This window comes from Anaerofustis butyriciformans, assembly GCF_036289385.1.
Classification (GTDB): domain Bacteria; phylum Bacillota; class Clostridia; order Eubacteriales; family Anaerofustaceae; genus Anaerofustis; species Anaerofustis butyriciformans.
Genome location: NZ_JAYFFH010000002.1, coordinates 173,015 through 230,685, shown reverse-complemented (window position 1 = coordinate 230,685; position 57,671 = coordinate 173,015). Strand labels below are relative to the sequence as shown.

Genomic DNA, 57,671 nt, shown 5'->3' with positions numbered 1-57,671 from the left:
GATCATGGTTTTATTAGAAATATCAACCTCTACATTCGTTATTTCAGAAGAATATTTTGTATCAGAATAAGCATTAATATTTACGTTAGAAGAATTATCAGAATTCTTCACAATAGACACATTACCATTATTTGATGTCTGATTATTATTATCTATGTCTGTTTCGATTTTATTATTTTCCATAGAAGAAGCGAACACAACAGAGTTATTAAAGTTCGCAATCATGGATACTACCAAAGAAAATGTAACCAATAATGCAATTAATCTATTAGTAAATTTCTTCATATAAATACCCTCCCTATAACTATTTAACAGGATAAACATTTTTTTCAAATATTATTTATTAAAATATTTATTTAAATCATAGTGTTAAAGAAAAATACAATGTATACTATTATATAAATTATACCAAAAAAAAAGGTATTTTCATATCCTACATTTTCGCATGAAAATGGGTAATATAGCCATATTTTTAATAAAAGTAACATTATAAAAAATTAATAAAAAAGGATGAAAAAACAAAAAATATTAATTACATTAAACATACAAAAATTTATGTAAATGAAAATGATATTAATAATTAAATAAAATTAAAATCAAAGTAAAACAAATAATAGCTAATAATAAAATAATATAAGCAAGCCATAAAAATATAAAGAAAAAGTATATTTATAAATAATAAAAAATAATCTTTTTTATCCCCCATTTTTGTTTAAAAACGGAGGATGTGTAAAGTTTTCATTTAAGATATAATATTATCAACATAAAATCATCATTTTCAATTAAAGGAGAAACATACATGAAAAACAGCTTAATAAAAAAAATATTATCTTTTTCCCTTGCTTTCTTCCTTGTAATTTCATTTATACCTAATGAAATAAAAGCGGCAGGCGAAAAGAACTACCTTGCACTTGGAGACAGCATATCCACAGGATACGGTTTGTCACAAAACGGCTTCGTTGATCAGATTACAGACAAATACGGATACAACTTAACAAACAAGGCAGACAATGGCGAAACAAGCCAAAGCCTGCTTGATAAACTAAACAGTAATTCATTAAAATCAGATATCGAAGATGCCGATGTAATAACACTTACAATAGGCGGAAATGACTTAATGAATGCCTTGTATGATTTTTTGGCAGAAGAATATAACTCTGAAAATGCAACTTCATATAACGGAGATTATATAAAAGAAGAACTTAATAATGGAAATTTAACTATAATTTTATTTGCAGCAGGAAAAATTAGTACGTTCATGGATTCACCACAAGCAAAAACCGCCCTTTCTAATTTTAAAGATAACTTAAATGATATAATCTCTTATATTGAAACAAATAATCCTGATGCATGGGTAATTATTACAACACAATATAATCCATATAAATTCCTTCCTCAACAAGGAAAAGATGAACCTGGTATGGAAGAAACATTAGAATTAATAAATACATCTTTTGAACAAGGTGTACAAGAATTAAATCAAGTTATTAAAAATGTAAACACAAGTTCTTCAACTTTTGCGGTTGCAGATGTATATGAAAGATTTAATGACGCAGAAGAAAATCCATGCAATGCAACTTATGATATAAAAGAAGGAAAATTAAATCTTGATTTCCATCCAAATGAATATGGTCATGAGTTAATAACCGATATGATTGCGGGAAAAATTGATGAATTACAATTCGTTAAAGACCAAGACGAAGCTCTTAATTTATTAAATCCTACATTAATGAAAATTATGGAAATGGATGAATTAAAAACGACATCAATATCAGAAGTTAAAACAAAACAACAAGCAAAAACATGGGTGGAAAACCAAATAAAACCTGTTTTACCTAATGGGATGAAAGTAAACGTAACAATATTAGACTTTACTTCTGCAAAAGAAGGAACAAAAGATAATGTTAAAGGAACTAAAGGAAGCTTCAATCTCACAGTACAACTTGAATATAACGGATTTTACTCAGAAATAATACCAATAGATACTGTTATTGAAACAACAGCATATACAAATACAAGTGATAACAACAATACTAAAGAAGAAAAAGATAAAAATATCAATACTCCAAATACATCTGATGAAAACAATGTTATGCCTTATGTATTATTAATGATTGTAAGCGGTTTTTCAATAACAGTTCTAACAACCGCAATTAAAAAGAAATATCAATAATTAAAACTCTCCTTTAAAAAAGAGATAACAAAAGTTATCTCTTTTTTTTTGCATTTTTTACACCTTTATAAAAAATAATTTAAACTATCACTCGAATTTTACAATTCATTTTATGGACAAACTTTCTCGCAAATTTTACAAACCCTTTTATGAACAAACTTTTCTCGCGAATTTTACAAGCCCTTTTATGCATAAACTTTCCTCGCGAATTTTACAAGCCCTTTTATGAACAAACTTTCCTCGCAAATTTTACAAACCCTTTTATGCATAAACTTTCCTCGCGAATTTTACAAGCTCTTTTATGAACAAATATTAATCATATCCGTAATTAAGGTATTGCTATGACGAAAACGTCATACATTATGCTAAGGATACGGGGAAAGGAGAACTTTAATGAAAAAAATAAAAGAAGTAAGTAAAATCGCAGGAGTAAGTATACGGACATTACAATACTATGACAGTGAAGGGTTGACAAATCTTCATAGAACAAAAGATAATCACCGTTTATATCTCAAAAACGATTTGGAACAAATATGGAAAATTCTTATATATAAAGAAATGAACCTTCAAATTGCTCAAATCAAAGAGATATTATCGCTTTCTCCCAAAGAACAAAAAACTTACATCGAAAAAAGAAAGGAGGACTTAAATAATCAAATTGCCAATCTAGTAAAAAAAGAACAATTTATACAGTGGATAGAAGAAGAAGGAATGCCGGATATACCACCATTGGGTCTTTCCATATCATACAAAGAGTACATATCTAAATTAAAAAATAAAATAGTAAAATAAATAAAGGAGAAATAAAATGAAAAAGATAACCTCAATAATATCTATAATATTTATCATAATTATATTAACATCATGCTCACAAACATCAAATAATATCGAACAACATAAGCCTGTAACAATAAAGGAATCTCCAAATAAATATACTTGGTATATGAAAGATTATGTAGGAAAAAATCTTGCATCGTTTGGCTATACATCAATGGGTGGGTTTAGAGCCGATACATATGGTGAAGGATATATAAAAATAACAATTATCAACGATAATGAAGATTATATAGATATAAATAATGAGGAAGATTTAAAACAATATGTTGTAACAAAACAAAATATACAACCAAATTCAATAATAAAATATACATTTGAAAAAAATGAACAAGGAGAAGAAACATCCTTAATAAACCATCAAACATATGGAGAAATCGTGCTAAAAGTAAAGAAAATAGGTAGTAGAGAAAAAAATAAAAATGAATTAACTGAAATAAAAAGCTCTACCGATAAATATACTCAATATATAAAAGATTATACATATAGAAATCTAACACAATGCGGATATTTATCCATGATGGGAGATTATAGAGACGTATATGGTAATACAAATATTAAATTAATTATTATAACTGAAGATGGAAGTTATGTTGATGTTTCTGATACAGAAATATTAAAGAATTATATTGTTACTTCACAAAACATAAAACCCAATACAAAACTTTCAATGGAATATTTAAAAGATAGCAATGGAAAAGAATATTCTAACCTCATTGACGTTCAAAATATTAATGAAATAGAATTAAACGTAAAAAAAATAAAGTAAAACATATATTAATTTAGAGGATATAAATTAAATTTATATCCTCTGAATTTAATTTTAAAACCTAATTTTTGGTAAATTATGTCGAACTATATAAATTTTATTGTATAATTAAAAATGTAATTCAAAAATAACGGGGACTAATTAATGGAAAGTAAAGAAAATAAAGAACAACAAGAAAAGAAAAAAAGTAAAGTATTTAAATTATTAAACAATCCATTAACAAGAAAGATACTTGTATTAATATTAGTTGCTATTGCATCCGGCTTTATAACAATAGGAATAAAAGATACTTTTATTACAGATAGCAAAACAACAAAAATAGGATTTGAAAATATTGGAGAATTTGCAACACAATCTGCATATTGCACACAAATAAACGTGACAGATTCCTCAAGAGAATTATTTGGAAATAAAATTCCTTTTACTCAAAGTAAATACATATACAGCTATAACATTACAATAAAAGCAGGATACGATTTTAGCCAGATACAATGGAATATTAAGGGAGATACAATAGAAGTAAAATTACCTGAGGTTAAAATTTTATCTAGCGAAATAGATTTAGATTCTTTCAAAGTCTACCATGAAGAAGAAAGCATATTTAATAAAATTACCTTAAGCGAAAATAACGAAGCACTAAAAAAATTACAAAATGAAGCACAAACACAAGCGATACAAAATGGTCTATATGATAATGCAAGAACAAATGCAGAAACGATGCTAAAAAGTTTCTTCGCAAATGTTTATGACTTAAATAAATATAAAATAGTTTTTTTAGATAAATAGAGGAAAATATGAAAAATAAAATAAAATTAATAATTAAAGGAATTGTTCTAGTAATAATTATATTTTACTTTATATTATTTTTAACAAGATAAAAATATTAAATTATAAAGGTAATAAAACAAGGGGAATAAAATGAGTAAAAATTTAATAGATAAAAAAATAACAGAAAAAGATAATAAAATTATTAATTTTATAAATAACATCGAAAACATCGAATATCTGCCAACTATGGAAATTGAAAACATAAAAAATAAATATTCAATTAAAATACCTTTTTCTCAATTAAATGAAATGGGAATAGCTTTTGCATCCTTACCAGAATATATGAGAACAGTTACAAATACAAAATCATTAAATGTAAAAGGTTTATATTCTCTATCATTCCCAGAAGGCATAAGCGGATATCTTGGCAAATTTCGTGACGGAAGCGGTTATACATCAGGTATATTTAATGAAGGAAATTTGGTTGCTCAAGCCAGATTAAATCCAATAAACAGCATAAATGAAGTTAAAAATACAATAATTCCTTACAATCCTACATATCTATTTTTAGCAGCAGCTTTTATTAAAATAGAAAAAAATTTAGATGAAATAAAAGAAACTCAAAAAAATATTTTAACATTTTTACAAGAGAATAAAAAATCTGAAATGCTTGGTAATGTAGATTATATTTATGAGCTAACAAATAGATTAAAATATAATATCAATAATGAATCTTTTAAAAATACAGCATATATAAAAATCCAAGACATAAAACAAGATGCAAAACAAAAAATAATTTTTTATCATAAACAAATACAAAAAACATCTTCTAAAAATAATGTATTAAATAACGAAAAAAATACAAAAAAATATATTGAAGAAACACAAGAACAATTTAAAAATTATCAACTTGCATTATATCTTTATTCTTTTACATCATTTTTGGATATATTACTCCTTAATGATTTTAATAAAAAAAATATATCAAATATCATAGAAAAAATAGAAAAAGAATCTTTCGCCTATCGAGAGTTATATACTATTTGCTATAACAAAATAGAAAAGAAAGCTAATTCTTCAATAGAAAACATCATTTTAAACAATATCGCAAAAACAAGCGAAAAAACTGCACAAACATTACAAAATATTTCTATATTGGAAAAAATATCTCTAAATGAAAAACTAATAAAAATAAACAAAAAACTAAATAATATAACAGATAAAAAAATAAATAAAACATTAAAAAATTTTATAATATGCAAAGAAAATATTACACAGCCATTTATAGAAAATATTAATCATTTAAATGTTCTTTACAATAATCCAGTAAATATTTATTTGGATAAAGATAATGTGTATTATTGTATGAATTAAAAACAAAGTTTAAAAACTTTGTTTTTTTATTGCATAAAATAATAAAAATACCAAATTTTTACAATTTTTTTAAGCAAAATTATTATTTTTATGTAATAATAGTATATATAAAAATGCATCGTTATAAAACTATGTATCTAAAAAATGAAATATAAGAAAGAAAGGAGCAACTTTATGAATACAAAAAACAAAAAAAGAATAACTTTCATGAGTATATTTGTATCATTAACAATAGTTTTAACATTAAACTTCACAACAACAGCATTTGCATCAAACATTGATAAATTTACCGATAATAATTTTAGAAATTATGTTTTAAATAATTTCGATTTAGATGGTGATAATGAAATTTCTACAGAAGAAGCAGAACAAGTAAAAAAAATAGATATTCACGGTATGTCTATAGAAAATGTTGACGGAATAGAAATATTTACAAATCTAGAAGTACTTTCATGCAGAGACAATAATATTACCTCACTGGATTTATCGCAAAATACAAAACTTAAAACACTGTTATGCCTACATAACAAAATTGAAAACTTAAACATTTCAAATAATAAAGAATTAACAAGACTCGACTGTTTTGATAATAAACTTAATAGTTTAAATTTAGAAAATAATGTTAAATTAGAAGATTTAACTTGCGGAGCAAATAATTTTACTACATTAGATTTATCAAAAAATATAAACTTAAAAAACTTTACATATTTGATAGGAGAAATAACAGAAATTGATTTTTCTAATAACGAACAATTAGAATATGTTTGGATATCTACAACACCAATTAAAAAATTAGATTTATCAAACAATCCAAATTTAAGACAATTATTATGTTACGGAACCGATATTATAACAATAGATTTATCAAATAAACCTTATTTAACAGGAGATAATGTAAATATAACAAGTAATAAAATGATTTCATTACATGGTAATTTAACTAATAATAAAGATATTGATACACAAAACCAAAGAGCAGTTACAGTTGATGTAGATACCTCTGATACATACGATTTACGAAACTTGGATAAAAATATTAATCCTGAAAATATTACTAACATAAAAGGCGGCACAATAAATAACGGCATCGTTCAAAACATTACAGACGGTATGACAATAACATATACATATAAAGAAAATGGAGCAGAACTTAACGCAACGATAATATTTAAAAAGAAAGATATTGATGATAATAACAATAATAATTCAGGTGAAGGCGAAAACAATCAAGAAAATAATAATAAACCAAATAATGGTATATCAAATAATGACAATAACAAAATCACTTCCTCCCCTAACACCTCTGATTTATCAAATATAAAAAGCTGGATTAGTGTATCGATAATATCTATTTCTATGTTATTAATATTAACAATTATAAAAAAGAATTTTACAAAAAATAAAATCTAATTTATTTAAATAAAAATACACCTATAAAGATTTTCATAGGTGTATTTTTTTACAAATAATGAATAAATAAGACTTTTAATTTTGCCATGAAAAAAACAAATTTATCGTTTATAATTAAAGTGGATAAAAATAAGGAGAATGGGTATGGATACATTACTTATAGTGGATGACAATAAACAAATAACATCAATTCTTGAAGATTATGCAAAAAATGAAGGTTATAAAACTATTGTCGCCCTTGACGGAGAAGATGCTCTTATAAAGTTTGAAGAAGAAAAGCCGGATATAATTCTTCTTGATGTAATGATGCCTAAAAAGGACGGATTTTCTGTTTGCAGAGAAATAAGAAAAACATCAAATGTTCCTATAATAATGATTACAGCAAGAGGTGAAGACTTTGAAAAAATAATGGGACTTGAAATAGGAGCTGATGATTACATCGTAAAACCATTTTCTCTTGGAGAAGTAATGGCAAGAATAAAGGCAATTATGAGAAGAGTGGGAAACGAAGAGAATAAAAAACAAAAATTATCTTTTGATAATTTACAAATAGATATGGACACATACAGTGCATATATAAATAATGAAAAACTACCACTTACAAAAAAAGAAATAGAAATACTTTGGACTTTATGCAAAGCACAAAACAAAGTTTTTTCAAGAGAACAGCTTTTAAATATGATATGGGGATATGATTATTATGGTGATAACAGAACTGTAGATTCTCATATAAAAAGATTAAGAGCAAAAATAGATAAATTTGAACATATTTCCTGGGACATAGCAACAATATGGGGTGTGGGGTATAAATTTGAGGTAAAAGAAAATGAAAAAAAGTAAAATTGCAATAAAATTAACACTGAATTTTACAATTGCTCTTTTAATATTTTCCATAATCATAGCAGGTATATTCTTATGCCTTTTTAAAAATTATACGTCAAATATGCATAAAGAACAAATGGAAGAATATGCTATTGCTTTAAGTGATGTATTATCAGGCGAAGAAAGTATCGGAAACGGAAGAGGAATGGGAGGATATGGTGCATATATAAAATTTATAGATAAAGTATCAAAATCAAGCATATGGGTAGTAGATACAAACGGTAATTTAATCAATAAAAATATGGGACATTCAAGCGATAACTACAATACCTCTACCCTACCAAGTAATGCAGAGGCTATACTTGATAAAGTACTAAACGGAGAAAACACAAGTATAGAACAATGTAACGACAACCATTCTCAAACAAATATAACGGTTGGAGTACCGATTCAAAAAGAAAATGAAATAACAGGAGCTGTATTTATTTCATCAAATATAGATGAAATACCAAGAGATGTAAAACAGGCCCTTACCATTTTAGCATTCAGTATTATCATATCTCTTATTATTGTAATAATTTTATCTTTTATTCTTTCTCGACTATTTACAAAACCTCTATCAAAAATGAAAGAAGTTGCATCAAATTTATCAAACCACGATTATACGGCAAGATGCAATATTAAACAAAATGATGAAATAGGAGAACTTGGAGAAATTCTCGACATACTTGCAAAAAGACTTGAAGAAGCAGACAAACAAAGTGAAAAACTGGATAAAATGCAAAAAGATTTTATAGCAAATATATCACATGAACTTAGAACCCCTATAACCGTAATGAGAGGTTCCTTAGAGGTACTGCAGGAAAACGTAATTACTGATAAAGATAAAATACAAGAATACTACAAGCAAATGCTTCTTGAAGCAAAATTTTTAGAAAGACTTGTAGGAGATTTACTGGATCTTGCAAGACTTCAAAATACCGACTTTAAAATACAAGTAAACAAACTTAATTTAACAGATGTAATAAATGATGTAGTAAGAAGCGCAATGCAAATTGCAAATAATAAAAACATTACAATAAATAAAGAGATAGAAAATAACATATATGAAATAAATGGAGATTATGAAAGATTAAGACAAATGTTTCTTATTATCTTAGACAATGCAATAAAATTTTCTAAAGAAAATTCCTGTATTGATGTAACATTTAAAAATAATCAAATAATCATAAGAGATTATGGAGAAGGAATAGACGAAGAACACCTTCCTCATATATTTGATAAATTCTATAAAACATATGATAAGAAAAATGAAACAGGAAGCGGACTTGGGCTTGCAATAGCAAATCAAATTGCAAAAAGACATAATATAATATTAGAAGCAAAAAATGCAGACAAAGGTGGAGCAGAGTTTATATTTAATCTATAAAACAATAACTTAAAAAAGAAATAGAAAAGACATAATTTTGCCATTTTTATTTTGTATTATATATCCATAGAAAAGATACGGAGGATATAAAAATGAAAAAGAGAACGAAAATAATTACAACAACATTATTAACCCTATCTATTTTTGGCTTTTCAACACCAATTTTTGCATCTAATCAATATACTTTAAAAGCACAAACACTTTCACAATTAACAAATAAAAGCATTGAAACAATTTCTGACATAAAAAATAAATTAGATATGACATTTGGAGAAATTGCAAAAGAAAATGGAGTATTAGATCAATTTAAAAAAGTTAACTTAGAACAAAAAGAAGAAATATTAAATGAAAAAGTCAATCAAGGTATTATAACAAAAGAAGAAGCCGAAAATATTTTGAACCAAATAAGAAAAAATCAAGAAAACTGTGATGGCAGCAGAAATAATTCTCAAAATATTGGTTTAGGTTTAGGACTTGGTAACGGGAACGGAAATGGCAGCGGAAACGGTAGTGAACGTGGCAATGGTAGTGGTAATGGAGCCGGTAACGGCGGTCAAGGGCAAGGTAAAGGCATAGGCGGAATGAAATTACAAGACGGTTCTTGTTATCAATAAAAAAGCACCATAAGGTGCTTTTTTATTTTTAAATAATTTTAGAAGAATATTTGTGATATTTTAGTTAATGCGTATGAGAATAATTCAGCGCCTGCACTAAATGCTGATACAGGACCAGATGTTGTATCTACTAAACCTGAACCTTTTGCAAATTCTGTCATAATAGGAGCAACGTCTGAAGCTATATATAACATTGAAACAACAGTAATTACACCTAAAATCAATGCACGGAACGAGTTTCTCTTACCGTCTTTTGTAATTGATGCCATTACAGGAGCTACCATCCAATAAGTAATACCTGTTAAATCAATAAATGGTAAAATTCTATTACCTGGTAAAATCATTGCAAATACAAGTGTTAAAGGTATCATAATCATAGCAAGTGTAATAACTTCGCTGTCCCCTAGTAATACAGCAAGGTCCATACCTACATACATTTCTCTGCCAGGGAATTTTTTCTTCATAAATTTTTGTGCCGCATTTGATAATGGACTTAAACCTTCCATTAATATTTTTACCATTCTTGGTAAAATATACATAACAGCAGCCATACCCATAGCAGTAGTTAAAGCTTGTTCCCAACCAAGTCCGGCAAGGAATGTAAGAGCTGCACCTAATATTAAACCTAAGAATAATGGTTCACCAAGCCAAGCATATTTTGGATTTAAGTCATTTAAACTAAATCTGATTTTATTAATTCCAGGAATCTTATCAATAACTTTATTTATACCAACACAAATATAATACGATAGAGGGAATGACTGGGTAGTAATTGCTACACCGGGATAGCCTAAGAATTCTGCAACTTTAGGAGCCATTTTTCCACCAAGGAATACTATTACAATACTGTATAATGTACCGGCAATTGCACCTAAAACTAAATTTCCTGTTACAATATAAACCCACATACCACCTTCAATAAAATGCCAGAAATTCCAAATATCAACGTTTAATACGTTTGTCCATTTAAAAATAAGCATAAGTACGTTTGCCAAAATAATTGTCGCAAACAAGATAGAAACAAATTGACCGTTTGAATATGCTATACCAGAAGCTACCGGCCACCCCATGTCATATGTATCAAGTGACATATGCCAGTTTTTCTGTAATGCTTCAATAATAGGATTCATGTATGTACTTATAAGTCCGGTTATCAACATAAGTCCGGTAAAACCAACCCCTACGGTAACACCGGCACGAACGGCTTTTATAAGTTTCATACCAACCACAAGTCCGATAATTATTATGATTATTGGAACTACAACCGCAGCACCCAAATTCAATATTCTTTGAATAATTTCCATATTACTTTCTCCCCTTCAAATTTTTTATTTATCTAATGATTTCAAATAAGCTGCAATTTCTTCATATAATTCATCTGCGTTATTCATTAAAATAGGTACGGCATCATAAGCCTGAACACCATCAAGATTAACAGTATCTAACTTTGTTGTAGAAATAATACAATCCGGTCTGTTGTTTTCTATTTGACCTGACGCTTCGGTAACATTTGCTTCATAAATATTTAATTTATTTGCAGGAATACCGTTTTCTTCAAGACCTTCCGTTAATCTTTCAGCTGCCAAAGTTGATGTACAAATACCACTTCCACAAATTGACATAATGTTATACATAATTTAACCTCCTCTTGTTCAACAATTGTTTTAGAACTTTTTTTCTTGATATAAATATATTATGAATAAATCCTTTTTACAAACTTCAAAATTCCTATGAGTAACGGAAAAATAATAGGTTTTACTATATAAAGAGCGTTTTTCCCCTAAACATCATGGTTTTAGATATTTTTTTATTTATTAATCTTATAAATTTTATTTATTTCCGTTCATTAAGGAATATCCATATTTGTAAATAAATTATATAAAAGTATAGAATTAGTTATCATTGAAATAATGGAGGCGCTTATGTTAAAAGAAAAATTAAAACAACCTATGAATATTGTATGCATAGGAGATGTATATGTATCGGCTGATACAATGGAAGATGCAATAAAAGAAAGCAATATACCTTATAAAAAAATAACAAAGCTTTTTTGGGGAAGTAAAGACAGAGATGTATATGCAAAAGAATTTTTAAATATAGAAAGGAACGGTGCCGATGCACAACCACCGGCAGAGGGATTGGAAGAAGCCTGCAAAGACGCAGATTTAATATTCACACATGTAGGACCAATTCCAAAAAGAATTATAGATAATGCAAAAAATTTAAAAATCATATTAACATCAAGAGCAGGATGTGAACAAATTGATGTAAAAGCAGCAAGTGAAAAAAATATTCCGGTGTTAAACGTAATAAGAAATGCAGAACCCGTTGCAGACTTTGTACTTGGATTAATGATAGCACTAACGAGAAATATTGTTTTATCAAATAGAAAAATCCTTGAAGGAAGATGGGATAAAAGTTTTTATAACTCAGATTTCTCAATGACATTAAACAGTTATCTAGTTGGCCTTATAGGTGTTGGAAATGTAGGTACAGCTTTAGCAAAAAGACTTGAAGCCTTGGGCGTAAATGTAATTGCATATGACGAATATACAACACAAGACAAATTAAGAAAAGCCGGACTTAAAAATATTAAACTTGTAGATTCTCTTGATGAATTATATGAAAAATCTGATATACTATCTCTTCATTTAAGACTTACAGAAGAAACTAAAGAAACAATAAATAAAACTTGTTTCAAAAAAATGAAAAATACAGCATACTTTATCAATTCAGCAAGAGGCGGACTTGTAAATAATGATGATTTAATTAAGGCTTTGGAAGAAAAACAAATAGCTGGAGCAGCAATAGATGTTTTTGAAAATGAACCTCTTGAAGAAGATTCAAAACTAAGAAGCATGGAAAATGTAATTTTAACAACACATATTGCAGGAACTACCGTTGATGCAGTTCCAAAATCTCCTTATCTTACAATAAAAGAATTTAATAATTGGTTAAAAAATGATGTAACAAACCGTATTGTAAATTTAAAAGATATTAAACTATAAAAAAAGAGGTTTAAAACCTCTTTTTTTTAAAGTATATGACATAAAATTCATAAAATGGGTTACTTAATTAACTTTAAAACAAACAAACAAATATAGGGATAGTTAAACATTAAGTATTACCTGGGAAATACGTCATTCGTACTTTAAAAATATTTTTTTATCCGATAAAGATAAAAATATAGTTAGCTATTATATACTATTAAGTCGATATTCAAGGATTTGATAAGAATGTTAGTTATCGCTAACTTTATATAGATAATATCATGTATATATATAAATGTCAACGTATTTTTTACTTTTTATAAAAAAATCAGGTTTAAAACCTGATTTTAATTATACATCTCCATTGTTTTTAATATATTTAAAAGTTCTTCAAAATTTTCATAGGAAGTAGGTATTATAACTGTTCTGTTAAACCCCTCTTCTTTTCCCATTCTAAACAATCCTTTAAATTTAACTCTACTTGGATTTATTTTTAAGTTTTTTACAGATACTAATTCTTCACTATAAGGAAACATTTTCCCACTTTCAATGATTCTTTCTACTACTCTATTATCATTAATATAATCTATGGTTTTACTCGTCTCAAATGTATTTCTAATATAGTATATAATTGAACGTGATGGATTACTTGAAATTTGTTTTGGTGCATTTGGATTATATCTATAGTTAACCATATCATAATCAAACATATATAGTTTTTTATTTATTCTGTCATAAGCAAATGTAATAAGCATTGATTTTGATCTTATACCTATTATTCTTGCACCTACTGTTAAACCTAATGTTATAATTATAACAAATAATAAAGAAAGCCATTTTTTGTATGGTGAATTGATAAGCAAAATACTGCCTGCACAAATTACAACAACAAATACAATTATCATTATAAATACATACAAAAGATTATATTTTTTATATAAAGAAGAAGAATCATCGCTGTATTTCCAAATAGAAAAATCCTTAATATAACTATATTCACCTAAATAACTTTCATCATACCTTTCTTGGTTATATGCGTTATTCTTTTTTTCATCATTAATATTAGTATTTTTTAATATTTGTTCTTTAGAAATATTTTTCTTTTTAACAAGAAATATACCAAGTATAAAAAGACCGATAAAAAGTAAAAAACAGAAAAAAAGAAATAACATCATTTTATAAGGCATTAAATAATTAAAATAATAATAATCAAGAACACCATTTAAAACAAGAAGTCCCAAGGTAATTAAACCAAGAACAGAAATGGCAATAAGGAATATTCCTAAAGCTTTTCTTAAAATATTCATAATAAAAACCTCTTATACAATATATATTTATTATATCATATAAGAGGTTTTCTATTTTATAAATTATTATATGTTTTATCATCTACTTCTTCAGGCCATTCGTTTGAATTACTTTCTCCCGGAACTTCTATGGAAATATGAGAAAACCAAGAATCTTTTTTTGCTCCATGCCAGTGCTTTACATTTGCAGGAATTGTAATAACAACACCCGGTTTTAATTCCATAGCTTCTTTGCCTTCTTCTTGATACCAGCCATATCCTGCAGTACAAACAAGAATTTGGCCGCCTCCTTTATCTGCATGATGAATATGCCAGTTATTTCTACATCCCGGCTCAAAAGTTACATTTGCCAAAAATAGTCCACAACTTGGATCAGTTAAAGGATTTAAAAAACTTTCTCCCTTAAAATATTTTGCAAAGTTTACATTTGGTTCACCTTTTCCAAATACATTTATTTCATCAAAATTCATTTTATACCTCCAAAAGTCTTTTTATATATTTATACTACACCCTGGAGTCTACTCAAAGTCAATATAAAAAAAGAAAAAACAATCTTAATGACTGTTTTTTTCTTTATTTGAAATTATATATTTAATATTATTTATAAAATCTTTATAATTATTAGATTTAATTAAAATATTTACATTATCCATATCATTCATAAAGCATTCAATAAATTTGAAAAACTCTCTTATTTGATTCTTTTCTTCCCTTTTTATTGAAAGCATAAAAATCAGCTGAGCTTTTCCTGCTCCCCAAGATATAGGTTCATCCATTATTGCAATTCCAATAACATTCTGTTTACCGTAAGAATGAATTGGATGAGGTATTGCTATCATATTATTAATAAGAGTTGAAGATAATTCCTCCCTTTCTAAAACTCCTTTAAAATAATCATTTGTAACAAAATCATTTAAGAGCATTGAGTTTGCCATTAAAGCAAGAACATCTTCCTTTTTTGTTAAATTTAGTTTAGGGAAAAATACTTTTTCACTGAAATTATCCAAAAATTTATTTGGAATACGATTATATATACTGTTCTTCTTTATTTCACTTATTGTCTGAAGGATTTTTATTTGTTCTTCATAAGGAAATTCTATTGAAATCTTTAAAATAGGAACTTGTGTATCTCTTATTTCATTTTTATCCAAATCGCAAGTAGTTAATATTAAAATAGGATCTTCTTTTAAAATATCATTTAACTTAAATGTAGGATAAGGCCCTATTATATTATAATCATTTGAACAAAGATTTTTAACCTGACAAGAAAGTAAATCAGAATAGCTTTTTACATAATGAGAAATGATCGCTATATTTTTTTTGTTTGGCGAATTATCAAGTCTAAGTCTTTCAATTGCAGCCGCAAGATGTGCTGCAACATAACTCACTTCACTTTCAGATAATTCAACATTTAAGGTATTCTTAAATATTTTATATATATTTAAAGAAAGCTCAAATATAAAAGGATATTGTTTTTTTATTGTTTCCAAAATTGGATTTTCAGATAATTGATGGTATTTTATTCTATTTATTAATGATCTAATATGGAATATTAACCCCATATATAATTCTTCATCATTTTTCAAGTTTAAATTATAATCATCTTGGATACTTTCTATCAATAAATCAACTATTCTTGTTATTTCTTTTGGTAATTTATTTATCTGTTCAGTATCATTTTCTTCTAAAATATGACAAATATTAAAGAAAGAAAGTTTTACTGCAAGCTGCTTTATTTCCTCTTCTTGTATTTCTTTGGAAAGTTTATCATAATCTATTATTTCATAAAACATTATTTTAGCAATATTTTCAATGTTGTTTTCAACATTAAATTTAGAATCAACCATTCCAACAAAAGTATTATTATTTTGTATCCTTATCTTTGCTGTATATAAATATAAAGTTATATCTGCGATGTTTTGATCATTTAATATTAGTTTATTTTTAAGCAAAATATCCTTTATCTTATTATTTATATCTATATATTCTTCATTACTAAAAATTTCCCCTGAAAATTCAAGTTCATTTTTTTTGCTGTTATAGTTCATCATTAAAATTTCATTTATTAAAAATCTTATTGAAATTTCAAGTCCTGCAATTTGTATATGATTTTTTTCTCTTATAAGCATTACAGGAGGATGAACATTTGAAAGCAACGCCTTGATTCTTTTTATATCATTTTCAAGAGTACTCCTGCTTATATAAAATAAATCTTCCAAATCATCAAGTAAAATTGATTTTGAATTTAACAACAAATAAAGGAAAATATCATAAAGTCTTTTTTCATTGTTATTTTGAAATGAATCTTTTTTTGAAAGCATACTTATCAATAATTCATTGTCATTACATTCAAGCTTATACCCTTTCCCTCTTTCTGAAATAATATTTGCAGAATAAGGTTCAATATCATAATTTATTATACTTATATCGTTTCTTATTGTTCTATCACTGACACCGAGTTTTTCTGATAATGCTTTTCCCGTAATCCAGTCTTTCTTTTCATTTAAAATTCTCAGTATCGTTAGCTGCCTCGATTCATTGTATTTAACGTTCATTGATACTCTCCTTAATAATTTTAATTAATTTTACATTATATAATATTCATTAACAATTAATTTTTTTCTGCTTCCAAAGGAAAATTTATATTTCTTTTTGTTATCAAATATAAAAATTATTTATTATAATTTATTTTTTTTAAAATAAATACTAATATACTTATTTTATAATATTTTTTTTATTTTTCTTTCCGTTAAATTAGGAAAGCTTGTATTTGTAACTTCCTTTCTTAAAAAATATAATCCTATTAAATATTATACTTAGGAGGATAAACTATGAATTACGAAAAAATAAGAAAAGAAGTATTGGAGGCATCTTTAAAATCAAATAAACTTGGACTTATTCATGGAACAAGCGGAAATATTTCCGTTAGAGATAAAGAAAACAATGTTTTTGCAATTACACCAAGTGGAAGAGAATACGAAACAATGAAACCTGAAGACATTGCAATATGTGATTTAGACGGAAACTGGATAGAAGGAGAATACAAACCTTCTATAGAAGCAATGATGCACGCAGGAGTATATAAGAATAGAGACGATGTTAATGCAGTTGTGCATACACATTCTAAATTTGCAACTATTATGTCAATGAGAGACGGTAGTCTTCCAAGAGCAACTCTTCCTGCTTGTATGTATTATCCTATTAACATTGCAGCACCATTTTATATGGCAGGCACACAAGAATTAGCTGACTGCGTTGTAGAAACATTGGGAGACAGAAGCGATGTAGTAATAATCAAAAATCACGGTTTACTTGCAACAGGTAAAGATATTGATGCAGCCATGACATGTGCAATATATACGGAAGAAGGAGCAGAAGCTGCTTATTACTGTGTTCTTGCCGGATTTGATGATTATATTCCTGAAGAAGAAGCAATTAACTTAAATAAATCTTGTAAAGGAGAATAAAAAAATGGTAAGAGATTTTAACTTCTTACTTCCTACAGATGTTCGTTTTGGATGTGGAGTAAGAAAAGGTATTTTAGAATGCGTAAATGCTTTAGGTATAAAAAAACCTTGTATCGTAACAGATAGTTTTCTAATATCTTCAAAATATGGTCAAGAGCTAAAAGAAAAATTACCAAATGCAGCAGTATTTAGTGATGTCATAGCTAACCCAAATATAGAAACAATATCAAAATGTACAAAGTTTTGTAAAGATAATGACTGTGACGGTCTCATTGCTTTAGGAGGCGGAAGTTCAATAGATACAGCAAAAGCAACAAGCGTTGTAATTAAAGATAATAATCCAATAGATTTATATCTTGATGGAAAAGGAGAAGATAAACTTGAAATTAAAGAAACTCTTCCAATAATAGCAATTCCTACAACTTTTGGAACCGGTTCGGAAGTTTCTCAATTTGCGGTTATTACAGATGAAAATACAAAAAGAAAAGACTCAATAACATCATCAAAAATTTACCCGGTATATTCATTAATCGACCCTGAAGTATCTTATGAATTACCAAGAAATTTAACAATATCAACAGGACTTGATGTTTTATCTCATGCGATAGAATCCTTAACAGGTAAGCTATATAACTCTCTTACAGAATTAATGGCAAGAGAAGCAATAAGAATTATTTTTGAATATCTTCCAAAATGTTTGGATAACGATAAAAAAGCAAGAAATGAAGTAGCATTTGCCTCAATGCTTGCAGGTATTGCAATGAGCCATTGCTGCGGAACACTTCCTCATGGTATGGGATGTCCTTTATCAGGACATTGTAATGTTCCTCATGGACTTGCATGTGGAGTAATTCAAATACCTACAATTGAAATCGTCGGAAAAACATGCCATGAACAACTTGAAATATTAATGAAATATATAGATTCAAACTTTAAAGCAGAAGATGAAAGCTGTGCTTCAAAAGCATTAATCAAAAAAATAAAGACTTTATTTGATGAACTTGGAATAGACGGAACATTAAAAGACTTTAACTTAACAGATGAAAAAATAAAAGCTATGGTTCCCGATGCAAAAATACATGGATGCACAGGACTTACTATGGAAGAAATTGACGAAAACACAATTGAAAAAATTTATCAATCATTAAAATAAAAAACTCCTAATGGAGTTTTTTATTTTATTTCAAAGCCAGCTTTTCTAATAGCTTTGTAAATTTCTTCTTTATCAATTTCCCTATCATAAGAAATTTTTACAAATCCTTCTTCATAATCAGCATGAGAAACCAAGCCATCTATTTTATTTAATTCTATTTCAAGACTTTTTTCACAATTCTTGCAGTGCATACCTGAAATTTTTATTATCTCTGTTCCAATAACAGGATTTTCAATTTTCTTTTGAGGATTTATAACAGTCTTTGAAGAACCTGTACAACAGGAACTTTCTCCTTTAAAATGTTTTATTGTTCCTTTTACTGCAAAAATCAATAAACAAACAACAAGAATTAATATTATTATATCAATCAAAATATCACCTCTTATTATCATTTACGAACTGCCTATCTTTTTTATCTTGTTTTTTCTTTTTTATAAACATATATAATTGATATAAACTCATACCTACTATATAAATGACTATAACCAAAAGAAAAAACCAAAACATTGAAGCTGTAGAATTACCCATTTAAAACCTCTTTATTTATAAATATTTTCAAAAGAAGAATTAGAACAAGAACTACATCCGCTGCAGCCACTGCAGCTACATCCACAACCACCATTTTTTTTCTTTTTAAAGTGGTTATATAAAACAAAAGCACTATATCCAATAATTAAAGCTATTATTATAATATCAATCATTTTTATTTCCTCCTTAATAAAAAGTCAGGCATATATTTATACCTGACTTAAATAAAATATATTATGCTCCTTGTACAGATCTTTTTGCATATACTTTTTGATTTTTGTATGGGTCAGGTCTTAGTAATTGGAATAATATTAAAGCTGCAAGTACAAAAGCTATTAAAGTAAGAACCGTAAAAGGACCACCCAGTATAAATGAACCTATTTGATATACACATAAGCAAACAACATATGCAAATACGTTTTGGAATAAAATAGCAAACCAGAACCATTTTCTTGATTGCATCTGTTGAGCCATTGTTGCAATTGCCGCTAAACATGGAGAGTCAAGCATATTAAATAATAGGAATGAGAATGCGGCAAGAGTTGATGGGAACCAAGTTTGAACTGCTTGTGCAACTGTAACAGGATCTTCGCTTGCACTTTCAGCTACACTTGCAAGTACACCCATAGTAGTAACAATAGCTTCTTTTGCCGTAAATCCTGATAAAGAAGCCGCAACAGGCTGCCACTGTCCAAATCCAAGAGGAGCAAATAAAGGAGCAATTGCACCCCCGATAACAGCAAGAAGGCTGTCTTTACCATCTTCAACCATTGTAAAGCTTCCGTCTATAAAACCAAATCCGCCAAGGAACCACATAACAACACATGCAAGGAATAAAATTGTTCCTGCTTTAATTATAAAACCTTTTAATCTTTCCCAAACGTGAAGTAAAACTGTTTTTGCTTGTGGAATATGATATTGAGGAAGTTCCATAACAAAAGGTGCAGGTTTTCCTGAGAAAGGTTTTGTCTTTTTAAGCATAATTGCAGAAACAAGAACCGCAACTATTCCAAGAAAGTACATCAAAGGAGCAACAAAACCGCCTGCTTCATAACTTCCGGTTGCATAACTTGCCATAACTCCACCCATCAAAGCGATAACAGGCAATTTTGCACCACATGGAATAAATGTGGCCGTCATTATTGTAAGTCTTCTGTCATTATCCTGTTCGATGGTTTTTGATGCCATAATACCCGGAATACCACATCCCGAAGATATTAGAAGAGGAATAAAACTCTTTCCCGATAAACCAAAATGTCTGAACACTCTGTCCATAACAAAGGCTATACGAACCATGTATCCGCAGTCTTCGAGAATTGATAAAAATAGGAATAATATTGCCATTTGAGGTACGAAACCAAGAACAGCACCTACCCCGCCGATTATCCCATTAACAACAAGACTGTTAATCAAATCAGATGCACCTATATTTGTTAAGAATGTTTCTGCCCATCCTTGAATTGCACCAACAAAAGTATCGTTTGTCCAGTCGGTAACAAAAGTACCTATGGTAGTAACGGATATATAATAAACAACAAACATTACCGCAATAAAAATCGGAATACCTAAAATACGGTTAGTAACGATTTTATCTATTTTATCCGACACCGTTAATTTTTCCTTACCCTTTTTAACGGTTGTCTTAACGATTTTTTGAATATATTTATATCTTTCATCCGTTACGATGCTTTCCATATCGTCATCGTGTTTTTCTTCTATGCTTTTTCTTTTTTCTTCCAAAAGTTTTTTCCCTTCGGAAGAAATATGTATGTTTTCCATAACTTTACTGTCATTTTCAAGAAGTTTTACACTATACCATCTTCTTTTATCTTCACTTATTGAATTTGGAATTATGCCTTCAATTTCTTTAATTGCACTTTCCAGTTCTTTTGAGAATATTTCATTTGGTCGTTTAACTTCATTTTTCTGTGCAACTTTTATTGCTTCGTTAACAAGTTTATCAAGTCCTGTTCCTTTAAGAGCAGATGTTTCGATTACAGGGCAGCCCATAAGCATAGATAACCTTTCTGTGTCTATAGACATTCCTCTTTTTTCTATTAAATCTGCCATATTTAAAGCAATTACAACAGGTACACCGGTTTCGATTAACTGTGTCGTCAAATACAAGTTTCTTTCTATATTTGTTGCATCCACAAGATCAATAATAACATCGGGATTTTCATTTAAAATATAATCCCTGCTTACTACTTCCTCTAAAGTGTAAGGAGAAAGAGAGTAAATACCGGGAAGGTCTGTAATGATAACATCTTTCTTATTTTTTGATTTTAATTTACCTTCTTTTTTTTCCACCGTAACCCCAGGCCAGTTACCAACATATTGATTGGCACCGGTTAAAGAGTTGAACATTGTCGTTTTACCGCAGTTGGGGTTTCCGGCAAGTGCAATTTTGATTGCCATTATTTTACCTCCTAGAAATTGATTGTTTTAGATTGTTTTAAACTACTTTACCTGTACACATTTGGCGTCTTCTTTTCTTACGGAAAGCTCATAACCCCTTACCGTAATTTCAACGGGATCTCCGAGAGGAGCCACTTTTCTGATATAAAGTTCGCTTCCTTTAGTTATTCCCATATCCATGATACGTCTTTTATAAGCACCGTCTCCTTCGATTTTTACAACCGTAACGCTGCTTCCTACTTTTGCATCTCCTAAAGTCATTTTCTTCTCCCTTCGTAACTTATATATTTAAAACACTAAACCATTATATGTCTGGCCATATCTTTGTTAATTGCAACTCTAGAATCTTTAATATTTACTATTACATTTCCTCCAATCATGGATATAACAGTAATTTCACTTCCGTTAACAAAACCTAAGTTTTCTAAAAATCTCTTGGTTTCTTCATTACCGCTTACCCTTTTAATTGTTTCAACACTTCCTATGTTTACCAAATTTAAAGGCATCATTTACCATCCTCTCTTATTATGAATAAAGTTATTGTAAGTTTTCAGTTATATTTTCAATATTGTTAGTTATTGCTTACATATTACTAAAGTTAGTATATGCTAACTTTAGTAATATGTCAAGTTATTTTGGAAAATTTTATTTAATAAAATGCTAAAACAAAGGATATCGGAAAAGTATGATTAAAATGAAAATAATTGTAAATTTTACATTGTATATATATTTTTTACAAAAAAAGACAGGTATTTCTACCTGTCTAAAATTTTTAATTAAATACTTTCATGGAAAGTTCTCTTGATAACTTCAAGTTGTTGTTCTTTTGATAGTCTGTTGAAGTTAACGGCATATCCTGAAACTCTGATTGTAAGAGTTGGATATTTTTCAGGATGATCCATTGCATCAATAAGAACTTCTCTGTTCATAACATTAACGTTTAAGTGATGTGCTCCTTGATAGAAGTATCCGTCTAAAATATTTACAAGATTTTCAATTCTTTGATCTTTTGATTTTCCAAGTGCATCAGGTACAATTGAGAATGTATTTGAGATACCGTCTTGGCATACATTTCTGTATGGAATTTTTGCAACAGAGTTAAGTGAAGCAAGAGCCCCGTTAATATCTCTTCCGTGCATTGGGTTTGCACCAGGAGCTAAAGGTTCACCAACTTTTCTTCCATCAGGTGTACTACCTGTTTTCTTACCATACATAACGTTACTTGTAATAGTAAGAGCAGAAAGAGTATGAATTGCATCTCTGTAGATATGATGTTTTTTAAGTTGTTTGAAGAAGTATGTTACAGCATCTACTGCAAGTAAATCTACTCTGTCATCATCATTTCCGTATTTAGGGAAATCTCCTTCAATTTCGAAATCAACTGCAACTCCGTTTTCGTTTCTGATTGGTTTTACTTTTGCAAATTTAATTGCAGAAAGTGAGTCAGCAGCAACAGAAAGTCCGGCAATACCAAATGCAGTAATTCTTTCAACATCTGTATCATGAAGAGCCATTTGAACTGCTTCATAAGCATATTTATCATGCATATAGTGAATGATGTTTAATGTATCTACATATAGTTCAGCAACATATGAAAGAACTTTTTTGTAGTTTTCCATTACTTTGTCAAAATCAAGAACTTCATCTTTGATAGGTTCAATTCCAGGAACTACTTTAATTCCTTTTAATTCATCAACCCCTCCGTTGATTGCATATAAAAGTGATTTTGCAATATTTGCTCTTGCTCCGAAGAATTGCATTTGTTTACCTATTGCCATTGCTGATACACAACATGCAATACCATAATCATCACCATAAATTGGTCTCATTACATCGTCATTTTCATATTGAATAGAGTCTGTGTCAATACTCATTTTTGCACAGTATTTTTTGAAGTTTTCAGGTAAATGTTCACTCCAAAGTACTGTTAAGTTTGGTTCAGGAGCAGTTCCTAAGTTTGTTAGAGTATGTAAGTAACGGAATGAGTTTTTTGTAACCAATGTTTTTCCGTTAATACCCATACCACCTATTGATTCTGTTACCCATGTAGGGTCCCCGCCGAATAATTCATTATATTCAGGAGTTCTAAGGTGTCTTACAAGTCTTAATTTAATGATGAATTGGTCAATTAATTCTTGAGCTTCTTTTTCTGTTATTACATTGTTTTTTAAATCTCTTTCAATGTAAATATCAAGGAATGTAGAAGTTCTTCCAAGAGAAGTAGCTGCACCGTTATTTTCTTTAATACCGGCAAGGTAACCGAAATATAAAGCTTGTACGGCTTCTTTTGCATTTGTTGCAGGTTTTGAAATATCTACGCCGTAAGACATAGCCATATTTTTAAGTCTGCCTAAGTTTCTGATTTGTTCGCTTACTTCTTCTCTAAGTCTTATTCTATCTTCACTCATTGGACCATCTAAGTTTTCAAGGTCCATTTGTTTTTCTTCAATAAGCTTGTCCACACCATAAAGAGCAACTCTTCTGTAGTCCCCTATTATTCTTCCTCTTCCGTATGCATCAGGAAGTCCAGTTAAAAGCCCTGCTGTTCTTGCAAGTCTTGTTCTTTTTGGATAAGCATCAAAAACACCATCATTGTGTGTTTTTCTGTATTCTTTAAAATGTTTTTCAATATCTTCGTTTAGTTTATATCCATATTGTTCAAGGGCAGAAGTTGCCATTCTCATTCCACCATAAAGATTTACAATTCTTTTTAATGGAGCATCCGTTTGAAGTCCAACAATAACTTCATTGTCTTTATCTATATAGCCAGGTTTAAAATTTTCAATACCGGATACGGTATCTACTTCAACATCAATTATACCTTTTTTAATTTCCTCAACGATTAAGTCATGAGCTTTTGCCCATACTTTATCTGTTTTTTCAGTTGTTCCTTCTAAGAAAGAGTCATCTCCTTCATAAGCAGTGTAGTTTCTTTGAATAAAATCTCTTACGTTTATTTCTTTTTCCCAAACACCGCTTTTAAAATCATACCATGGATTAGTCATATAATTCCTCCCTTGACTTAAATTTATTTATTAAAAAATATCTTTTGATATTTTTCAACCACATCTTTTTCCATAGGTTCTGTATCCTCTAAGGGATAATCAATACCCATGACCTTATACTTTTCCCTTCCAAGCTGATGGAATGGAAGAAGTTCAACTTTTTCAACATTTTTTATTGTATCAATATACCCTTTTAAAGCTTTCATATGTTCTCCACTATCTGTAAGCCCAGGCACAACAACGTGCCTTATCCATATTGGTATATTGTTTTCTTGTACTTTTTTAATAAACTTTAAAGTTTCATCTTGTTTTCTTCTTGTTATTTCATTATATTTTTCATAATCTTCATGTTTTATATCATAAAGAATTAAATCTGTATATTTAAGTATTTCGTCATAATCACCCTTACCATACCCTGCAGTATCAATGCAAGTATGAATATCATTTTCTTTACATTTTTTTAAAAGTTCAAGCAAAAATTCCGGCTGCATTAAAGGTTCCCCTCCGGAAAAAGTAACTCCTCCGTTATTTTTAAAATAAGGTTTAAAACGCTTTATTTTATTTATAACTTCATCTGCCGTCATTTCTTCACCTGCACATAAATCCCAAGTATCCGGATTATGACAATATTGGCATCTTAAATTGCAACCTTGTAAAAAAACTACGGTTCTTATACCCGGTCCGTCCACAAGTCCCATAGACTCAATAGAGTGTATTTTTCCCATTTTGCCTCCTTAGAAATTAAGCATTTTTTATTTTTCTTTTATTAATTATTTAACCTTTTATTATCTCCTCCTTATAAGTATTGTTAATCAAACAAATATCATGTTTAGATTATTATACTATAAAATGTTAGTTATTGCTAACATTTTTTTCTCGAATTGATAAATTTTTAAATTTATTATATAATATAAAAGGTCTACAAATATTGTAACATATGCATAAATAAAAAGATAGAGGAATATCATGGTTAGTTATTTATCAAAGAAATTTATTAAAGATTATAAAAATGTAAAAAATGAAAATGTAAGAAGAGCTTATGGAATGTTATGTAGTATAGTAGGAATATTACTAAACATTTTTTTGTTTGCAATAAAATATTTTGCGGGCATAATAAGCGGCTCAATAGCAATAACGGCAGATGCTTTTAACAACCTTTCTGATGCAGGTTCTTCGGTAATCACTCTTATAGGTTTTAAATTTGCGGGAATGAAACCAGACCTTGAACACCCATTTGGACACGGAAGAGTAGAGTATATTTCCGGATTTGCTGTTTCTGTAATGATTATACTGATGGGAGCCGAGCTTTTAAAATCATCAATTGATAAAATTTTTCATCCTGAAAGTATAGATACAACTGTTGTTTCATTTATAATTTTAATAGTTTCAATACTTGTAAAATTATATATGTCTTTATACAACAGTAAAATCGGAGATAAAATTGAATCAGCTGGAATGAAAGCCACAGCAACAGACAGTAAAAGCGACTGTATAGCAACATCGGTTGTTTTAATATCAATGTTAATAGCAAAATTTACGGGAGTAAACATAGACGCATATGCAGGTTTGCTTGTTGCAGGATTTATTCTTTATGCGGGATATGATGCGGCAAAAGAAACATTAAGCCCTCTTCTTGGTCAAATTCCGGAAAAATCTCTTGTTGATTCAATAGAAAAAATTGTTATGAGCTACGATGAAATTGTAGGAATACATGACCTTGTTGTTCATGACTATGGCCCTGGAAGACTTATGATTTCTCTTCATGCCGAAGTACCTGGAAACGGAGATATTTTTATTCTTCATGATGCAATAGACAGAGCAGAGATAGAACTTAACGAAAAATTAAACTGTGAAGCTGTAATCCATTTAGACCCTATCGACACAGACAATGAAGAAGTAATGGAAATGAAGAGCAAAATTACTAAGCTTATCAAAAAAGAAATAGATGAAATAATTACAATACACGATTTTAGAATAGTAAAAGGAAATACTCATACTAATGTTATTTTTGACGCGGTTATACCGCCAAAATACAAAATGACAGATAAAGAAGTTGAAACAAAAATAAAAGATTTAGTAAAAAATAATTTTGGAAATTACTTTGCAGTTGTCAAAGTAGAAATTACATATGTTTAAAAATATCCCTCTATAATTTTTATAGAGGGTTTTATTTAATAAAAGGAGGTTTATATGAATACTAATTATTTAAAACTTTCTGATGAACTACAAAAACAAATAATAAACGACAGAAAAGAAAACAAAATCAATCCATATGCTTTTAAGGATGAAAATATATTAAGAAGGGACATGAATAAAGATAAAGCAACTATTTGGAGACCTGCATTTGTAAGAGACATAGAAAAGACAATGCATATACCTTACTACAACCGTTATTCAGACAAAACCCAGGTATTTTCATTATATAAAAATGACGATATATCAAGAAGAGCTTTTCATGTTCAGCTTGTTTCAAGAATTGCAAGAAATATAGGAAAAGTACTAAACCTAAACATAGACCTTATAGAAGCAATAGCACTTGCCCACGATATAGGACATACACCTTTCGGACATGGAGGAGAAAGAATATTAAGTGAAATATATCACGAAAATACCGGCAGGTATTTTAATCATAACGTACATAGTGTAAGAGTACTTGATAAACTATCAAACCAAAACATATCTTTACAGGTTCTTGACGGTGTTCTTTGCCATAACGGAGAACTCGAACAGAAAAAATACAAACCCTGCACACTTAACGGATTTAAAGAATTCGATGAAAAAACAAATAAATGCTACATTGATGAAAAATATATATCATCTCTTCTACCATCAACTTTGGAAGGCTGCGTTGTAAGAGTAAGCGATATTATTGCTTATCTTGGAAAAGACAGGCAAGATGCTCAAAGACTTCATATTCTAGAAGATGAAAGAATTTTTAAGAAAAATAAAATGGGAAATACAAATTCTGAAATTATAAATAATTTATCCGTAAACATAATACAAAATAGTTACGGTAAAAACTATCTTCAAATGGATAAAGAAGTTTATGAAGCACTAAAATGGGGTAAAAAAGAAAACTACGAATTAATATATGAAGACAGTAAAGTAACAAAAGATTACGAAAAAAACATAAAACCAATGTTATTTGGTATTTATAATAAATTTTTAAAAGACCTTAAAGATAAAAATACAAATTCACTTATATATAGACATCATATTAAATACGTAGAAAATTTTAGTAAGTTTAAATATAACGACACAGACCCGAACGATATAGTGGTAGATTTTATAGCAAGCATGACGGATGACTATTTTATAGATTTACATGAATATTTATTCCCAAAAAGCAAATATAAAGTAAAATATATAGGTTATTTTGAATAATATTAAATGAATATTATTCATTGACTTTTGTTCATTAATATGATAAATTGTTTACGAAAGGGTGATATGCATGCGTATTTCAAAAGATCCACAAGAAAGAAAAAAAGAAATATTGGACACTGCAATGAAACTTTTTTTGATAAAAGGTTACAATGAAACCACAATGGCGGATATTGCAAAAGAAATGAATGTAGTAAAAGGACTTTGCTACAGATATTTTGATTCAAAACAAAAACTTTTTGAAGCAGCAATGGAAGAATATGTAAAAAATTGCAGCGAAATATTTATAGAAACCTTACAGGATAAATCAAAACCCTTTAAAGAAAAATTAAACATACTTTCATCTTTAATGATAGAAACAGAAAAAAATGCAAAATACAAATCTTTTTTTCATAAAAAAGGAAATGAAGAATTTCATGAAACTCTTATAATAAAAATGTACAAATATATTTATCCTTATATAAAAGAAGAAATAGACAGGTTATGTAAAAACGGTGAAATAAACATTAAAAATTCTGAAATTCTGATAAACTTTATTATATATGGACAAATTGGACTTCTAACAAACACAAATTATGATATTGAAATAACTGCAACCGAAATAAAAAATTACATAAATAAATTAATCGAATAAAAAATCCCCTTTTTTGGGGATAAATTTTTACATAACGAATGAATAAAAGTCAATGGAGGTAAGAATGAAAACAAATTATAAATCAAATTCAAAGAAAACATTTGATATGCAAGCACAAAATTATGATAAAACTTTTTACGGAAAACATGCAAGGTCAAATTACAAACACATTTTAAATGAAATAAACCAAGTAAAAAAAGGAAATATTTTGGATGTAGGATGCGGTACCGGAGAAATTTTAAATATACTCAGTAAATCAAATTATAATCTGTACGGTATAGACATATCTGAAAATATGTTAAAAAAAGCTAAAACAAAATTAAAAAATTCCGCAAAATTAACTGTCGGAGACAGCGAACATCTTCCGTATGAAGACAATAAATTCGATATTATCATCTGCAACGATTCTTTTCATCATTATCCAAATCCTTTAAAAGCTTTAAACGAAATGAAAAGAGTTTTAAAAAAAGGAGGAAAAATCATAATAGGAGATTGTTATCAACCGATTATTTTCAGACAAATAATGAATATGTTTATAAAATTTTCAAAAGAAGGAGATGTTAAAATATATTCAAAAAAAGAATTTACAAAAATGCTTAAAAAGTTTAATTTCAAAAATATAAAATATAAAAAATTAAACAATACTTCATGTTTGATAAAAGCCTTTAAATAATACTGTGTTATAATAAAACCATGGAGGAAATCAATCTATGAAAAGAATTGAAGTAAGAGAATCAAAAATTCCGTTAATAGTCGGTATTTTGGATTTTATTGTATTTTTTATATTTCTCGTTTGTTTTTCAATCGCTTCACTTTCTGACAATGCATTTGTGGCAGCAATATTTTGTATTATGATTTTCGGAGGATTCTGTTTTCTGGGAATATATTTGATTATTTCATATTTCAGAAGAAGACTTATACTGTATGATAATTATTTTACATACACAAAAACTTTGGGAAAAACCAAAACATACGAATATTATGAAATTTCATCTATTCAAACCATGTTCAATACAATAAACATACAATTAAAAATATATAATAAAAACGATAAAAAAATTGTATCAATAGAAAATAATATGTTGGGGTATGAACAAGCAATAGATTTCTTCCTTGAAAAAAATATCAATATAGACAATGCCGATATAGAAAAATATGGAAACAAAATTGACAAAATAAGAAAAAAAAATGATGATAACAAAAAAAACGAAGAAAATTATATAAAAAACAGATGGACCATACAACAAATAAAAAAAGAAATACAATTTATGAAAATCTTCAATATAATAATTATAGTCTGTTTTGTAATGTCTTTGTTTTTGCCTATAAAAATCGATTTTACGATAAACTTAATAATTATAGTTTTTATTTATTGTTTATATTTACACTTCTATCCAAAAATGGTTTTAGAAATAAAAGATAAATCAAAATCATATAGAATACCTTTTCCGTTTTTATGTTTTTGTTTGATTATGCTTCATTTTTTATTTTCAACGGAAACAATAAACGAAAAAGGAAACATAATATTTCTTTATTCATTGATTTTTTCAATTATAATTTTTATACCGTTTATTTTAAACTGTTTAATAAAAAAAATAAAAACATACAAACTTAAAACAATTATTATTTTCATATTAATTTTTGCCACGTCTTTTTCCGTTGTAAGACCGATAAATTATATACTTACTTTTAAAACTCCGACACATGAAACCGTAACTATAATAGATAAATATTCAAACAGAAACAGAAAGTCAGGAAGAAGTTATTATTTTAAAATAATATTGAACAATGAAAAAACAGATGTAGAAGTTTCAAAAAATATTTACAACAAAAAAGAAATTAATGATAATGTCCAAATATGTAACAGAGAAAGCATACTGGGATACAAATACTTTACTATACACGAATAAAAAGAAGTACATTATGTACTTCTTTTATTTATTACCATTATCTTTTTTTATAAGTTCTCTTATTGCTTCAATCGCAACTTTTATCACGTTTTCCGTATCATGAACCTGAACATTATCAAGTCCGGCTTTTTCTCTTTCTTGATTTGCTATTGCCAAAAAACAGGCTCCGCATCTTACTTTAAGATAACTTGCAACTATAAATAAAGCGGCACTTTCCATTTCACTGGCTTTACAACCAAGCTTACACCATGCATTCCATTTTGATAAAAGTTCATCTTTGTTTGGAAGAGTTTCCGGTCTATGTTGACCGTAAAAAGAATCTTTGCTTTGAACAACCCCAATATGATTTCTTATTTTAAGCTTGTCTGCTGCATTTTTAAGAGCCATAATTATTTCAAAATCAGCAACGGCAGGATACTCAATCGGAGCATATTCCTTTGATGTTCCTTCAAATCTTATTGCACCGCTTGCAATAACCATATCTCCACCTTTTACATCAAGATCCATTCCTCCACATGTTCCAACTCTTATAAAAGTATCCGCTCCACATACCTTTAATTCTTCCATTGCTATTGCCGCAGAAGGACCACCTATACCTGTTGAAGTAACGGAAACTTTTACTCCGTCAATCTCTCCTGTATAAGTAACAAATTCTCTTGAATCGGCAATAAGTTTTGGATTATCAAAATACTTTGCTATTTCCTTACATCTTTTAGGATCTCCCGGAAGAAGAACATATTTTCCTACTTCTCCCTTTTTTACACCTATATGGTATTGTTTTCCGCTACCTTCAGCATAATCAATCATATCCATATCCTCTCTTATTAATAATTTTCCAAATAATTAAACATATCATCTATATTATCAGTTACAAAAAATAATTCAAATACTTTATCATTCATCATATTTTTATTTACAATTTTCTTCATAAACAAAAACATATCGTCAAAAAAATTATCATAATTAAAAACAACGATAGGTTTATTTATAATTCCTTTGTTTTTAAGTACAAGAACTTCAAAAAATTCATCAAGAGTTCCTATTCCTCCGGGAAGAATAATAAATCCGTCACAATTACTTTCCATATAAAGTTTTCTAACACTCATATTTTCCTTTGAAATTAATGTAGTGCAATCTTTATATACAAATGTTTCCATGTCAGAATCGTCTAAAATTATTCCTATTGTCTTGCCATTATTATCATTTACTTCCTTTGCAAGTCCACCTAAAAGACCGTTTTTCCCACCGCCGAAAATTAAATCATGTCCTCTTTTTGCAAGAGTTTTTCCTATTTGTTTTGAAACTTCTATCATTTCTTTATCTAAATTTTTTGAATAAGAACCGTAAATACATATATTCATATTACCACCTCAAATTAATTATATAATATATAATAGATTTATTTACGTTTATATTAAGTTTTTAATAAAAATATATAAAAAATATAAATATAAGAATTTAAATGCACAAACTCTTTAACCAAACATATAAAAACAAAGTTTCTTTATAAGTGTTTATTTTTATATTATATGTTATTATATTTATATATTAAATTTTTCGGAGGAAATAAAATGGAAAAAATAGCAAGTTTTATGGTAGACCACACCGTACTTGAACCGGGTATATATTTATCAAGAAAAGACAAAGGAGTTATTACATATGACTTAAGATTTATAAAACCAAACACACCTCCTTTTCTTTCAAATGTAGCACTTCATACAATAGAACATCTTTGTGCAACATACTTAAGAAACTCTTCTTATAGTAATAATATTATTTATTTTGGACCTATGGGATGCAGAACAGGATTTTATCTTTTAACTTTAGGCTTAACACATAAACAAGTAGTGGAAATAATAAAAGAAACAGTAAATAATTTATGTGAGTATGAAGGAGAAGTACCTGGTAAAAGCGCTGTGGAATGTGGAAATTATAAAGAACTTGATCTTGATGAAGCAAAAATAGAATTAAAGAAATATAGAGAAGTTATAAAAGATTTAACTGAAGATGATATTTATTATGAAAAATAAAAAAGACACTTAATAGTGTCTTTTTTATTTGTTTCTTCCACAGCATTTTTTATATTTCTTTCCTGAACCGCATGGACAAGGATCATTTCTTCCAACCTTATTTTTATTTACAACAGGTTTTTTCTTTGCCGGTTGGTCAGGACTGTTTGTAAACATTTCTTTAGGAGCTTCGTTTACTATTTCTTCAACTTTTTTCATATGGAATAAATATTTTACTGTATCTTCCTTAATAACTTCGTTCATTTCTTCAAACATTGCAAAACCTTCTTTTGTATATGCTTGAACAGGATCGATTTGTCCGTAAGCTCTTAAGTTGATACCTTGTTTTAATTGATCCATGTTATCGATATGTTCCATCCAATTTGAATCAACTACTTTTAATAATACAAGTCTTTCAAGCTCTCTTAATTCTTCAGTTGAAAATTCGTTTTCTTCTTTATATTTATATAATGTATAAACTGCGTCACTTATAATATTTTTAAGTTCATCAGTATCTGTTATGCTTTCATCAATATCAATATTTAAATCGAAAGTATTAAATACATTTTCTTTTATCTTATCAAAATCCCAGTTATCATTGTAACTTTCGTTTGTTGTATAAGCATCAACGATGTTTTCAATAACATAATCTATCATTTCATGAATTGCACTTGAAACATCTTCGCCCTTTAATACTTTCTTTCTTTGAGCATAAATAACTTCTCTTTGTTTGTTCATTACGTCATCATATTGAAGAACGTATTTTCTTATACCGAAGTTCTTACCTTCGATTTGTTTTTGAGCATTTTCAATTGTCTTTGTAAGCATTTTACTTTCTAAAGCTTCATCTTCTTCAAGACTTGTTCTGCTTGCAAAGTTTTGTATTCTTTCTCCTCCGAATAATCTCATTAAATCATCTTCAAGAGAAATAAAGAATTGAGAAGAACCAGGATCTCCCTGTCTACCTGCTCTACCACGAAGCTGATTGTCAATTCTTCTACTTTCATGTCTTTCAGTACCTAAGATATGAAGACCGCCAAGTTCTTTTACACCTTCACCTAAAACAATATCGGTACCTCTACCTGCCATGTTTGTAGATATTGTTACAGCACCCATTTGTCCCGCATCTGCAACAATTTCTGCTTCTTTTTCATGATATTTGGCATTAAGTACGTTATGTTTAATTCCTTCTTTTTTAAGAAGTTTACTTAATCTTTCACTGTCTTCTATTGCAATTGTACCAACCAATACAGGTTGTCCTTTTTCGTGTCTAGTTTTAATTTCTCTTATAATTGCTTTATCTTTACCTTTTTTTGTTGTAAAGATTGCATCTTTCATATCAACCCTTATAAGAGGTTTATTTGTAGGAACGGGATATACATTCATATTGTATATTTCTTTAAATTCTTCTTCTTCTGTCTTAGCAGTACCTGTCATACCTGCAAGTTTATTAAACATTCTAAAGTAGTTTTGGAATGTTATTGTAGCTAAAGTTACGCTTTCTCTTTCAACTTTAACTCCTTCTTTTGCTTCAATTGCTTGATGTAAACCTTCAGAATATCTTCTTCCTTCCATTATTCTTCCCGTAAATTCATCTACAATTAAAACTTCACCGTCTCTTACAACATAGTCTCTGTCTTTAAACATTAAAGTATTTGCTCTCAAAGCCTGATTAAGATGATGTTGAAGTTCCATATTGTTAATATCAGAAAGATTTTCTATATTAAAAGCCCTTTCTGCTTTGGCAATACCGGATTCCGTTAAGTTACACGTCTTATCCTTTTCATCAACCGCATAATCCTCAGGTTTTAATGTTTTAATAAAAGAATTTGCATCGTAATATCTTCTTGTACTTTCGTTTCCACTTCCGGAAATAATGAGAGGAGTTCTGGCTTCATCTATAAGAATACTGTCGACTTCGTCCACTATAGCATAATTAAGCTCTCTTTGAACAGTATCATCTATTCTTTTAACCATATTGTCTCTCAGATAATCAAACCCGAATTCATTGTTTGTTCCATAAGTTATATCTGCATTGTATGCAGCTTTTTTTTCGTCAAAGTCAAGTCCGTGTACTATCAATCCCACACTCATTCCAAGATAATTAAACATCTTACCGTTCCATTCGCTGTCTCTTTTTGCAAGGTAATCATTTACGGTTACTATATGAACACCTTTACCTTCAAGAGCATTTAAGTATGCGGGAAGAGTAGCCATTAAAGTTTTACCTTCACCGGTTTTCATTTCTGCAATATTTCCCTGATGAAGAATAATTCCGCCTATCAACTGAACTTTAAAATGTCTAAGTCCCAAAACCCTGTCCGATGCTTCTCTGACTGTGGCAAAAGCTTCAACCAATAAATCGTCCAAAGTTTCTCCGTTTTTTAATCTATCTTTAAATTCATTTGTTTTATTTTGAAGTTCTTCATCACTCAAAGATTTGTATTCATCAGACAAAGCATCTATTTTATCTGCAATTTTTTCAAGTTTTTTTATTTCTTTATTATCCAACGATTTTGCAACCGCTCCAAGTAATCCCATAATCTTCAATTCCTCTCTAATAAAAAGATTTTCGTAAATTATATTGTATCATAATATATCATGAAATATGTAAAATTTAAGTAATTTTTAATAAATTATGTATCTTATTTTAATGAAAACATTAATTATTAAATTATTCATATTGATAAAAAACATTTATATGATATACTGACTTTAAAATATAATTATTATACATTATACATCCTATCGGGAGGAAAACAATGATTTTATCGGGAAAAGAAATAGAAAAAAATATCGGAAAAGATATAATAATAGAACCTTTTGACAAAAATAAATTAAATCCAAACAGCTATAATTTATCTCTTTCAAACGAACTTTTGGTATATGACAATTACGTTCTCGATATGAAAAAAGAAAATAAAGCGCATAAAATAATAATACCAAAAGAAGGATTAATACTTAAACCAAATAAACTTTATCTTGGAAGAACAAATGAATTTACCAAAACCAATAAATTTGTTCCTATGCTTGAAGGACGTTCTTCTACCGGACGATTGGGACTTTTTATTCATGTTACGGCAGGATTTGGTGATGTTGGTTTTTCCGGTTATTGGACTCTTGAAATATTTTGTATCCAACCTATTAAAATATATCCAAATGTTGAAATATGCCAAATATACTACCATGATATTAAAGGAGAATACGAATTATATAAAAGCGGTAAATATCAAAATAATACGGGAATACAACCAAGCCTTATGTTTAAAGATTTTGAAAAGTAAAAAAGGAATACAAAGGTATTCCTTTTTTAATGATAGATTCTTTTATTTTCCCTAAAGAGTTATTTTTTATTTAAAATTTTCTTACATCTAAAGATATAATATTATTAATTCCCATTTTTTCACATACAGGCTTTAATAAAAAATAAGGACAATCAGAAATTATTACATCATCTTTTTTTCTTTCTTCTAAATAAAATTCTTTTATTTTATAATCTTTTTCATTCCAAAATATTTCAATTAAAAAATCAATATCATCTATATAAGAAAGAAAAGAGAAAAAATATTTTTTCATTGTTTCTTTATTTATTTTTTTTATAAAAAATAAAAACTTATAAAATATAATTTTAAAAAAATAAAATATTAATTCAGGATACATTTTAATACAAAATAAATAAAAATCTAAACAGGTATCACCTTTATATATTACCTTATCAAAATCATAAACTCTCATTTTAATCTCTCTTTATAATTTAAATTTTAATTAAATTATAAAAAATTATATAAAATAGTAATATCTTTAATGGATAAATATTTTGTAAACAATATGTAAATAAAATTATTCACTTTATAAAAAATTTTTTATAAATTTTTTTATCCTTTTTTATAAAAAAACACAAAATACATAATAATATATAAAATTTTTAAATACATATTGTGTTTTTTATGTATTTTTCCCCTGTTTATAACTCAAAATTTAATTGTTGATAAATTGTTTTTTTTTGCTATAATAGGTAAAAAGACCACTTATCTACATATATTTTGTAAAGTTATTAACAATTTGTTGGTGTTTTATGGATAAGCCTTATTTTTTTCTGCATTTTTCCTAGAAATACGCTTTTTTCGTTCGTTTATATGTTGATAACTCATATGTGAATAATTTGTCAAAAAGAATAAAAAAAATTAGATTGATTTATATATCAATATTATTTTGGAGGTTGTAATGTCTTTTGAACAAGAACTATGGAATAACGCACTAGAATATCTGGAAGATGAACTTTCGGATTTTGTATTCAAAGAATACTTTGAATCATCCATTACACCCCTAGCCTTTGAAGATGATACATTCTATCTTCAAGTACCGGATGAGGGAAATAAAATTTTACTTGAGGGTCAATATGCGGTACTGGTTGAAAACGCATTAAAATACTATACTCAAAGATACATAAAAGTTAAGTTTGTGGTCGCTTCTTCAAACGATATGGTATATACAAAAGAAGAAGCACTAAAAGAAATAGCAGCAACAAAAGAAAATGAAAAAAACGTTGAATATAATATATATAATACTTCATATATTCAGCTTAATCCTAAATATACATTTGATTCCTTTGTTGTAGGTGCAAATAACAGATTTGCTCACGCAGCATCAGTTGCGGTTGCAGATGCTCCGGCTAAGAAATACAATCCGCTTTTTATATATGGAGGAGTTGGACTTGGTAAAACTCACTTAATGCACGCAATAGCACAACATATTTTAAGAAAAGACCCTACAAAAAAGGTAGTGCTGCTATCAAGCGAACAATTCTTAAATGAGTTTTTAGATGCAATACAAAATAAAACAAATGTACAATTTAGAAATAAATACAGAAACGCAGATGTACTTTTAATAGACGATATACAATTTATTGCCGGAAAAAACGAAACACAAAATGAATTTTTCCATACATTTAATGCACTTCAAGGTTCAAATAAACAAATAGTACTTACATCTGATAAACCACCTAAAGAAATACATAATCTTGAAGACAGACTTCGTTCAAGATTCTCGCTTGGACTTATATGCGATATATCAATGCCTGATTTTGAAACAAGACTTGCAATTTTAAGAAAGAAAGCTAAAGAAGAAAACTATCAGGTAAGTAACGAAATACTTAATTATATAGCAGAAAATATTGAATCCAACATAAGAGAACTTGAAGGCGTACTTTTAAAGGTAATGGCATTAAGCGAATTTTATAATAAACCTTTAACATTAGACCTTGTAAAAAAAGGATTAAAAGATATAATTGATATAAGTGATAAAAAAATATCTCTTGATTTAATAACAAAAGTTGTTTGTGAATATTACAATATAACAAAAGATGATATTTTATCAAAAAGAAGAACAAAAAATATAGCGTATCCAAGACAAATATGTATGTACTTATCAAGAGAACTTACTGATAATTCTCTACCTACAATAGGAGAATATTACGGAGGAAGAGATCATTCAACAGTAATACACGGATATGACAAAATAAAAGAAGATTTAAAAACAAACGGCGGACTTCAAGAAGAAATAGATAAGATAACATCAAGCATAAAAAACAGTAAATAACAACTTATTAATAGACTTATCCTATAAATATTTTGATTTATTAACATTAAAAATTCGTCAAAAAATGCTTATTAAAAAGGATAAATGAAGTTATCAACATTATCAACACTACTAATACTATTACTTTTTAATAAAAATTAAATATTATATAGATAGGTCACACTAAACATGAAAGGATGAAAACATGAATATAAAAGTAGACAGAAATGAATTCCTAAAAGCACTTGTAACTGTAAGTAAAGCAACAACACTTAGAAATGTAGGCTCTTTAGAAGGAATACTTCTTGAAAGTTATGATGATGTACTTTCTCTATATGCTACAAATAAAGAAATACAAATATCTACAATAATAGATGCAAAAGTGATAAGAGAAGGTAAACTGCTTATTAATTCAAGAATACTAAGTGATATAGTAAGAAGCTTCGATAACGGAGAAGTAGAAATAGATGCAGATGAAAATAACAATATTAAACTTACTTGTTTAAATTCTAAATTTAATATTTCTGCCATGGATTACAGAACTTTCCCAAATAAAGAAGTTTACAATATAAATGACTTTATAAAAATGGATAACGCTACAATAAGAAACATGATTAAAGAAACATCATTTGCTTGTGCAAGTTCTGATTCTGTTTCACCTATTTTAACAGGTATACTTATAGAAAATAATGATGAAGATATTAAATTCGTTGCAATAGACGGCTTCAGAATGGCTATAAGAAGCGAACAATCAAAGGAAAGATATATGAATAATATAAAATGTGTCGTTCCTGCAAGTACTTTAAACGAGCTTAATAAAATACTTACAAATTATGAAGATGATGTATTCTTAAATATTAATGATAAAAAATTCATAGCAAGTGTTGGAAGAACACAAATTATTTCAAGTTTATTACAAGGTCAATTTATTGATTATGTAAATCTTCTTCCAAAAGAAAGCAAAACAATTGTTAAAATGAACAGAATGGAATTATTGTCAGCTTGTGAAAGAGCTTCAATCATTTCAGATGAAGGAAGAGCTCATCTTATAACAATGCATTTTAGCGAAAATAATTTACTTCTTACAAGTAAATCTGCTTTTGGTAATGTAGAAGAAAATATTTCTATTAATTTAAGCGGAGAAGATCTTGATATATCTTTCAACAGCAGATATATAATAGACGCTCTTAAAGTTATTGAAGATGAAAAAGTTATACTTGAATTTAATTCTTCAAACAGTCCTTGTTTGATAAAACCGGTAAATTCAAAGAAATATACTTATCTAATAATGCCTGTAAGACTTTCTTAAAAAGAACCTTTTTGGTTCTTTTTTTGTTAAAAGTATTTGAAAAAATATAAAAATATATATAATAAATAGAAATACATAAGGAGAAAGTTATGAAATACAGTATATATTATAATTCTTTAACTGGGAACACAGAATTTATTGCAAATAAAATAAATGAAATATTAAAAGATAAAATTGTTAAATTTGAAAAATATAATGGTGTTTATGAAGACAATAATGAAGATATTGTTTTTGTGGGCTTTTGGACAGATAAAGGAAATGCAACCGATGAAATAAAAGAACTTTTAAGTAAGATAAAAGATAAAAAGATAGTTTTATTTGGTACTGCAGGATTTATGAGTAATAAAGAATATTACGATAAGATAATAGATAATGTAAAAAAATCAATAAATGAAAGCTGCGAATATATTGATTACTTTATATGTCAGGGTAAAATGGGAATGGGAATAAGAAAAAGATATGAGAATATACTTAAAGAAAATCCTGATAATGAAGGAATAAAAGATATGATAAAAAATTTTGATATAGCTCTAAATCATCCAAATGATGAAGATGTTAAAAATTTGGAACAATTTTTAAGTGAATATAAATAAAAAAAGAATAACATTAGTTATTCTTTTTTTATTTGTTATTTTATAGCTTCTGTTTTATATATAAATTTAACGCTTCCATTCATACCGTCACTAAGTCCTGAAAAGTTATCATAACTGTTTGCATTATCTACTACACTATGAATTCTTCCTTTTAAACTATCAAGACTTCCAAGTGTACTTACTAATTTTTCTATTCCTTCTTTATCAAAAGTATCCATTCCTTCTTCTAATTCTTTAGAACCTTTTTCAAGGGCTGATATTCCTTCAATTAGTTTATCGCTTCCTTGTTTTAATGTTGTAAGTCCGCTGTCTAAATCTTTGCTTCCTTGAATTAAAGGATTAATACCTTGATTTATAAATTGATCTACTCCTAAAACTATCTGGTCGCTTCCCTCAGTTTTTAATCTATTACTTGATGAATATAATGTATCAAGACCGCTTTCAATACTTGAAGCACCATTTAAAATAGTACCTTCTTCATTACTAGTTAAGCTGTACTGAATTTGTTTTTGTGCATTTATAGTTTGTGATAAAGTAGATTGCATTGTTTTTAAATTTGCAAGTAAAGGACTGTCAGGCTGAGATTTTTCAAGTTGTTCAATTGTAGTATTTAATCCGCTTAATACTTGCTCGTTGTAGCTTATTGTTTCACTAAGGCTGTTACCTGCTGTATTTATTCCATCTTTAAGTTTAGTGCTTCCGTTTTTTGTAGCTTCTATACCTGATGATAGTTTTCCTATATTATCAGATAAAAGGCTTGCTCCGTCTTTTAAATCATTAGCACTGACTTTTAGTTGTTCGCTTCCTTTTGCAAGTTGTTTTGCACCGCTGTTTAGTTTATCTATCCCTGTTGTAAGAGTTCCTGATTTATCTATTAAAAGATTAATACCTTCGTTTAATGATTTTGAACCGTTAACAAGTTCTTTTGAAGAACTGCTTAATTTATTTAATGAATTTGTTAAATCCATAATACTGTCAACATCGTCTAAGTTAATGTCTTTATAAACTTCATTTGTTACATAACTCATTGTTCCGTCCATTGTAAAATCTTTTGCATCAAAAGTTATTTCTGCATATGAAGGAATATCAAAACCTCTTACTGAAATAGATTCATCAAGTCCCGGAAAAGCATAACACATTACAACTGTATTTTCTCCTTCATCTACACTTTTTCCGTTTGTAACTTTTATATTACTTATTTTACTTGAATCTAAAATCATTCCTGATACTGCCATAAAAGCATTATTCTCAAATGTTACGTTATCATAGTCTATTCTTATTTTTATTTTACCGCTTTTATGTGCAATATCTTTTGCAGATATTTTTTCACCGTTTAAATAATAAGTCATTTTAATATTTACAGGAAGTTTTTTATTTGAAGTTCCTTGATATGTTATATCTTTTCCTTGTGAATTCCATACTACTTCTGAAAATTTTTTATCAAAAGTTTCATTTCCTTTTAAATTTTCAATATCATTTAAGTTTGTTTTATCTTCTATTTTTTCTCCTTTTTTACCGCCTTTTAATGTTACGCTTACGATTTCTTTATTAACGTTTCCGTCGGCATCTGATATAACATAAACGCTTTCTTCTTTACTTACGTTTGAATCTTTTGCAAATACGCTTTGAGTACAAATTGATAAAGCAAATAAAGATGATAATATTAAAGATAATACTTTCTTTTTATTTTTCATTTTTTATTCTCCTTCTTTTACGTTAAATTTATAAGTTGTTTTTATTATTAATTTATCGAATATCATAAGTGCACTAGGAAGCATTAGTATTACTACAAACATACTTATTATTGCGCCTCTTGATAAAAGAGTACAAATTGCACTTATCATATCTATTTTTGAATATAAAGAAACTCCCAGAGTTGATAAGAAGAATCCTAAAGCACTTACGATAATTGAGCTTGTTGAAGTTTTTAAAGCTAATAATACCGCATCTTTTTTTGCCATTCCTTTTTCTCTTTCTTCTTTATATCTTGTAGTCATTAATATTGCATAATCAACAGTTGCTCCAAGTTGTATGGTTCCTATTACTATTGATGCAACAAAAGGAATTGTAGTATTGGTGTAGAAGGATAGTCCCATATTTATAAATATTGCAAATTCGATTATTGTTACCAAAATTACCGGTATTGAAATTGATTTGAATACTGTAAGTATTATTAAGAATACTGCGGTTATTGATATATAATTTACAACTTTAAAATCATGGTCTGTAACATCAATAAGATCTTTTGTACAAGGAGCTTCACCTATAAACATTGAATTTTTATCATATGATTTTGTTAAATTTTGTATTTTTGTTATTTGATTATTTACTTCATCTGATGCTGTTTTATAGTTAGAATTAATAATCATTAGTTTATAGTTATTACTTTCAATTTGATCTTTTAATTCATTTGGTATTATTTCATCAGGCATTGATGGATCAATTATTGTATCCATTGATAAAACATCTTTTACTCCATTAATATTTTCTATTTTTTTTGTTAATTCATAACTTTCTTTTCTTGAAATATCTTTATCAAGAAGAACCATATGAGTTGAACCTATATTAAATGTTTTTTCTATTTCGTTATTTGCTTTTATACTTTCACATGTTTGAGGTAATGTATCGTATAAGTTATAGTAAACTTTTGTATTGTTGTATCCGTATATTGAAGGTATCAATATTACTAAGAATAGAATTGCAAATACTTTATAATTTTTTATGACAAAATTACTAAGCTTATCAAAACTTGGCATAAAGTTTCTATGTTTAAATTTATTAATAGATTTTTCAAAAGTAAGTATTAGTGATGGAAGAATAGTTACACAAGATATTATTCCTATTACAACACCTTTTGCCATTACTGTTCCAAGATTAAGTCCTAAAGTAAATGTCATAAAACAAAGGGATAAAAATCCTGCTATTGTAGTTATTGAACTTCCTACTATAGATGTAAAAGTATTTGTTATTGCATGAGCCATAGCTTCGTTTTTACCTTGGTAATTAGCAAGTTCTTCTTGGTATCTGTGATATAAAAATATAGAATAGTCCATCGTAACAGCTAACTGTAAAACAGCGGCAAGAGCTTTGGTTATAAAAGATATATCATCAAAGAAGAAGTTACTTCCAAGGTTGTATATTATTGAAATACCTATACTAAGTAAGAAAAATACAGGTATCATAAAAGAATCCATTGAAAAACCTAAAATTAATCCAGTAAGTATAGCGGCAATTATTACATATACAACCGTTTCATGGTTGATAAGATTTTTTATATCCGTTACTACAGAAGACATTCCGCTTACAAAACATTCTTCATTTGAAATATTTCTTATATCTTCAACCGCCTGCATAGTTTCGTCTGAACCCATTGAAGTATCATAGAATATAGCCATTAAAGTTTCATCTTTATTGTTAAAAGTGCTATAAATATTATCAGGCAGTATTTCTTTTGGTACGGATAAATCCAAGATATCGTCATACCATATTACTGAGTCAACATGGTTTACTTTTTCTATTTTTTCTTTTAAATTTTCAACTTGTTTATTATCCATTCCTTTTACTATATACATGGAAAATCCGCCTTTACCGAATTCATCCATGAGCACATCTTGACCTTTCATCGTCTCCAAATCTTTTGGAAGATAAGAAAGGATATCATAATTTATTTTTGTGTTTATAAACCCTATAACAGAAGGTATTAACAGTAAAACAGCAATTAATAAAATAAGAATTCTATGTTTTACTATTTTTTGTGATATTTTATTCATTAGCTCTCCTCCTTTTATAATAAAAATGACTATTAGTCATTTTTATTATATGGGATTATAATACGAAAATGACCAATAGTCAATATTATTTAAATAAAAAATTGACTATTAGTCATTTTTTATAATTTAATCAATTGACAAAATATTTTTAATGTGCTACTTTTTTATTAAGGAGAGATTATTATGGGTATTATTGAAGATAAGAAAAGAAAAAAATTGGATAATCTTCTTGATTGTGCTTTTATTTTATTTACTACAAAAGGAATAGAAAATACATCTGTATCCGATATAACAAAAAAGGCAAAGGTTGCAAAAGGGACTTTTTATTTATACTTTAAAAATAAATATGAGATTAAAGATATACTTATATATAATAAATCAAATGAAATTTTTAATATGGCTAAAAGAGCCCTCGATAAAGAAGATATAAATTCATTTCATGAAAAAGTTTTGTTTTTTGTAGATTATATAGTTGATACATTAAATAATAATCCTGTAATATTAAGCTTTATATCGAAAAATTTAAGCTGGGGCGTTTTTAAAAAAGTAATAATAGAAAATAGTGAAGATAGTAAGTTTAAAACATATTTTGATGAGATGATAAAAAATTCAGGTTATGAATTTGATAATTATGAATTTATGTTTTATACAATATTAGAACTTGTTAATTCAACATGTCATAATGTAATTTTATATAGTGAACCTGTACACCTTGATGTATTAAAGAAATATTTATATAAAGATATACGTTCTATAATAGATAATCATATAATTAAAAAAGACCTTTAAGGTCTTTTTTAATTATATAAGTTGTTGACTACTTATTTAAAAACATATATAATTTAAAATAAGTTTTTTTATTTGGAATATCAAATAAAAGTAAAGATCAAACGAGGTAATATATGAATAAAAATAAAGATGTAGTTATTAAACTCGAACACATTAATAAGAAATTTGGAGAAAAAGAAGCATTAAAAGACGTTACTTTTAATGTAAAAAAAGGAGAAATTCTCGGTTTTCTTGGACCATCAGGTGCAGGTAAAACAACTTTAATAAAAATTCTTACAGGACAAATAACATCAGATCTTGGTATAGCTGAAGTATTTGGAAAAGAATGTATAAAACTTCAAAATGAAGATTATGAAAAAATAGGTATGGTTCTTGATGACAGTGGTGTATACGAAAGACTTACTTGTTTTGATAATATACTTCTTTTTGCTGATATTTATGGTATGTCAAGACAAGATGTTCATGATATTTTTGATAAAGTAGATCTTGCTGATGATAAATGGGAAAAAGCAGGAAATCTATCAAAAGGTATGAGACAAAGACTTGTAATAGCAAGAGCTATTCTTCATCAACCGGAACTTTTATTCTTAGATGAACCAACAAGCGGTCTTGACCCTTTAACTTCTCAAAAAATACATAATTTATTATTTGAACTTAAAGAAAAAGGAACAACAATATTTTTAACTACACATAATATGGAAGAAGCAAGCAAACTTTGCGACCATGTTGCACTTCTTAATGAAGGGGTTATTGTTGAATACGGAGTTCCCGATGAACTTTGCAGAAAATATAATGATAAAAACGAAGTTAAAATGTTATTAAAATCAGGCGAAGAAGTTATTTATCAAAATAATAGTGAATGTGCAGATAAAATAGCTGATCACTTTAGAAATAATGAAGTTGTTTCAATTCATTCATCAGAACCAACTTTAGAAACTGTATTTATTTCACTTACGGGAAGGAAGTTAATATAATGAAAAAAGCAAAAAGTAATAATTCATTTAGAAAAATAAAAGCTATATTTAAGAAAGAAATAAAAGATGCTTTTAAAAGTAATAGAATAGTATTTCTTTTCTTACTTTTCCCTGTGTTTACATATGTTATATCAATGGCTATGAAAGGGAATGCAGGAACAAATCCTTTGGTATTTTTAATGATGCATGTTTCTATGATACCTTTAATGGTTACAGCAGCTTTAATTGCCGAAGAAAAAGATAAAAATACTTTAAGAGTTTTAATTTTATCAAACATAAGACCTATGCAATATTTATTAGGTGTTGGAAGTTTTGTTTTTATAATTAATATGATAACATCTTGTTTATTTTTACCACTACTTCACTTAGATCCTGTTTATATACCTAAGTTTTTACTTGTAATTGCTATTGGTATTTTATGTTCGACAATACTTGGAGCTATTGTTGGTGTTTTAGTTAAGAGTGGGGCAAATATTGCAGGAGCAACTCTTCCTGTTTCATTAATATTTGCATTTATTCCTTTATTGGCAGTAGGTTCATCAAATGCTATTATAACTGCTATAGCTTCATTTTTATACAGTGGAGAACTTATGATTATATTATTTGATATAGCAAATAACTTTACTTTTTCAGGTGTATCTATAATGTTGGTTAACGTAGTTGTTTTACTTACAATATTTACATTTGTATATAATCAAAAGAAATTATCAGACTAAAAAAACAGCACTTAAAAGTGCTGTTTTTTTATACTATATCGTCAAGTTTAAATTTAATAACTTTTTTTAAATCTTCAATATTTACTTCTACTTGATACCCAACTTTTCCTGCAGAAAATATTATTGTTTCAAAATCTTTTGCCGTTTCGTTTATAACAGTTGTAAAAAACTTTTTCATACCAATAGGAGAACATCCACCGTGTATATACCCTGTTAAAGGAAGAAGTTCTTTTTCTTTAATCATTGATATTGATTTTTCACTAACGCTTTTTGCGGCTTTTTTAAGATTTAATTCTTTATTTACAGGTATTACAAAAACATAATGTTCCTTACTCTTCCCTACTGTAACAAGTGTTTTAAAGACTTGATTTTCATTTTGGTTTAAAGATTTTGCAACATCGTTTCCGCTTAAACCTTGATTTGGATCATATGAATAACTTTTATAGTTAATTTTCTTTTGAGATAAAATTCTCATTACATTTGTCTTTTCACTCATAATTTACCTCTTTTATATAAATTAATAAGTATATTATAATGAAAATTTTTATATATTAAAGATAAAATTAAATATTTATATGCTTTACAACATTTATATTTTATGTTATAGTGTATATACACGAAAGGAAATTTTTATGAAAAGTAAAGGATGTTATTGTATTAATTTTAGAAGAGCTGCAAATAACATAACAAAATATTATGACGATTATTTAAAGGAAAGCTCTCTTACTTTAAATCAGTTTTCTTTAATAAAAAATATTTTAAAAATACAGCCAGCTTCAATAAGTGATATAGCATCTAAGGTAAGACTTGAAAGAACAACTGTTGTAAGAAATTTAAAAACTTTGTTTAAAGAAGGGATAATAGAAGATATTTCAAAAGAGAATGAGAGAAATAAACAAGTTATAGTTACAAAAAAAGGAAAAGAAATTTTAGATATTGCCATACCTTTATGGCATGAAGCTCAAGATAATATTGAAAAAATTTTGGGAATGGATAATTATAATAAATCTCTTGAAATTTTTGAAATAATAGATAATTTATAAATTTTTATATAAAGGAGATAAAAAAATGTTTTACGAAGAAAGACAAATGGAAGAAAAAGCTTTAATGGAAACAGCGGCAAAAATGTGTGCTGCGGCAAGAACGGCTCCAAAAACAAAAGGTGTAGATGATATTATTACCCTTGTTTTGACAGGCAGTGAAAAAGTTAAACTTGCAGATAAAATGGATGAAGTTTATCTTAGAGAATTTGGTGAAACTGAAGGACATTATGTAAGAGATGCTAAAAATTTAAGAGCATCAGGTGCAGTTGTTTTAATAGGTGTAAAAAAATCTTATAAAGGACTTCCTCATTGTTCTTTCTGCGGATTTAAAAACTGTGAAGAAAATAAAGAACATGGCGGAAGATGTGCTTTTAATACAATAGACCTTGGTATTGCTATTGGTTCTGCAGTTTCTGTTGCAGCTGATAACAGAGTTGACAGCAGAGTAATGTTTTCTATAGGTAAAGTATTTGAAGAAATGGACTTTATAAAAGAAAAAGATATATTATGGCAAGGTATTCCAATTAGTATAAGCGGTAAGAGTCCTTACTTTGATAGAGTAAAGAAAAAATAAAAAGACAATTTTATATTGTCTTTTTTTATTGTTTCGATTTACTTAACCAATATTGAATTGATATGAAAAATCTTTTATTTTATAATAATAATTATATTTGTGGAAGGTTTATTTATGATTAAAAAATGTAATGAAAATGTAATAAAGGAGTTTAAGGATTGTAAAAATGTTATTTCTGCTTTAGGAGATGAAACAAGGCAGGCTATAATCGTTTATATGATGATAAATTGTGATGGTAAAGGCTTTAGAGCCTGTGAATTATCTGATAAAGTTTTAGCTTCAAGAACTGCAATATCCCATCATTTAAAAGTATTAAAAGAGAATAATGTAGTTGATATGAGAAAAGAAGGAACAAAAAATTATTATTATATAAATAAAGAAAGCAGCAGTTTAAAAACTCTTATTAGATTTTTTAAAGATTTGGAAGAATATATAAAATAAAGGAGATAAATATGAAAAAAGTAAACAATGTATATTTCAGCCCTACATTTTCTACAAAAAAGGTTGTAGAAACAGTTGGAAACACAATAAGTGATGATACTTGTAATTTAGATTTATCAAAAAAAGACGAAGATTATTCAAAGTATGAATTTAATGAAAATGAAATTTGCATTGTTGGCGTTCCTTCTTTTGGTGGAAGAGTTCCTTCAACTGCGAGGGAAAGAATAAGTAAATTAAAAGGAAATAATACTCCTTGCATAATAATTACTACTTATGGAAACAGAGCTTATGAAGATACCTTAATAGAGCTTAAGGATATTTTAAATAATAATGGGTTTAAGGTTGTTGCTGCAATGGGAGTAGTTTGTGAACATTCTATTATGAATGAATTTGCAAAAGGCAGACCTGATGAAAATGATGTAAATGAAATAAAAGATTATGCTATAAAAATAAAAGAAAAAATTGAAAGTAATAATTTTGAAGAAATTGAAGTACCCGGTAATAATCCTTATAAAAAATATGGTGCTATTCCAATGGTTCCAAAAGCAGATAAGAACTGTATAAAATGCGGTAAATGTGCAGCTGAGTGTCCTGTTGGTGCAATTGATTTTAATGAACCTGATAAAACAGATAAAGATAAATGTATTTCTTGTATGAGATGTATAAAAGTATGCGACTATAATGCAAGAAATTTAAATAAAGTTATGTTAATGGCTGCAAGAAAAAAACTAAAAAAAGCATGTGAAGGCAGAAAGGAAAACGAACTTTTCATATAATAATGGATAATAAAAAAAGATGTAAGTGGGTAGATTTAAAAAGCGAAATTTATATAGCTTATCATGATAATGAATGGGGTGTTCCTGTTTATGATGATAGAATACTTTTTGAAATGCTTATTTTAGAGTCTTTTCAAGCCGGTCTTTCATGGATAACAATACTTAAAAAAAGAGAAGCATTTAAAAAAGCATATGATAATTTTGATTATAATAAAGTTATAAATTATGATGAAGATAAAATAAATGAACTTTTAGAAAATAAAGATATAATAAGAAATAAAAACAAAATAAAATCATCAATATCAAATGCAAAAATATTTGTAAAAATACAGGAAGAATACGGGAGTTTTTCTAATTATATATGGTCTTTTACAAATGGAGAAATAATAAAAAATAAAGATGATAATTTTAATACAACAAGTCCTCTTTCAGATAAAGTTTCAATGGATTTAAAGAAAAGAGGAATGAAGTATGTCGGAAGTACTATTATTTATTCATATCTTCAAGCTATTGGAATAATAAACGACCATGAAATAGATTGTTTTAAATATAAAGGTTAAGAAAGTTATTCTTTCTTAACCTTTTTTTCTATACATTCTAAATCATAAATACTTGGAGAATAAATAATATTTCCCATATAATCAAATCTTGAACCGTGACATGGACAGTCCCATGTTTTTTCATCAGGATTCCACGAAAGTTCGCAGTTTAAATGAGGACATTTGCTTGGAACTATATAACAGTTTCCTTCTTCGTCTTTATATACTCCTACTTTTTCTCCTTTATATTCTACTATTCCTCCATGACCTAACGGAAGAGACTTAAGTGTAGTATCTGGAATATTTAAAAATTCTTTTCCTATTCCTTTTATTGAATAAGGACCTTCTTTAAGTATTGATTTTTTTATTCCTTTTGTATCAAACCTTTCGGGAGAAAATATACTATCTTTATAATCAAATCCCTTAAGTATCATATCGCTTATTATATTTGCGGCAACCATTGAAGACGTCATACCCCATTTATTAAAACCTGTAATTACATAAACATCTTTAAATGCTTTTGAAAACAAACCTATATAGGGTACTTTATCAATAGTCATACAATCTTCACTTGCATAATGTCCTATTTCTTCAAATCCAGGATATAGTTTTTTTATTTCATCTCTTAAATTTTGATATTTTTCACCTGTTTTGTTTTCTCCGCTTCTGTGTTTTTCTCCTCCAAATAATAATATATCGTCGTAACCTCTAAAAGAGTATCCTTTTTCATCCACATTTAAATATATATCTTTTAATTTTTTTGTATTTTTTAAAATTAAAAAGTATGAAAGTTCTTGGTGCATTCTTAAAAAATAATATCCCGGAACATTTAAAAAAGGAAAAGAACATGCAAATATTATTTTATTTGCTTTTATTTTGTATCCGCTGTCTGTAAAAAGAGTTTTTCTTTTGGCTTTTACTTCTTCTATAAAAGTATTTTCGTATATAGTAAGGTCTTTTAATATGTGTTTTATAAATTTAAATGGATTGAATTTTGCTTGTTTTTTATATTTAATGGCACCTTTAAATTTTAAAGGAAGTAAGCTTTCATTTATATATTCACATTCTATATCACATTTTAAAAGGGCATTATATTCTTTTATTAATTTATTTTCATCTTCTTTTGTATATAAATAAGCATTGCATTTTTCAAAATCGCACTCTATGTTTTCCTCTTTTATTATATTCTCATATTCTTCTATTGCTTTTTTATTTAAATATGCATACTCCCTTGCTTTATAAGTACCAAAATTACTTATAAGTTCTTCATATATAAGTGAGTGTGCAAGAGTAATTTTTCCCGTTGTATAAGCCGTAGTTTTTTGACATATTCTGTCTTTTTCAAAAATAACTGCTTTTATTCCTTGTTTTTTTAACTTATAAGCAGTAAGAATTCCTGATATTCCTCCCCCTATTATTGCAACATCTACATTTATGTTTTTATTTAATTCTTCATACATCGGTAAGTTAACGGTGTTTTCCCATAATGAATTCATAATAATACCTCTAAATCTATTTTTTATATATTATTGACAATTATAGGAAATATATAAGGTCGAAAAATAAAAAATTAGAAAGGATAATATATACTTTATAATAAGAGTATAATTTATATTAGTTTTTAATATAAAAAATTTATATTAAAACTTTAAGAAAAAATTATATTAATAAAGATAATTTATATGTAAAATTTTTTAATTAATATACAAAAACATATTAAAAATTAATATAATATAATAACCCAATAAATATCGAAAGGATTTAAAATGCAAGAAGAAAAACTTGTTTCATATATGTTGGATTTGGGTGAGATACTGCTTACTTCTGGAGCTGAAGTAAGCAGGGTTGAAGATACTTTAAACAGAATAGGAAAAGCTTATTTATTACAAAAAGTAGATATTTTTACAATAACTTCTACTATTATTCTGACTGTTAAATTTTCAGATAGTAATATAATTACTCAAACAAGAAGAATAAAAAAATATGAAACAAACCTCGAACAAGTTGAATACGTAAACCAGCTATCCAGAGACATATGTGTAAAAACATTAAGCATGAATGAGTTAAAAAAAGAAATAGATAAAATAAGGAATACTAATAAATACAATAAAAAACTTATATTTCTTTCTTATGTTTTTGTCTCAGGTGCTTTTTCAGTATTTTTCGGTGGAAGTTTAATGGATAGTATTGCTTCTATGATAACCGGAGGAGTAATGTATTTTACGGTTAATTCATTAAACAAATTAAAAATAAACAATTTTGTAACCAGCCTTCTTTCTTCACTAATAACCGCTCTTTGTGCTGTTGTTTTAAATAGTATAGGTATAGGTGAAAATATAGACAAGATTATTATAGGAAATATTATGCTTCTTATTCCCGGACTTACTCTTACATCTTCATTAAGAGATATGATAAACGGGGATATTATTTCCGGTCTTCTTGGAGTTTTGGAATCAATTTTAAAGGCAATAGCTATTGCAATGGGTTTTGCTTTTATATTAATTCCTATAGGAGGTTAAAATGTTACAAGGTATTATACAGATAATTATGGCGGTTATAGGTTCTCTTGGTTTTGCGATTTTATTTAATATAAAAAGAGATAAACTTTCTATTATAGGTATTGGTTCTGCCATAGGCTGGATTTGTTATTTGTTTTTCTTTAGTTTTAACGGAAGTAAAGTTACAACTCTTTTTATAACAACAACCATACTCTCTTTATTTTCGGAAATTTTAGCAAGAAAAATAAAAACTCCCGTTATTGTTCTTTTGGTTCCAATACTGATACCTTTAATTCCCGGAGGAGATTTATACTATACAATGTATAATCTGGTAACGGGCAATATGGATAAATTTATATATTATTTTTCTCTTGTAATGAAAGAAGCTGCGGCTATATCTTTTGGAATAATCATTATTACGTCAATAATGCAGATATTTACAAAATTTCAACGATATAAATTAAAATAAAAAATCATGCTTATGCATGATTTTTTTATATTTGTCTTGGTATTTTTTTAGTTTTAAATATTAAAATCAACGTAATAATAAAAGTTGTTATTTCAGCAAAAGGAACAGCCATCCACATTCCGTTTAAATCAAAGAATAAAGGAAGAATTTTTAAAAACAGTATTAAAAGTATAAAGGATCTAAGAGAGGTTATAACCGCTGAGTATTGACCTTTTGCATAGGAAGTAAGTCTTACTGCCGTAAAAATACTAAGTCCCGAGAAAAAGTATCCTATGGAATATATTCTCATTCCCATTACACCTAAGTTGTATACATTTGTTCCTTTTGTTGCAAAAAATGATACTGCCAAAGGAGCAAATATAAAAGATATTATATATAAAACACTTGGTATAATGCTAAAAAATCTATATGAATATTTTTCCAGTTTAATAAGTACGTCTTTATTTTTATTTCCATAATTATAACCAAGAAGCGGAGATATACCCATTGAATATCCGGTATAAATACCAAGGAAAATAAATTGTACGTACATTATTATAGAAACAGCAGCAACACCGTCATCTCCCGCATATGTAAGAGCTGTTTTATTAAAAACAACAGTTGTAATTGCTATTGCAAGCTGATTTATAAATTCAGAAGAACCATTTACAATGCAAGGAGGTAGAAAGTTTAATTTTATTTTTTCTATTTTAAATTTTATATTATTACTATATTTTATAAAATAAATTATTCCCAAAATCATTGAAAGGATAAGTCCAAGTATTGTTGCTATTCCTGCCCCAAAAATTCCAAGTGACATTTTACCTACAAATATATAATCGAGAATAATATTTAAAATACCTCCAGATGCCGAAACTATAAAACTTATTTTTGGGTTTCCGTCAATTCTTATAAAATAAACAAAGATTTCTTTAAGCATAATGGCTATTGTTCCAAACAGCCAAATTTTTATATATATTTCACAGTAATCTAACGTTATACTTGTTGCACCGAGAAAAACTAATATATCCGATAAATAAAGAAGTATTACCCAGGAAATAATAATTCCTATTATTAAGCTTGAAACAATACAAAATTGAAACATTTGATTTGCTTTTGTTTTGTCGTTTTTTCCAAGATATATAGAAGAAAGAGAACTTCCTCCTACTGCAAACATCATTGCAATTCCGGTTAATAAATTAACTATTGGATATACTATGTTTATTGCAGCAAGTGCATTTGTTCCTACATATTGTGAAACGTATATACCGTCTACTATTGTATATAAAGTAGTAAATAAAGCAGTAAGATATGTTGGTATTATAAATTTTAAAACCTTATAGAAATTTATATTTTTTACATCCTTAAACATTAAAATATTTTTCATTTTTTCACCTCGAAGTAAATTATAAAGTTTAAACATAGTTTAAGGTCAATGGTTTTTATGATAAAATATATTAAAACTTTTAGGAGAATAAAAATGAAAGATGTTTTTTCAATAGGAGATATATCTAAATTTTTTAATATTCCAACTTCAACACTTAGATTTTGGGAAAAGAAGGGGTTATTGTCTCCAAGAAAAGAAGATAATAATTACAGGGAATATTCCCTTCCTGATTTAATGAAAATTTCCGATATTGTTTTTTATAAAAATTTGGGAATTCCTTTAAAAGATATTTTAAATTAAAAAAATAAAAATATTATAGAACAAGAGTTTTTTTGTAGTGAACATTTAAAAGAACTTGAAAATCAAAAAGCTTTAATTAATAGACAAATACAAAGATTAAAACAACATCAAAAAGCTTTAAATATAATAAATGAATTAAAGGATAAGGATTATATAATTGCTGATATAGATACTGAGTGTATTGTATCATTTGAACTTACACAAAAAGAAAAAATAAAAATGTATATAAAAAATCCATATTTATATTCCAGAGTTCAACATTCAAATGCTACCGATAAAGAACAAAGGGGAATAACCGTAATAAAGCCTAAAAATAATAACGATATTATATGGCAGAAAAATAACAATAAATATGCCGTTTGTTTGATGAAAGAAGAAGTAGTAAAAGATTATCCAAATAACCTTAATAGTCTTTTATAAAAAGTGCAGAAAAAATACGAAACAGGGTATATTATAAGCAGATTTTTAGCTTCTGCAAGGGAAGAAAATAAAATATATGATTTTTATAAAACTTATATTGAAATAAAAAAAGAGATTAATTAATCTCTTTTTTTATTTATTTAGAAGATAGTTTGCCGTATTTTCATCTGTTATTAATTTATTAACATATCCGCTTTTAACTGCAAGATAAATTGCGAACATTTTGCTTTCTCCACCTGCAACAGCTACTTTGTAAGGTACTTTTTTATAAACGTCACAGCTTATTCCTATGATTCTGTCAAGTATATCTAAAGCTCCTTCGTTACCGTCTCTATCTAGGAATATTGAAGAAACAATATCGCAGCATATATCTCTTTGTTTTAATTCTTTTAAATCTTCATCTTTAAAGTATCCTGATTTATGTATTGTTGCATTGTCGTCTGCAGGATTACCAAGAGATGTTATAACGCAGTCTAATTTTTTATACATATCGAATACTTCTTTTATTGAACCTTCATTTATTATTATGTCTTTAAATTTTTTATTGTCTACTATGGAAGGCGCAAGAAGCACCATTGCTTTACTGCCGAATACTTCACCTATTTTTGCGGTAATTTGATTTGAATGACGGTCTATTGATACATTTCCGTATCCTCCAAGAAGAGAAACAAAAGTTTTTTCAGGGTATTTTATGTCACTTTCAATATTAATATGACTTAAAGTGTTTCCCCAGCCTATACCTATATTATTATATTTTTTTACCATATCTTTTAACTCTTCACCGGCACCGTCTGCAAGAGAACGAGTTAATTTTTTACTGTCTTTAAAATATGGAACAACTTTAAAGTCTACATTAGGATATTTATTTTTTAATGCTTCCTCCAAATCGTTTAAAGGAGTAAACTCTTTTATTTTTATTTCGACTATTCCTTCATCTATACATCTTTTAAGTGCTCTTGATATTCCTATTCTTGAAATACCCATGCTGTCCCCTATTTGCTTTTGGGTCATGCCGTCAAGATAGTACATTTTTGCTATTTTTGAAAGGGTATTATTATCTAACATTTTTTTCTCCTAAAATTATAAAAGTGGTTGACATATAAAATCTTTTATTATATAATACGGTTGAAATTGAACATATGAGCATTTAAAGTGTTCATATGAACAAATAAATATTAACATATCAATTAAGTGATGTCAATAAAATATAAATATTTTTAAGTTTCTTAGGAGGAAAAAAAATGCAAGGCAAAATGAAAGCTGGCAGACTTCATGCTATCAACGACATAAGATGTGACGAAGTGGATATTCCACAAATAAAAGATGACGAAGTATTACTTAGAGTATACTGTGCAGGTATATGTGGTTCTGACTTAGGTAGAGTTTTCTCAACAGGTACATATCACTTCCCTACAACACTAGGTCATGAATTCGGTGGTGAAATAGTTGAAATCGGTAAAGGTGTAAAAGACCTTGACTTAAGAGAAGAATTAAAAGTAGGTCAAAGAGTTGACGTAAACCCTATGACAGGATGCGGAAAATGTAAAGACTGCTTAAATGGTAATATAAATTTATGTGATACATACGGCTACACAGGTTCAAGAAGTGACGGAGGTTTTGGTCAATACGTTGCAGTAAAAGCTACACAATGTTATGTATGTCCTGATGACTTTAGTTGGGATATGATTTGCCAAATCGACCCTGCTGTTATTTCACTACACGGTGCTTTAAGAGCCGGTATCAAAGTTAACGATGCAGTTGTAGTATTTGGTACAGGTCCTGTTGGATACTATATGGTTCAATGGGCAAACATCTGCGGAGCAAGAATGGTAATCGCAGTTGATATTAAAGATGAAAAACTTGACTTAATAAAGAAAGTAGGCGCTACTTATACAATTAACTCATTAAATATGACAAATGAAGAAGTTGTTGCAAAAATTAAAGAATATACTGGTGAAGATGGTCCTGAAGTATGTATAGAAGCAGCAGGTTCTCCAATAACATTTAACCAAGCAATACAATGCTTAAAGAAACACGGTACATTTACATGTATAGGTACTCCACACGGAGATGTAAATGTTCTTGATAAATCTTATGATAAATGTATTTTAAGAAAAGAACTTACAATAAAAGGTTCTTGGTGCTATAACTTTACACCTGAATATGAAGAATTCTGTGCAACAATAGATGCTGCTAAGAAAGGTTTACTTGACTTAACATCAATTATTTCTCATAGATTTAAAGTTGATGATGTAAAAGATGCATTTGAATTAATTGAAAGAAAAGAATTCTTTAACAAAATCGTAATTACACAAGATGGTTACGAACCTGGAAAATAGTTTTTAATTAAAATAAAATATAAATAAAATTTAAGGAGAAAATTAATATGTTAACAAAATACGAATTAGCAAGAGTAAATGACCACTCTTTATTAAAACCACAATTAACTTATGATGAAGTAAGAAAAGGAATCCAATTCGCAAAAGAATGGAAATGTAGAACTGTATGTGTTACTCCAT

Annotated in this window: 60 protein-coding genes (2 of these 60 running past the window's edge); 36 read left to right on the top strand and 24 right to left on the bottom strand. The window is 27.7% G+C overall.

Annotated features, from left to right (window positions below):
• On the bottom strand, positions 1 to 285 hold the start of the coding sequence (locus V2W16_RS04570; RefSeq protein WP_329382197.1) for an InlB B-repeat-containing protein. The gene continues 4,089 nt to the left of window position 1, outside the view; the window shows 285 of its 4,374 coding nt (coding positions 1–285); its start codon is at positions 283 to 285; its stop codon lies beyond the left edge, outside the window.
• A 514-nt stretch (positions 286 to 799) separates the two neighbouring features.
• On the opposite strand from V2W16_RS04570, the gene V2W16_RS04565 reads away from it, so the two are divergent.
• The 9 genes from V2W16_RS04565 (at position 800) to V2W16_RS04525 (ending at position 10,193) form a co-directional block, all read left to right on the top strand.
• Complete coding sequence (locus V2W16_RS04565) at positions 800 to 2,173, top strand: GDSL-type esterase/lipase family protein (protein WP_329382194.1); 1,374 nt, start codon at positions 800 to 802, stop codon at positions 2,171 to 2,173.
• 393 nt (positions 2,174 to 2,566) lie between these two features.
• Positions 2,567 to 2,965: a MerR family transcriptional regulator gene (locus tag V2W16_RS04560; protein WP_329382191.1), complete on the top strand. Its 399-nt coding sequence runs from the start codon at positions 2,567 to 2,569 to the stop codon at positions 2,963 to 2,965.
• A gap of 16 nt (positions 2,966 to 2,981) precedes the next feature.
• Positions 2,982 to 3,776 (top strand): hypothetical protein, encoded by a 795-nt coding sequence (locus tag V2W16_RS04555; RefSeq protein WP_329382188.1) that lies wholly within the window; start codon positions 2,982 to 2,984, stop codon positions 3,774 to 3,776.
• A 144-nt stretch (positions 3,777 to 3,920) separates the two neighbouring features.
• Positions 3,921 to 4,562, top strand: coding sequence for a DUF4230 domain-containing protein (locus V2W16_RS04550; protein WP_329382185.1), 642 nt, complete (start codon positions 3,921 to 3,923; stop codon positions 4,560 to 4,562).
• Positions 4,563 to 4,694: 132 nt separating this feature from the next.
• Positions 4,695 to 5,918, top strand: coding sequence for a hypothetical protein (locus V2W16_RS04545; protein WP_329382182.1), 1,224 nt, complete (start codon positions 4,695 to 4,697; stop codon positions 5,916 to 5,918).
• A gap of 174 nt (positions 5,919 to 6,092) precedes the next feature.
• Positions 6,093 to 7,328: a leucine-rich repeat domain-containing protein gene (locus tag V2W16_RS04540; RefSeq protein WP_329382179.1), complete on the top strand. Its 1,236-nt coding sequence runs from the start codon at positions 6,093 to 6,095 to the stop codon at positions 7,326 to 7,328.
• Between the two features lie 144 nt (positions 7,329 to 7,472).
• The gene (locus tag V2W16_RS04535; protein ID WP_329382176.1) at positions 7,473 to 8,168 is read left to right on the top strand and encodes a response regulator transcription factor; all 696 of its coding nucleotides are present in this window, start codon (positions 7,473 to 7,475) and stop codon (positions 8,166 to 8,168) included.
• Complete coding sequence (locus V2W16_RS04530) at positions 8,155 to 9,579, top strand: HAMP domain-containing sensor histidine kinase (RefSeq protein ID WP_329382174.1); 1,425 nt, start codon at positions 8,155 to 8,157, stop codon at positions 9,577 to 9,579. The genes V2W16_RS04535 and V2W16_RS04530 overlap by 14 nt, the downstream gene beginning before the upstream one ends.
• Positions 9,580 to 9,671: 92 nt before the next feature.
• Positions 9,672 to 10,193 carry a hypothetical protein gene (locus V2W16_RS04525; protein ID WP_329382171.1) on the top strand — a complete coding sequence of 174 codons (522 nt, stop codon included), beginning with the start codon at positions 9,672 to 9,674 and terminating at the stop codon, positions 10,191 to 10,193.
• 38 nt (positions 10,194 to 10,231) lie between these two features.
• Here V2W16_RS04525 and V2W16_RS04520 read toward each other — a convergent pair whose 3' ends face one another.
• Together V2W16_RS04520 and V2W16_RS04515 are read right to left on the bottom strand one after the other, a co-directional pair.
• Positions 10,232 to 11,497, bottom strand: coding sequence for a PTS transporter subunit IIC (locus V2W16_RS04520; protein WP_329382168.1), 1,266 nt, complete (start codon positions 11,495 to 11,497; stop codon positions 10,232 to 10,234).
• 24 nt (positions 11,498 to 11,521) lie between these two features.
• Entirely contained in the window at positions 11,522 to 11,827 is a 306-nt protein-coding gene (locus V2W16_RS04515; protein ID WP_329382165.1) for a PTS sugar transporter subunit IIB, read from the bottom strand.
• A 288-nt stretch (positions 11,828 to 12,115) separates the two neighbouring features.
• Here V2W16_RS04515 and V2W16_RS04510 point away from each other — a divergent pair, with 288 nt between their 5' ends.
• Positions 12,116 to 13,201, top strand: a complete 1,086-nt coding sequence (locus tag V2W16_RS04510; RefSeq protein ID WP_329382162.1) for a 2-hydroxyacid dehydrogenase — start codon at positions 12,116 to 12,118, stop codon at positions 13,199 to 13,201.
• A gap of 329 nt (positions 13,202 to 13,530) precedes the next feature.
• Here V2W16_RS04510 and V2W16_RS04505 read toward each other — a convergent pair whose 3' ends face one another.
• The 3 genes from V2W16_RS04505 to V2W16_RS04495 form a co-directional block, all read right to left on the bottom strand.
• Positions 13,531 to 14,490 (bottom strand): hypothetical protein, encoded by a 960-nt coding sequence (locus V2W16_RS04505; protein WP_329382159.1) that lies wholly within the window; start codon positions 14,488 to 14,490, stop codon positions 13,531 to 13,533.
• A gap of 56 nt (positions 14,491 to 14,546) precedes the next feature.
• Positions 14,547 to 14,960: a cupin domain-containing protein gene (locus V2W16_RS04500; RefSeq protein ID WP_329382156.1), complete on the bottom strand. Its 414-nt coding sequence runs from the start codon at positions 14,958 to 14,960 to the stop codon at positions 14,547 to 14,549.
• An 84-nt stretch (positions 14,961 to 15,044) separates the two neighbouring features.
• Entirely contained in the window at positions 15,045 to 17,045 is a 2,001-nt protein-coding gene (locus V2W16_RS04495; protein ID WP_329382153.1) for a BglG family transcription antiterminator, read from the bottom strand.
• A gap of 276 nt (positions 17,046 to 17,321) precedes the next feature.
• Between V2W16_RS04495 and V2W16_RS04490 the strand changes: the two genes are divergently transcribed.
• Positions 17,322 to 17,957: a class II aldolase/adducin family protein gene (locus V2W16_RS04490; RefSeq protein ID WP_138269517.1), complete on the top strand. Its 636-nt coding sequence runs from the start codon at positions 17,322 to 17,324 to the stop codon at positions 17,955 to 17,957.
• A 4-nt stretch (positions 17,958 to 17,961) separates the two neighbouring features.
• Positions 17,962 to 19,110: an iron-containing alcohol dehydrogenase family protein gene (locus V2W16_RS04485; RefSeq protein WP_329382149.1), complete on the top strand. Its 1,149-nt coding sequence runs from the start codon at positions 17,962 to 17,964 to the stop codon at positions 19,108 to 19,110.
• 20 nt (positions 19,111 to 19,130) lie between these two features.
• On the opposite strand, the gene V2W16_RS04480 is transcribed toward V2W16_RS04485, so the two are convergent.
• The 8 genes from V2W16_RS04480 to pflA form a co-directional block, all read right to left on the bottom strand.
• Positions 19,131 to 19,481, bottom strand: a complete 351-nt coding sequence (locus V2W16_RS04480) for a heavy-metal-associated domain-containing protein (protein WP_329382146.1) — start codon at positions 19,479 to 19,481, stop codon at positions 19,131 to 19,133.
• A gap of 4 nt (positions 19,482 to 19,485) precedes the next feature.
• Positions 19,486 to 19,638, bottom strand: coding sequence for a hypothetical protein (locus tag V2W16_RS04475; protein ID WP_329382142.1), 153 nt, complete (start codon positions 19,636 to 19,638; stop codon positions 19,486 to 19,488).
• Positions 19,639 to 19,649: 11 nt separating this feature from the next.
• On the bottom strand, positions 19,650 to 19,811 hold the full coding sequence (locus V2W16_RS04470; RefSeq protein WP_329382139.1) for a FeoB-associated Cys-rich membrane protein: 162 nt from the start codon (positions 19,809 to 19,811) through the stop codon (positions 19,650 to 19,652).
• 61 nt (positions 19,812 to 19,872) lie between these two features.
• Positions 19,873 to 22,056, bottom strand: a complete 2,184-nt coding sequence (gene feoB, locus V2W16_RS04465) for a ferrous iron transport protein B (RefSeq protein WP_329382135.1) — start codon at positions 22,054 to 22,056, stop codon at positions 19,873 to 19,875.
• A 42-nt stretch (positions 22,057 to 22,098) separates the two neighbouring features.
• Positions 22,099 to 22,317: a FeoA family protein gene (locus V2W16_RS04460; RefSeq protein WP_329382132.1), complete on the bottom strand. Its 219-nt coding sequence runs from the start codon at positions 22,315 to 22,317 to the stop codon at positions 22,099 to 22,101.
• Between the two features lie 35 nt (positions 22,318 to 22,352).
• Positions 22,353 to 22,565, bottom strand: coding sequence for a FeoA family protein (locus V2W16_RS04455; protein ID WP_425353939.1), 213 nt, complete (start codon positions 22,563 to 22,565; stop codon positions 22,353 to 22,355).
• A 267-nt stretch (positions 22,566 to 22,832) separates the two neighbouring features.
• The gene (gene pflB, locus V2W16_RS04450; protein ID WP_329382129.1) at positions 22,833 to 25,061 is read right to left on the bottom strand and encodes a formate C-acetyltransferase; all 2,229 of its coding nucleotides are present in this window, start codon (positions 25,059 to 25,061) and stop codon (positions 22,833 to 22,835) included.
• 23 nt (positions 25,062 to 25,084) lie between these two features.
• Positions 25,085 to 25,786 (bottom strand): pyruvate formate-lyase-activating protein, encoded by a 702-nt coding sequence (pflA, locus tag V2W16_RS04445; RefSeq protein ID WP_329382126.1) that lies wholly within the window; start codon positions 25,784 to 25,786, stop codon positions 25,085 to 25,087.
• A 241-nt stretch (positions 25,787 to 26,027) separates the two neighbouring features.
• Here pflA and V2W16_RS04440 point away from each other — a divergent pair, with 241 nt between their 5' ends.
• The 5 genes from V2W16_RS04440 to V2W16_RS04420 all read left to right on the top strand — a co-directional run bounded on the left by V2W16_RS04440 (position 26,028) and on the right by V2W16_RS04420 (position 30,989).
• On the top strand, positions 26,028 to 27,197 hold the full coding sequence (locus V2W16_RS04440) for a cation diffusion facilitator family transporter (protein ID WP_329382123.1): 1,170 nt from the start codon (positions 26,028 to 26,030) through the stop codon (positions 27,195 to 27,197).
• A 54-nt stretch (positions 27,198 to 27,251) separates the two neighbouring features.
• On the top strand, positions 27,252 to 28,445 hold the full coding sequence (locus V2W16_RS04435) for a deoxyguanosinetriphosphate triphosphohydrolase family protein (protein WP_329382120.1): 1,194 nt from the start codon (positions 27,252 to 27,254) through the stop codon (positions 28,443 to 28,445).
• Between the two features lie 70 nt (positions 28,446 to 28,515).
• Positions 28,516 to 29,079 (top strand): TetR/AcrR family transcriptional regulator, encoded by a 564-nt coding sequence (locus V2W16_RS04430; RefSeq protein ID WP_329382117.1) that lies wholly within the window; start codon positions 28,516 to 28,518, stop codon positions 29,077 to 29,079.
• Between the two features lie 64 nt (positions 29,080 to 29,143).
• Positions 29,144 to 29,752 carry a class I SAM-dependent methyltransferase gene (locus V2W16_RS04425; RefSeq protein WP_329382113.1) on the top strand — a complete coding sequence of 203 codons (609 nt, stop codon included), beginning with the start codon at positions 29,144 to 29,146 and terminating at the stop codon, positions 29,750 to 29,752.
• Between the two features lie 37 nt (positions 29,753 to 29,789).
• Positions 29,790 to 30,989 carry a hypothetical protein gene (locus tag V2W16_RS04420; RefSeq protein WP_329382110.1) on the top strand — a complete coding sequence of 400 codons (1,200 nt, stop codon included), beginning with the start codon at positions 29,790 to 29,792 and terminating at the stop codon, positions 30,987 to 30,989.
• A gap of 24 nt (positions 30,990 to 31,013) precedes the next feature.
• Here the strand turns inward: V2W16_RS04420 and udp are convergent, their stop codons facing one another.
• Both udp and V2W16_RS04410 read right to left on the bottom strand, forming a co-directional pair.
• A complete protein-coding gene (gene udp / locus V2W16_RS04415) occupies positions 31,014 to 31,793 on the bottom strand; it encodes a uridine phosphorylase (RefSeq protein WP_425353948.1) in 780 nt (259 codons plus the stop codon).
• A gap of 20 nt (positions 31,794 to 31,813) precedes the next feature.
• Positions 31,814 to 32,350: an LOG family protein gene (locus V2W16_RS04410; protein WP_329382107.1), complete on the bottom strand. Its 537-nt coding sequence runs from the start codon at positions 32,348 to 32,350 to the stop codon at positions 31,814 to 31,816.
• Between the two features lie 210 nt (positions 32,351 to 32,560).
• Between V2W16_RS04410 and V2W16_RS04405 the strand changes: the two genes are divergently transcribed.
• The gene (locus tag V2W16_RS04405) at positions 32,561 to 33,019 is read left to right on the top strand and encodes an S-ribosylhomocysteine lyase (RefSeq protein WP_329382104.1); all 459 of its coding nucleotides are present in this window, start codon (positions 32,561 to 32,563) and stop codon (positions 33,017 to 33,019) included.
• Positions 33,020 to 33,043: 24 nt separating this feature from the next.
• Here the strand turns inward: V2W16_RS04405 and secA are convergent, their stop codons facing one another.
• Complete coding sequence (secA, locus tag V2W16_RS04400) at positions 33,044 to 35,539, bottom strand: preprotein translocase subunit SecA (RefSeq protein WP_329382101.1); 2,496 nt, start codon at positions 35,537 to 35,539, stop codon at positions 33,044 to 33,046.
• 221 nt (positions 35,540 to 35,760) lie between these two features.
• Between secA and dcd the strand changes: the two genes are divergently transcribed.
• Positions 35,761 to 36,282, top strand: a complete 522-nt coding sequence (gene dcd / locus V2W16_RS04395) for a dCTP deaminase (RefSeq protein ID WP_329382098.1) — start codon at positions 35,761 to 35,763, stop codon at positions 36,280 to 36,282.
• Positions 36,283 to 36,352: 70 nt separating this feature from the next.
• On the opposite strand, the gene V2W16_RS04390 is transcribed toward dcd, so the two are convergent.
• A complete protein-coding gene (locus V2W16_RS04390) occupies positions 36,353 to 36,574 on the bottom strand; it encodes a hypothetical protein (protein WP_253229682.1) in 222 nt (73 codons plus the stop codon).
• Between the two features lie 648 nt (positions 36,575 to 37,222).
• Between V2W16_RS04390 and dnaA the strand changes: the two genes are divergently transcribed.
• The 3 genes from dnaA (at position 37,223) to bilS (ending at position 40,477) form a co-directional block, all read left to right on the top strand.
• Positions 37,223 to 38,596 carry a chromosomal replication initiator protein DnaA gene (gene dnaA / locus V2W16_RS04385; protein WP_329382093.1) on the top strand — a complete coding sequence of 458 codons (1,374 nt, stop codon included), beginning with the start codon at positions 37,223 to 37,225 and terminating at the stop codon, positions 38,594 to 38,596.
• 184 nt (positions 38,597 to 38,780) lie between these two features.
• A complete protein-coding gene (gene dnaN, locus V2W16_RS04380; RefSeq protein WP_329382090.1) occupies positions 38,781 to 39,884 on the top strand; it encodes a DNA polymerase III subunit beta in 1,104 nt (367 codons plus the stop codon).
• An 89-nt stretch (positions 39,885 to 39,973) separates the two neighbouring features.
• On the top strand, positions 39,974 to 40,477 hold the full coding sequence (gene bilS / locus V2W16_RS04375) for a flavodoxin family protein BilS (RefSeq protein WP_329382087.1): 504 nt from the start codon (positions 39,974 to 39,976) through the stop codon (positions 40,475 to 40,477).
• A 35-nt stretch (positions 40,478 to 40,512) separates the two neighbouring features.
• Here bilS and V2W16_RS04370 read toward each other — a convergent pair whose 3' ends face one another.
• Positions 40,513 to 42,171, bottom strand: a complete 1,659-nt coding sequence (locus V2W16_RS04370; RefSeq protein ID WP_329382084.1) for a hypothetical protein — start codon at positions 42,169 to 42,171, stop codon at positions 40,513 to 40,515.
• Between the two features lie 3 nt (positions 42,172 to 42,174).
• Positions 42,175 to 44,247 carry an efflux RND transporter permease subunit gene (locus V2W16_RS04365; protein ID WP_329382081.1) on the bottom strand — a complete coding sequence of 691 codons (2,073 nt, stop codon included), beginning with the start codon at positions 44,245 to 44,247 and terminating at the stop codon, positions 42,175 to 42,177.
• Positions 44,248 to 44,430: 183 nt separating this feature from the next.
• Between V2W16_RS04365 and V2W16_RS04360 the strand changes: the two genes are divergently transcribed.
• The 3 genes from V2W16_RS04360 to V2W16_RS04350 all read left to right on the top strand — a co-directional run bounded on the left by V2W16_RS04360 (position 44,431) and on the right by V2W16_RS04350 (position 46,726).
• The gene (locus tag V2W16_RS04360; protein ID WP_329382078.1) at positions 44,431 to 45,036 is read left to right on the top strand and encodes a TetR/AcrR family transcriptional regulator; all 606 of its coding nucleotides are present in this window, start codon (positions 44,431 to 44,433) and stop codon (positions 45,034 to 45,036) included.
• A gap of 113 nt (positions 45,037 to 45,149) precedes the next feature.
• Positions 45,150 to 46,010 (top strand): ABC transporter ATP-binding protein, encoded by an 861-nt coding sequence (locus tag V2W16_RS04355; protein ID WP_329382074.1) that lies wholly within the window; start codon positions 45,150 to 45,152, stop codon positions 46,008 to 46,010.
• Positions 46,010 to 46,726, top strand: a complete 717-nt coding sequence (locus V2W16_RS04350; protein WP_329382071.1) for an ABC transporter permease — start codon at positions 46,010 to 46,012, stop codon at positions 46,724 to 46,726. The genes V2W16_RS04355 and V2W16_RS04350 overlap by 1 nt, the downstream gene beginning before the upstream one ends.
• A gap of 28 nt (positions 46,727 to 46,754) precedes the next feature.
• Here the strand turns inward: V2W16_RS04350 and ybaK are convergent, their stop codons facing one another.
• A complete protein-coding gene (ybaK, locus tag V2W16_RS04345; protein WP_329382068.1) occupies positions 46,755 to 47,222 on the bottom strand; it encodes a Cys-tRNA(Pro) deacylase in 468 nt (155 codons plus the stop codon).
• Between the two features lie 136 nt (positions 47,223 to 47,358).
• Between ybaK and V2W16_RS04340 the strand changes: the two genes are divergently transcribed.
• The 5 genes from V2W16_RS04340 (at position 47,359) to V2W16_RS04320 (ending at position 50,120) form a co-directional block, all read left to right on the top strand.
• Positions 47,359 to 47,769 (top strand): MarR family winged helix-turn-helix transcriptional regulator, encoded by a 411-nt coding sequence (locus V2W16_RS04340; RefSeq protein ID WP_329382065.1) that lies wholly within the window; start codon positions 47,359 to 47,361, stop codon positions 47,767 to 47,769.
• Between the two features lie 25 nt (positions 47,770 to 47,794).
• Complete coding sequence (locus V2W16_RS04335) at positions 47,795 to 48,343, top strand: ferredoxin domain-containing protein (protein WP_329382062.1); 549 nt, start codon at positions 47,795 to 47,797, stop codon at positions 48,341 to 48,343.
• A 114-nt stretch (positions 48,344 to 48,457) separates the two neighbouring features.
• Positions 48,458 to 48,784 (top strand): ArsR/SmtB family transcription factor, encoded by a 327-nt coding sequence (locus V2W16_RS04330; protein WP_329382059.1) that lies wholly within the window; start codon positions 48,458 to 48,460, stop codon positions 48,782 to 48,784.
• An 11-nt stretch (positions 48,785 to 48,795) separates the two neighbouring features.
• Entirely contained in the window at positions 48,796 to 49,560 is a 765-nt protein-coding gene (locus V2W16_RS04325; RefSeq protein WP_329382058.1) for an EFR1 family ferrodoxin, read from the top strand.
• Between the two features lie 2 nt (positions 49,561 to 49,562).
• Positions 49,563 to 50,120, top strand: a complete 558-nt coding sequence (locus tag V2W16_RS04320) for a DNA-3-methyladenine glycosylase I (RefSeq protein WP_329382055.1) — start codon at positions 49,563 to 49,565, stop codon at positions 50,118 to 50,120.
• A gap of 5 nt (positions 50,121 to 50,125) precedes the next feature.
• Here V2W16_RS04320 and V2W16_RS04315 read toward each other — a convergent pair whose 3' ends face one another.
• Entirely contained in the window at positions 50,126 to 51,595 is a 1,470-nt protein-coding gene (locus V2W16_RS04315) for an FAD-dependent oxidoreductase (protein ID WP_329382052.1), read from the bottom strand.
• A gap of 270 nt (positions 51,596 to 51,865) precedes the next feature.
• Between V2W16_RS04315 and V2W16_RS04310 the strand changes: the two genes are divergently transcribed.
• The gene (locus V2W16_RS04310) at positions 51,866 to 52,618 is read left to right on the top strand and encodes a threonine/serine exporter family protein (protein ID WP_329382049.1); all 753 of its coding nucleotides are present in this window, start codon (positions 51,866 to 51,868) and stop codon (positions 52,616 to 52,618) included.
• Position 52,619: 1 nt separating this feature from the next.
• Entirely contained in the window at positions 52,620 to 53,066 is a 447-nt protein-coding gene (locus V2W16_RS04305; protein WP_329382046.1) for a threonine/serine exporter family protein, read from the top strand.
• Positions 53,067 to 53,091: 25 nt separating this feature from the next.
• Here the strand turns inward: V2W16_RS04305 and V2W16_RS04300 are convergent, their stop codons facing one another.
• Entirely contained in the window at positions 53,092 to 54,432 is a 1,341-nt protein-coding gene (locus tag V2W16_RS04300) for an MATE family efflux transporter (protein ID WP_329382044.1), read from the bottom strand.
• A 93-nt stretch (positions 54,433 to 54,525) separates the two neighbouring features.
• Between V2W16_RS04300 and V2W16_RS04295 the strand changes: the two genes are divergently transcribed.
• Together V2W16_RS04295 and V2W16_RS04290 are read left to right on the top strand one after the other, a co-directional pair.
• The gene (locus V2W16_RS04295; protein WP_329382041.1) at positions 54,526 to 54,732 is read left to right on the top strand and encodes a MerR family transcriptional regulator; all 207 of its coding nucleotides are present in this window, start codon (positions 54,526 to 54,528) and stop codon (positions 54,730 to 54,732) included.
• A 219-nt stretch (positions 54,733 to 54,951) separates the two neighbouring features.
• On the top strand, positions 54,952 to 55,152 hold the full coding sequence (locus tag V2W16_RS04290) for a hypothetical protein (RefSeq protein ID WP_329382037.1): 201 nt from the start codon (positions 54,952 to 54,954) through the stop codon (positions 55,150 to 55,152).
• A gap of 132 nt (positions 55,153 to 55,284) precedes the next feature.
• Here the strand turns inward: V2W16_RS04290 and V2W16_RS04285 are convergent, their stop codons facing one another.
• Positions 55,285 to 56,217 carry a sugar-binding transcriptional regulator gene (locus V2W16_RS04285; protein WP_329382034.1) on the bottom strand — a complete coding sequence of 311 codons (933 nt, stop codon included), beginning with the start codon at positions 56,215 to 56,217 and terminating at the stop codon, positions 55,285 to 55,287.
• Positions 56,218 to 56,393: 176 nt separating this feature from the next.
• Between V2W16_RS04285 and V2W16_RS04280 the strand changes: the two genes are divergently transcribed.
• Both V2W16_RS04280 and deoC read left to right on the top strand, forming a co-directional pair.
• Positions 56,394 to 57,491 carry a galactitol-1-phosphate 5-dehydrogenase gene (locus V2W16_RS04280; RefSeq protein ID WP_329382031.1) on the top strand — a complete coding sequence of 366 codons (1,098 nt, stop codon included), beginning with the start codon at positions 56,394 to 56,396 and terminating at the stop codon, positions 57,489 to 57,491.
• A 47-nt stretch (positions 57,492 to 57,538) separates the two neighbouring features.
• Positions 57,539 to 57,671 carry the beginning of a deoxyribose-phosphate aldolase gene (deoC, locus tag V2W16_RS04275; protein ID WP_329382028.1) on the top strand. The gene runs 539 nt beyond the window's last position, so 133 of the gene's 672 nt are visible here — the first part of the coding sequence; it begins with the start codon at positions 57,539 to 57,541; the stop codon falls past the right edge of the window.

Excerpts from the sequence above, each read along its gene's own strand:
- V2W16_RS04420 (WP_329382110.1), top strand. The coding sequence starts at position 29,790 with ATGAAAAGAATTGAAGTAAGAGAATCAAAAATTCCGTTAATAGTCGGT.
- dcd (WP_329382098.1), top strand. The coding sequence starts at position 35,761 with ATGATTTTATCGGGAAAAGAAATAGAAAAAAATATCGGAAAAGATATA.
- V2W16_RS04315 (WP_329382052.1), bottom strand. The coding sequence starts at position 51,595 with ATGAATTCATTATGGGAAAACACCGTTAACTTACCGATGTATGAAGAA.
- V2W16_RS04280 (WP_329382031.1), top strand. The coding sequence starts at position 56,394 with ATGCAAGGCAAAATGAAAGCTGGCAGACTTCATGCTATCAACGACATA.
- V2W16_RS04430 (WP_329382117.1), top strand. The coding sequence starts at position 28,516 with ATGCGTATTTCAAAAGATCCACAAGAAAGAAAAAAAGAAATATTGGAC.
- V2W16_RS04325 (WP_329382058.1), top strand. The coding sequence starts at position 48,796 with ATGAAAAAAGTAAACAATGTATATTTCAGCCCTACATTTTCTACAAAA.
- V2W16_RS04535 (WP_329382176.1), top strand. The coding sequence starts at position 7,473 with ATGGATACATTACTTATAGTGGATGACAATAAACAAATAACATCAATT.
- V2W16_RS04550 (WP_329382185.1), top strand. The coding sequence starts at position 3,921 with ATGGAAAGTAAAGAAAATAAAGAACAACAAGAAAAGAAAAAAAGTAAA.
- V2W16_RS04440 (WP_329382123.1), top strand. The coding sequence starts at position 26,028 with ATGGTTAGTTATTTATCAAAGAAATTTATTAAAGATTATAAAAATGTA.
- V2W16_RS04305 (WP_329382046.1), top strand. The coding sequence starts at position 52,620 with ATGTTACAAGGTATTATACAGATAATTATGGCGGTTATAGGTTCTCTT.
- bilS (WP_329382087.1), top strand. The coding sequence starts at position 39,974 with ATGAAATACAGTATATATTATAATTCTTTAACTGGGAACACAGAATTT.
- V2W16_RS04405 (WP_329382104.1), top strand. The coding sequence starts at position 32,561 with ATGGAAAAAATAGCAAGTTTTATGGTAGACCACACCGTACTTGAACCG.
- V2W16_RS04310 (WP_329382049.1), top strand. The coding sequence starts at position 51,866 with ATGCAAGAAGAAAAACTTGTTTCATATATGTTGGATTTGGGTGAGATA.
- feoB (WP_329382135.1), bottom strand. The coding sequence starts at position 22,056 with ATGGCAATCAAAATTGCACTTGCCGGAAACCCCAACTGCGGTAAAACG.
- V2W16_RS04330 (WP_329382059.1), top strand. The coding sequence starts at position 48,458 with ATGATTAAAAAATGTAATGAAAATGTAATAAAGGAGTTTAAGGATTGT.
- V2W16_RS04355 (WP_329382074.1), top strand. The coding sequence starts at position 45,150 with ATGAATAAAAATAAAGATGTAGTTATTAAACTCGAACACATTAATAAG.
- V2W16_RS04435 (WP_329382120.1), top strand. The coding sequence starts at position 27,252 with ATGAATACTAATTATTTAAAACTTTCTGATGAACTACAAAAACAAATA.
- V2W16_RS04545 (WP_329382182.1), top strand. The coding sequence starts at position 4,695 with ATGAGTAAAAATTTAATAGATAAAAAAATAACAGAAAAAGATAATAAA.
- V2W16_RS04505 (WP_329382159.1), bottom strand. The coding sequence starts at position 14,490 with ATGAATATTTTAAGAAAAGCTTTAGGAATATTCCTTATTGCCATTTCT.
- V2W16_RS04525 (WP_329382171.1), top strand. The coding sequence starts at position 9,672 with ATGAAAAAGAGAACGAAAATAATTACAACAACATTATTAACCCTATCT.
- V2W16_RS04500 (WP_329382156.1), bottom strand. The coding sequence starts at position 14,960 with ATGAATTTTGATGAAATAAATGTATTTGGAAAAGGTGAACCAAATGTA.
- V2W16_RS04340 (WP_329382065.1), top strand. The coding sequence starts at position 47,359 with ATGAAAAGTAAAGGATGTTATTGTATTAATTTTAGAAGAGCTGCAAAT.
- dnaN (WP_329382090.1), top strand. The coding sequence starts at position 38,781 with ATGAATATAAAAGTAGACAGAAATGAATTCCTAAAAGCACTTGTAACT.
- V2W16_RS04320 (WP_329382055.1), top strand. The coding sequence starts at position 49,563 with ATGGATAATAAAAAAAGATGTAAGTGGGTAGATTTAAAAAGCGAAATT.
- V2W16_RS04290 (WP_329382037.1), top strand. The coding sequence starts at position 54,952 with ATGTATATAAAAAATCCATATTTATATTCCAGAGTTCAACATTCAAAT.
- V2W16_RS04295 (WP_329382041.1), top strand. The coding sequence starts at position 54,526 with ATGAAAGATGTTTTTTCAATAGGAGATATATCTAAATTTTTTAATATT.
- V2W16_RS04360 (WP_329382078.1), top strand. The coding sequence starts at position 44,431 with ATGGGTATTATTGAAGATAAGAAAAGAAAAAAATTGGATAATCTTCTT.
- secA (WP_329382101.1), bottom strand. The coding sequence starts at position 35,539 with ATGGGATTACTTGGAGCGGTTGCAAAATCGTTGGATAATAAAGAAATA.
- V2W16_RS04555 (WP_329382188.1), top strand. The coding sequence starts at position 2,982 with ATGAAAAAGATAACCTCAATAATATCTATAATATTTATCATAATTATA.
- V2W16_RS04470 (WP_329382139.1), bottom strand. The coding sequence starts at position 19,811 with ATGATTGATATTATAATAATAGCTTTAATTATTGGATATAGTGCTTTT.
- V2W16_RS04490 (WP_138269517.1), top strand. The coding sequence starts at position 17,322 with ATGAATTACGAAAAAATAAGAAAAGAAGTATTGGAGGCATCTTTAAAA.
- pflB (WP_329382129.1), bottom strand. The coding sequence starts at position 25,061 with ATGACTAATCCATGGTATGATTTTAAAAGCGGTGTTTGGGAAAAAGAA.
- V2W16_RS04335 (WP_329382062.1), top strand. The coding sequence starts at position 47,795 with ATGTTTTACGAAGAAAGACAAATGGAAGAAAAAGCTTTAATGGAAACA.
- V2W16_RS04370 (WP_329382084.1), bottom strand. The coding sequence starts at position 42,171 with ATGAAAAATAAAAAGAAAGTATTATCTTTAATATTATCATCTTTATTT.
- pflA (WP_329382126.1), bottom strand. The coding sequence starts at position 25,786 with ATGGGAAAAATACACTCTATTGAGTCTATGGGACTTGTGGACGGACCG.
- V2W16_RS04460 (WP_329382132.1), bottom strand. The coding sequence starts at position 22,317 with ATGACTTTAGGAGATGCAAAAGTAGGAAGCAGCGTTACGGTTGTAAAA.
- V2W16_RS04410 (WP_329382107.1), bottom strand. The coding sequence starts at position 32,350 with ATGAATATATGTATTTACGGTTCTTATTCAAAAAATTTAGATAAAGAA.
- ybaK (WP_329382068.1), bottom strand. The coding sequence starts at position 47,222 with ATGAGTGAAAAGACAAATGTAATGAGAATTTTATCTCAAAAGAAAATT.
- V2W16_RS04350 (WP_329382071.1), top strand. The coding sequence starts at position 46,010 with ATGAAAAAAGCAAAAAGTAATAATTCATTTAGAAAAATAAAAGCTATA.
- V2W16_RS04300 (WP_329382044.1), bottom strand. The coding sequence starts at position 54,432 with ATGAAAAATATTTTAATGTTTAAGGATGTAAAAAATATAAATTTCTAT.
- V2W16_RS04520 (WP_329382168.1), bottom strand. The coding sequence starts at position 11,497 with ATGGAAATTATTCAAAGAATATTGAATTTGGGTGCTGCGGTTGTAGTT.
- V2W16_RS04485 (WP_329382149.1), top strand. The coding sequence starts at position 17,962 with ATGGTAAGAGATTTTAACTTCTTACTTCCTACAGATGTTCGTTTTGGA.
- V2W16_RS04425 (WP_329382113.1), top strand. The coding sequence starts at position 29,144 with ATGAAAACAAATTATAAATCAAATTCAAAGAAAACATTTGATATGCAA.
- V2W16_RS04530 (WP_329382174.1), top strand. The coding sequence starts at position 8,155 with ATGAAAAAAAGTAAAATTGCAATAAAATTAACACTGAATTTTACAATT.
- V2W16_RS04455 (WP_425353939.1), bottom strand. The coding sequence starts at position 22,565 with ATGATGCCTTTAAATTTGGTAAACATAGGAAGTGTTGAAACAATTAAA.
- V2W16_RS04510 (WP_329382162.1), top strand. The coding sequence starts at position 12,116 with ATGTTAAAAGAAAAATTAAAACAACCTATGAATATTGTATGCATAGGA.
- dnaA (WP_329382093.1), top strand. The coding sequence starts at position 37,223 with ATGTCTTTTGAACAAGAACTATGGAATAACGCACTAGAATATCTGGAA.
- V2W16_RS04365 (WP_329382081.1), bottom strand. The coding sequence starts at position 44,247 with ATGAATAAAATATCACAAAAAATAGTAAAACATAGAATTCTTATTTTA.
- V2W16_RS04565 (WP_329382194.1), top strand. The coding sequence starts at position 800 with ATGAAAAACAGCTTAATAAAAAAAATATTATCTTTTTCCCTTGCTTTC.
- V2W16_RS04495 (WP_329382153.1), bottom strand. The coding sequence starts at position 17,045 with ATGAACGTTAAATACAATGAATCGAGGCAGCTAACGATACTGAGAATT.
- V2W16_RS04390 (WP_253229682.1), bottom strand. The coding sequence starts at position 36,574 with ATGAAAAAATATTTTTTCTCTTTTCTTTCTTATATAGATGATATTGAT.
- V2W16_RS04285 (WP_329382034.1), bottom strand. The coding sequence starts at position 56,217 with ATGTTAGATAATAATACCCTTTCAAAAATAGCAAAAATGTACTATCTT.
- V2W16_RS04515 (WP_329382165.1), bottom strand. The coding sequence starts at position 11,827 with ATGTATAACATTATGTCAATTTGTGGAAGTGGTATTTGTACATCAACT.
- V2W16_RS04560 (WP_329382191.1), top strand. The coding sequence starts at position 2,567 with ATGAAAAAAATAAAAGAAGTAAGTAAAATCGCAGGAGTAAGTATACGG.
- V2W16_RS04475 (WP_329382142.1), bottom strand. The coding sequence starts at position 19,638 with ATGGGTAATTCTACAGCTTCAATGTTTTGGTTTTTTCTTTTGGTTATA.
- V2W16_RS04540 (WP_329382179.1), top strand. The coding sequence starts at position 6,093 with ATGAATACAAAAAACAAAAAAAGAATAACTTTCATGAGTATATTTGTA.